The 57,671-nt window shown below is 31.3% G+C and carries 57 protein-coding genes and 2 pseudogenes (1 of these 59 running past the window's edge); 51 read left to right on the top strand and 8 right to left on the bottom strand.

Features of this window, described 5'->3' with window-relative positions; all coding sequences use genetic code 11:
• From AC1EJ0_RS05430 to AC1EJ0_RS05240, 39 genes and pseudogenes are all read left to right on the top strand, one after another.
• Positions 1-70, top strand: a pseudogene (locus tag AC1EJ0_RS05430) (class I SAM-dependent methyltransferase); its annotated part reaches 1,913 nt to the left of the window's first position; the annotation flags it as partial.
• A 1,158-nt stretch (positions 71-1,228) separates the two neighbouring features.
• Positions 1,229-3,352, top strand: a pseudogene (locus AC1EJ0_RS05425) (DEAD/DEAH box helicase family protein); the annotation flags it as partial.
• Between the two features lie 93 nt (positions 3,353-3,445).
• Positions 3,446-3,658, top strand: a complete 213-nt coding sequence (locus AC1EJ0_RS05420; protein ID WP_008902116.1) for a helix-turn-helix domain-containing protein — start codon at positions 3,446-3,448, stop codon at positions 3,656-3,658.
• A gap of 1 nt (position 3,659) precedes the next feature.
• A complete protein-coding gene (locus tag AC1EJ0_RS05415; RefSeq protein WP_111821617.1) occupies positions 3,660-4,685 on the top strand; it encodes an alpha/beta fold hydrolase in 1,026 nt (341 codons plus the stop codon).
• A 79-nt stretch (positions 4,686-4,764) separates the two neighbouring features.
• Positions 4,765-4,926: a hypothetical protein gene (locus tag AC1EJ0_RS05410; protein ID WP_019213949.1), complete on the top strand. Its 162-nt coding sequence runs from the start codon at positions 4,765-4,767 to the stop codon at positions 4,924-4,926.
• Between the two features lie 78 nt (positions 4,927-5,004).
• Positions 5,005-6,624, top strand: coding sequence for a recombinase family protein (locus AC1EJ0_RS05405; protein ID WP_480023542.1), 1,620 nt, complete (start codon positions 5,005-5,007; stop codon positions 6,622-6,624).
• Positions 6,621-8,117 carry a hypothetical protein gene (locus AC1EJ0_RS05400; protein ID WP_480023543.1) on the top strand — a complete coding sequence of 499 codons (1,497 nt, stop codon included), beginning with the start codon at positions 6,621-6,623 and terminating at the stop codon, positions 8,115-8,117. The genes AC1EJ0_RS05405 and AC1EJ0_RS05400 overlap by 4 nt, the downstream gene beginning before the upstream one ends.
• Before the next feature lie 43 nt (positions 8,118-8,160).
• Positions 8,161-8,397, top strand: a complete 237-nt coding sequence (locus AC1EJ0_RS05395; RefSeq protein WP_480023544.1) for a hypothetical protein — start codon at positions 8,161-8,163, stop codon at positions 8,395-8,397.
• Positions 8,398-8,639: 242 nt separating this feature from the next.
• Positions 8,640-9,611 (top strand): helix-turn-helix domain-containing protein, encoded by a 972-nt coding sequence (locus AC1EJ0_RS05390; protein ID WP_480023545.1) that lies wholly within the window; start codon positions 8,640-8,642, stop codon positions 9,609-9,611.
• 141 nt (positions 9,612-9,752) lie between these two features.
• Entirely contained in the window at positions 9,753-10,355 is a 603-nt protein-coding gene (locus AC1EJ0_RS05385) for an MptD family putative ECF transporter S component (RefSeq protein ID WP_001060382.1), read from the top strand.
• Positions 10,356-10,372: 17 nt separating this feature from the next.
• Positions 10,373-11,047, top strand: a complete 675-nt coding sequence (locus AC1EJ0_RS05380) for an energy-coupling factor transporter transmembrane component T family protein (RefSeq protein WP_070737632.1) — start codon at positions 10,373-10,375, stop codon at positions 11,045-11,047.
• A gap of 11 nt (positions 11,048-11,058) precedes the next feature.
• Positions 11,059-12,543, top strand: coding sequence for an ABC transporter ATP-binding protein (locus AC1EJ0_RS05375; protein ID WP_480023546.1), 1,485 nt, complete (start codon positions 11,059-11,061; stop codon positions 12,541-12,543).
• A gap of 16 nt (positions 12,544-12,559) precedes the next feature.
• Positions 12,560-14,272 carry an ABC transporter ATP-binding protein gene (locus AC1EJ0_RS05370; protein ID WP_480023547.1) on the top strand — a complete coding sequence of 571 codons (1,713 nt, stop codon included), beginning with the start codon at positions 12,560-12,562 and terminating at the stop codon, positions 14,270-14,272.
• Complete coding sequence (locus AC1EJ0_RS05365; RefSeq protein WP_006701969.1) at positions 14,273-16,018, top strand: ABC transporter ATP-binding protein; 1,746 nt, start codon at positions 14,273-14,275, stop codon at positions 16,016-16,018.
• A 21-nt stretch (positions 16,019-16,039) separates the two neighbouring features.
• Positions 16,040-17,401 (top strand): MATE family efflux transporter, encoded by a 1,362-nt coding sequence (locus AC1EJ0_RS05360; protein ID WP_480023548.1) that lies wholly within the window; start codon positions 16,040-16,042, stop codon positions 17,399-17,401.
• On the top strand, positions 17,388-17,693 hold the full coding sequence (locus tag AC1EJ0_RS05355; protein ID WP_480023549.1) for a hypothetical protein: 306 nt from the start codon (positions 17,388-17,390) through the stop codon (positions 17,691-17,693). The genes AC1EJ0_RS05360 and AC1EJ0_RS05355 overlap by 14 nt, the downstream gene beginning before the upstream one ends.
• Before the next feature lie 180 nt (positions 17,694-17,873).
• On the top strand, positions 17,874-18,269 hold the full coding sequence (locus AC1EJ0_RS05350; RefSeq protein ID WP_480023550.1) for a hypothetical protein: 396 nt from the start codon (positions 17,874-17,876) through the stop codon (positions 18,267-18,269).
• A 157-nt stretch (positions 18,270-18,426) separates the two neighbouring features.
• Positions 18,427-18,828, top strand: coding sequence for a phage holin family protein (locus AC1EJ0_RS05345; RefSeq protein ID WP_480021905.1), 402 nt, complete (start codon positions 18,427-18,429; stop codon positions 18,826-18,828).
• Positions 18,829-19,653: an N-acetylmuramoyl-L-alanine amidase gene (locus tag AC1EJ0_RS05340; RefSeq protein WP_480021904.1), complete on the top strand. Its 825-nt coding sequence runs from the start codon at positions 18,829-18,831 to the stop codon at positions 19,651-19,653. It begins immediately after the preceding gene.
• 72 nt (positions 19,654-19,725) lie between these two features.
• Positions 19,726-19,884: a hypothetical protein gene (locus tag AC1EJ0_RS05335; protein WP_480021903.1), complete on the top strand. Its 159-nt coding sequence runs from the start codon at positions 19,726-19,728 to the stop codon at positions 19,882-19,884.
• On the top strand, positions 19,841-21,394 hold the full coding sequence (locus tag AC1EJ0_RS05330) for a DUF4368 domain-containing protein (protein ID WP_480023577.1): 1,554 nt from the start codon (positions 19,841-19,843) through the stop codon (positions 21,392-21,394). Before AC1EJ0_RS05335 ends, AC1EJ0_RS05330 begins: the two co-directional genes overlap by 44 nt.
• 63 nt (positions 21,395-21,457) lie before the next feature.
• The gene (locus AC1EJ0_RS05325) at positions 21,458-21,949 is read left to right on the top strand and encodes an NUDIX hydrolase (RefSeq protein ID WP_215492050.1); all 492 of its coding nucleotides are present in this window, start codon (positions 21,458-21,460) and stop codon (positions 21,947-21,949) included.
• Between the two features lie 71 nt (positions 21,950-22,020).
• On the top strand, positions 22,021-22,425 hold the full coding sequence (locus tag AC1EJ0_RS05320) for a DUF4368 domain-containing protein (protein WP_480023551.1): 405 nt from the start codon (positions 22,021-22,023) through the stop codon (positions 22,423-22,425).
• A gap of 98 nt (positions 22,426-22,523) precedes the next feature.
• A complete protein-coding gene (locus AC1EJ0_RS05315; protein ID WP_480023552.1) occupies positions 22,524-23,117 on the top strand; it encodes a TetR/AcrR family transcriptional regulator in 594 nt (197 codons plus the stop codon).
• A gap of 19 nt (positions 23,118-23,136) precedes the next feature.
• Positions 23,137-23,724, top strand: coding sequence for an MptD family putative ECF transporter S component (locus tag AC1EJ0_RS05310; RefSeq protein ID WP_215492056.1), 588 nt, complete (start codon positions 23,137-23,139; stop codon positions 23,722-23,724).
• A gap of 19 nt (positions 23,725-23,743) precedes the next feature.
• Positions 23,744-24,445 (top strand): energy-coupling factor transporter transmembrane component T, encoded by a 702-nt coding sequence (locus tag AC1EJ0_RS05305; RefSeq protein WP_009529547.1) that lies wholly within the window; start codon positions 23,744-23,746, stop codon positions 24,443-24,445.
• Positions 24,438-25,832 (top strand): ATP-binding cassette domain-containing protein, encoded by a 1,395-nt coding sequence (locus AC1EJ0_RS05300; RefSeq protein ID WP_480023983.1) that lies wholly within the window; start codon positions 24,438-24,440, stop codon positions 25,830-25,832. The genes AC1EJ0_RS05305 and AC1EJ0_RS05300 overlap by 8 nt, the downstream gene beginning before the upstream one ends.
• Before the next feature lie 33 nt (positions 25,833-25,865).
• The gene (locus AC1EJ0_RS05295) at positions 25,866-27,611 is read left to right on the top strand and encodes an ABC transporter ATP-binding protein (RefSeq protein WP_480023554.1); all 1,746 of its coding nucleotides are present in this window, start codon (positions 25,866-25,868) and stop codon (positions 27,609-27,611) included.
• Positions 27,605-29,338, top strand: coding sequence for an ABC transporter ATP-binding protein (locus AC1EJ0_RS05290; RefSeq protein ID WP_480023982.1), 1,734 nt, complete (start codon positions 27,605-27,607; stop codon positions 29,336-29,338). The genes AC1EJ0_RS05295 and AC1EJ0_RS05290 overlap by 7 nt, the downstream gene beginning before the upstream one ends.
• Before the next feature lie 36 nt (positions 29,339-29,374).
• Positions 29,375-30,733 (top strand): MATE family efflux transporter, encoded by a 1,359-nt coding sequence (locus AC1EJ0_RS05285; protein WP_480023556.1) that lies wholly within the window; start codon positions 29,375-29,377, stop codon positions 30,731-30,733.
• 286 nt (positions 30,734-31,019) lie between these two features.
• Positions 31,020-31,304 carry a hypothetical protein gene (locus AC1EJ0_RS05280; RefSeq protein ID WP_480023557.1) on the top strand — a complete coding sequence of 95 codons (285 nt, stop codon included), beginning with the start codon at positions 31,020-31,022 and terminating at the stop codon, positions 31,302-31,304.
• A gap of 216 nt (positions 31,305-31,520) precedes the next feature.
• The gene (locus AC1EJ0_RS05275; RefSeq protein ID WP_480023558.1) at positions 31,521-31,832 is read left to right on the top strand and encodes a hypothetical protein; all 312 of its coding nucleotides are present in this window, start codon (positions 31,521-31,523) and stop codon (positions 31,830-31,832) included.
• A 376-nt stretch (positions 31,833-32,208) separates the two neighbouring features.
• On the top strand, positions 32,209-32,349 hold the full coding sequence (locus tag AC1EJ0_RS05270; protein ID WP_480021891.1) for a hypothetical protein: 141 nt from the start codon (positions 32,209-32,211) through the stop codon (positions 32,347-32,349).
• A 30-nt stretch (positions 32,350-32,379) separates the two neighbouring features.
• Positions 32,380-32,634, top strand: a complete 255-nt coding sequence (locus tag AC1EJ0_RS05265; protein ID WP_480023559.1) for a BRCT domain-containing protein — start codon at positions 32,380-32,382, stop codon at positions 32,632-32,634.
• A 416-nt stretch (positions 32,635-33,050) separates the two neighbouring features.
• Complete coding sequence (locus AC1EJ0_RS05260; RefSeq protein ID WP_480021984.1) at positions 33,051-33,260, top strand: SHOCT domain-containing protein; 210 nt, start codon at positions 33,051-33,053, stop codon at positions 33,258-33,260.
• 73 nt (positions 33,261-33,333) lie between these two features.
• Positions 33,334-33,852 carry a recombinase family protein gene (locus AC1EJ0_RS05255; protein WP_480023578.1) on the top strand — a complete coding sequence of 173 codons (519 nt, stop codon included), beginning with the start codon at positions 33,334-33,336 and terminating at the stop codon, positions 33,850-33,852.
• Positions 33,806-34,144, top strand: a complete 339-nt coding sequence (locus AC1EJ0_RS05250; RefSeq protein ID WP_480021982.1) for a hypothetical protein — start codon at positions 33,806-33,808, stop codon at positions 34,142-34,144. Before AC1EJ0_RS05255 ends, AC1EJ0_RS05250 begins: the two co-directional genes overlap by 47 nt.
• A gap of 261 nt (positions 34,145-34,405) precedes the next feature.
• Positions 34,406-35,353 (top strand): PBECR4 domain-containing protein, encoded by a 948-nt coding sequence (locus tag AC1EJ0_RS05245; RefSeq protein WP_480021981.1) that lies wholly within the window; start codon positions 34,406-34,408, stop codon positions 35,351-35,353.
• A gap of 271 nt (positions 35,354-35,624) precedes the next feature.
• On the top strand, positions 35,625-35,816 hold the full coding sequence (locus AC1EJ0_RS05240; RefSeq protein ID WP_480023560.1) for a hypothetical protein: 192 nt from the start codon (positions 35,625-35,627) through the stop codon (positions 35,814-35,816).
• Between the two features lie 204 nt (positions 35,817-36,020).
• On the opposite strand, the gene AC1EJ0_RS05235 is transcribed toward AC1EJ0_RS05240, so the two are convergent.
• The 3 genes from AC1EJ0_RS05235 to AC1EJ0_RS05225 form a co-directional block, all read right to left on the bottom strand.
• Positions 36,021-37,370 carry a relaxase/mobilization nuclease domain-containing protein gene (locus AC1EJ0_RS05235; RefSeq protein WP_480023561.1) on the bottom strand — a complete coding sequence of 450 codons (1,350 nt, stop codon included), beginning with the start codon at positions 37,368-37,370 and terminating at the stop codon, positions 36,021-36,023.
• Positions 37,371-37,622: 252 nt separating this feature from the next.
• The gene (locus tag AC1EJ0_RS05230) at positions 37,623-38,195 is read right to left on the bottom strand and encodes a DUF2812 domain-containing protein (RefSeq protein WP_480023562.1); all 573 of its coding nucleotides are present in this window, start codon (positions 38,193-38,195) and stop codon (positions 37,623-37,625) included.
• Positions 38,188-38,523, bottom strand: coding sequence for a PadR family transcriptional regulator (locus AC1EJ0_RS05225; RefSeq protein ID WP_480021977.1), 336 nt, complete (start codon positions 38,521-38,523; stop codon positions 38,188-38,190). The genes AC1EJ0_RS05230 and AC1EJ0_RS05225 overlap by 8 nt, the downstream gene beginning before the upstream one ends.
• Before the next feature lie 424 nt (positions 38,524-38,947).
• On the opposite strand from AC1EJ0_RS05225, the gene AC1EJ0_RS05220 reads away from it, so the two are divergent.
• From AC1EJ0_RS05220 to AC1EJ0_RS05205, 4 genes are all read left to right on the top strand, one after another.
• Positions 38,948-39,607, top strand: a complete 660-nt coding sequence (locus AC1EJ0_RS05220) for a response regulator transcription factor (protein WP_480023563.1) — start codon at positions 38,948-38,950, stop codon at positions 39,605-39,607.
• Positions 39,600-40,577: a sensor histidine kinase gene (locus AC1EJ0_RS05215; protein ID WP_480023564.1), complete on the top strand. Its 978-nt coding sequence runs from the start codon at positions 39,600-39,602 to the stop codon at positions 40,575-40,577. The genes AC1EJ0_RS05220 and AC1EJ0_RS05215 overlap by 8 nt, the downstream gene beginning before the upstream one ends.
• Positions 40,578-40,676: 99 nt before the next feature.
• The gene (locus AC1EJ0_RS05210; protein ID WP_480023565.1) at positions 40,677-41,366 is read left to right on the top strand and encodes an ABC transporter ATP-binding protein; all 690 of its coding nucleotides are present in this window, start codon (positions 40,677-40,679) and stop codon (positions 41,364-41,366) included.
• Positions 41,353-43,848 carry an FtsX-like permease family protein gene (locus AC1EJ0_RS05205; protein ID WP_480023981.1) on the top strand — a complete coding sequence of 832 codons (2,496 nt, stop codon included), beginning with the start codon at positions 41,353-41,355 and terminating at the stop codon, positions 43,846-43,848. Before AC1EJ0_RS05210 ends, AC1EJ0_RS05205 begins: the two co-directional genes overlap by 14 nt.
• A 250-nt stretch (positions 43,849-44,098) precedes the next feature.
• On the opposite strand, the gene AC1EJ0_RS05200 is transcribed toward AC1EJ0_RS05205, so the two are convergent.
• From AC1EJ0_RS05200 to AC1EJ0_RS05185, 4 genes are all read right to left on the bottom strand, one after another.
• Complete coding sequence (locus AC1EJ0_RS05200) at positions 44,099-44,470, bottom strand: plasmid mobilization protein (RefSeq protein WP_085839982.1); 372 nt, start codon at positions 44,468-44,470, stop codon at positions 44,099-44,101.
• A gap of 262 nt (positions 44,471-44,732) precedes the next feature.
• Positions 44,733-45,023: a CD1845 family protein gene (locus AC1EJ0_RS05195; protein ID WP_480023567.1), complete on the bottom strand. Its 291-nt coding sequence runs from the start codon at positions 45,021-45,023 to the stop codon at positions 44,733-44,735.
• A 13-nt stretch (positions 45,024-45,036) separates the two neighbouring features.
• Positions 45,037-45,567 (bottom strand): ImmA/IrrE family metallo-endopeptidase, encoded by a 531-nt coding sequence (locus tag AC1EJ0_RS05190; RefSeq protein ID WP_480023568.1) that lies wholly within the window; start codon positions 45,565-45,567, stop codon positions 45,037-45,039.
• A 1-nt stretch (position 45,568) separates the two neighbouring features.
• A complete protein-coding gene (locus AC1EJ0_RS05185; protein ID WP_480023569.1) occupies positions 45,569-45,892 on the bottom strand; it encodes a helix-turn-helix domain-containing protein in 324 nt (107 codons plus the stop codon).
• A gap of 150 nt (positions 45,893-46,042) precedes the next feature.
• Between AC1EJ0_RS05185 and AC1EJ0_RS05180 the strand changes: the two genes are divergently transcribed.
• From AC1EJ0_RS05180 to AC1EJ0_RS05145, 8 genes are all read left to right on the top strand, one after another.
• The gene (locus AC1EJ0_RS05180; RefSeq protein ID WP_480021969.1) at positions 46,043-46,252 is read left to right on the top strand and encodes a helix-turn-helix transcriptional regulator; all 210 of its coding nucleotides are present in this window, start codon (positions 46,043-46,045) and stop codon (positions 46,250-46,252) included.
• 77 nt (positions 46,253-46,329) lie between these two features.
• Positions 46,330-46,503 carry a hypothetical protein gene (locus AC1EJ0_RS05175; protein WP_480021968.1) on the top strand — a complete coding sequence of 58 codons (174 nt, stop codon included), beginning with the start codon at positions 46,330-46,332 and terminating at the stop codon, positions 46,501-46,503.
• Position 46,504: 1 nt separating this feature from the next.
• Positions 46,505-46,672 (top strand): hypothetical protein, encoded by a 168-nt coding sequence (locus AC1EJ0_RS05170; RefSeq protein WP_480023570.1) that lies wholly within the window; start codon positions 46,505-46,507, stop codon positions 46,670-46,672.
• 358 nt (positions 46,673-47,030) lie between these two features.
• A complete protein-coding gene (locus AC1EJ0_RS05165; RefSeq protein ID WP_480021966.1) occupies positions 47,031-47,255 on the top strand; it encodes an excisionase in 225 nt (74 codons plus the stop codon).
• Positions 47,256-47,337: 82 nt separating this feature from the next.
• The gene (locus tag AC1EJ0_RS05160) at positions 47,338-48,570 is read left to right on the top strand and encodes a tyrosine-type recombinase/integrase (RefSeq protein WP_480023571.1); all 1,233 of its coding nucleotides are present in this window, start codon (positions 47,338-47,340) and stop codon (positions 48,568-48,570) included.
• A gap of 158 nt (positions 48,571-48,728) precedes the next feature.
• On the top strand, positions 48,729-49,175 hold the full coding sequence (locus AC1EJ0_RS05155) for a methionine--tRNA ligase subunit beta (RefSeq protein ID WP_480023572.1): 447 nt from the start codon (positions 48,729-48,731) through the stop codon (positions 49,173-49,175).
• Between the two features lie 277 nt (positions 49,176-49,452).
• The gene (locus tag AC1EJ0_RS05150; protein ID WP_480023573.1) at positions 49,453-55,395 is read left to right on the top strand and encodes a G5 domain-containing protein; all 5,943 of its coding nucleotides are present in this window, start codon (positions 49,453-49,455) and stop codon (positions 55,393-55,395) included.
• Positions 55,396-55,477: 82 nt separating this feature from the next.
• Positions 55,478-56,032: a class C sortase gene (locus tag AC1EJ0_RS05145; protein ID WP_480023574.1), complete on the top strand. Its 555-nt coding sequence runs from the start codon at positions 55,478-55,480 to the stop codon at positions 56,030-56,032.
• 43 nt (positions 56,033-56,075) lie between these two features.
• On the opposite strand, the gene AC1EJ0_RS05140 is transcribed toward AC1EJ0_RS05145, so the two are convergent.
• Entirely contained in the window at positions 56,076-56,939 is an 864-nt protein-coding gene (locus AC1EJ0_RS05140) for a TrmH family RNA methyltransferase (RefSeq protein WP_480023575.1), read from the bottom strand.
• Positions 56,940-57,671 lie beyond the last annotated feature (732 nt).

The following is a 57,671-nucleotide window of genomic DNA, read 5'->3' as shown; positions in this document are numbered from 1 at the left end:
TAAAGTGAGAAATGGGGGCATTATAGCATTTATAACATCGTCTGGTACTATGGATAAAAAAGACGAAACAGTAAGAAGATATATAAATGCAAGGGCAGAATTTCTAGGAGCAATAAGACTTCCAAATAACACTTTTAAAGGACTTGCTGGAACAGAAGTAACATCTGATATTATCTTCCTTAAAAAGAGAGATTCAGTCATCGATAGAGATGATGATTGGATACATCTTTCGGCAAATAAAGACGGATTAGTATATAACAAATATTTTATTGATAATCCTCAAATGGTGCTTGGCGATATGAAAGTTGTATCAGGTAGGTTCGGAGATGAGCTTACTTGTGCTGAAAAAGAAAACTCTAATTTTGAAAATTTATTTAACATAGCAAGTAGCAAAATATCCTCAAACAATAAATATGAAAAGGTAGAGCTATTGCAAGATGAAGATATAAGTATTCCTGCAACAGACGATGTTAAAAACTTCTCTTATACAATTATTGATAATGACGTGTATTTTAGAGAAAATTCTATTCTAATTAAGCAAAATTTAACAGATAAAAATAAAGAAAAGATAAAAGACTATATTGCTGTTAAGGATGCACTAAAAGTTGTAATTGACAGACAAAAAGAAGATTATTCAGATACTGATATACAAGAATCCCAGTTAAAATTAAATGAAGTATATGATGATTTTGTTGCAAAATATGGAATAATCAACGATAAAAACAATATAAAATTACTACGAGATGATAGCAATTTCCCTCTTTTATCTTCAATAGAAATCTTAGACGATAATAACAACTTTAAAGCTAAGGGTGATATATTTACTAAAAGAACTATAGTAAAGGCAAAAGTAGTAGACCATGTTGATACTTCACTTGAAGCGTTAGTGCTTTCTGTCTCACAAAGAGGTGATGTTGACTTTGACTATATGCAAGACCTAACAGGTAAAAATAGAGATGTTTTAATAAATGAGCTAGAGGGAGAAATCTTCCTTGACATAAGTTCATATGATAAAATTAATAACTATCTCCCATTCAAGAGCTTTAATAACGATAGTCCTTTACATTTTGATTATGTAGCTAAAGATGAATACCTTAGTGGCAATATTAGAAATAAAATAGAATGTTTAAATGAATATATTAGTCATTTCAATATTCTAAAAGAACAATTACCTGAAGATCAAAAACTAGAAATGGAAAAAGAGCTTAAAGAAATAAATTTTCAAAAAGACAGGCTAAAAGAAGTTATGCCTATAGAGCTAACAGCAAGTGATATTAATGTTAGATTAGGAGCAACTTGGATACCAGAAGAAGATGTTGAGGACTTTATGTTTAACCTTTTAAAGACTCCTAATTTTGATAGGTGGAATATATCCGTAAGATTTTCCCCATTGACAAGCGAGTGGAATGTTGAGGGCAAAAGTGTAGATTCATACAATGACTTAGCTAATATGACCTATGGAACTAATAGAGTTAACGCATATAAGCTAATAGAAGATGCTCTAAACTTAAAAGATACACGAATTTTCGATCAAGTGATAAATGATGATGGCTCAAAAACTTCTGTTTTAAATAAAAAAGAAACTTTACTTGCTAGTCAAAAACAAGAATTAATAAAATCAGCATTTAAAAACTGGATATTTGAAGACCCTGATAGAAGAAATAGACTTGAAAAAATATATAATCAAAGGTTTAATTCAATAAGAAATAGAGAATATGATGGTTCTAATTTAACTTTTGATGGTATGTCTACAGATATACAACTTAAAGAGCATCAGAAAAACGCTATAGCAAGAACTCTTTATGGTGGAAATACTTTGCTTGCCCATGTAGTAGGTGCAGGTAAGACCTTTGAGATGGTAGCTTCTGCTATGGAATCTAAAAAGTTAGGTCTTGCTAGCAAGTCTTTATTTGTTGTGCCAAATCACTTGACAACACAAATAGGTCGTGAATTTATGCAACTTTATCCATCGGCTAACATAATGATAGCTGATAAAAAAGACTTTCAGCCTAAAAATAGAAAGAGATTTATTGGCAAAATTGCAACAGGAGAGTGGGACGCAGTAATTATTGGTCACTCGCAATTTGAAAAAATACCTATGTCAAAGGAATATCAAGTAAAACATATTCAGGATCAAATACATGATATTGTGTCTTTTATAGAAGAGAATAAATATAGTGAAAGTCAAAAGTTTAGCGTCAAACAGCTTGAAAAAACAAAGAAGAAACTTCAAGTGAGACTAGAAAAGTTAAATGATGATTTTAAAAAAGATGATGTAATAACTTTTGAAGAGCTTGGGGTTGATAAGTTGTTTATTGACGAAGCTCACAACTACAAAAATCTATTTTTATTCACTAAAATGAGGAATGTAGCTGGCATAGGACAGTCTGAAGCTTTTAAGTCTTCTGACATGTTTATGAAGTGCAGATATATGGACGAGATGACAAATGGCAAGGGAGTTGTGTTTGCAACTGGTACACCAATATCAAACTCAATGACCGAGCTATATACAATGCAAAGGTATTTGCAGTATGATGAGCTTAAAGGAAGAGGTCTGGAGCATTTTGATGCGTGGGCATCGACTTTTGGCGAAACTGAAAATACTTTTGAATTGTCTCCTGAGGGCACAGGCTATAGGCAAAAGACAAGATTTTCTAAGTTTTATAATCTGCCAGAGCTGATGAGTATGTTTAAAGAGGTTGCAGATATAAAAACTGCCGATATGTTGGAGTTACCAGTGCCTGAAGCAAACTTTGAAGTTATTAAAACAGAGCCAAGCGATGAGCAAAAGGCTATACTTGAAAGCATATCAGAAAGAGCTGATGCTGTTAGAAATAACGAAGTTGATCCTACTGTTGATAATATGTTAAAAATAACAAACGATGGTAAAAAATTAGCTTTAGATCAAAGACTAATTAATCCACTTTTACCTGATAATCCTGATTCTAAAGTGAACGTCTGTGTTAATAATGTTTATGCAATATGGGATAAAACTAAAGACAAGTCATCTACTCAATTAATATTTTCAGACATGTCCACACCTAAAGGCGACGGAGAATTTAATATTTATGATGATATAAGAAACAAACTCGTAGAAATGGGGATACCTAAAAACGAAATAGCTTTTATTCACGAAGCTGATACAGATAAACAAAAAGATGAGCTATTTGCAAAGGTTAGAAAAGGTGAAGTTAGAATTCTTATGGGTTCTACTCAAAAGATGGGAGCTGGAACTAATGTTCAAGATAAGCTAATAGCTTTACATGACCTAGATGTTCCGTGGAGACCATCAGATTTGGAGCAGTTCCAAGTGGGACAAGGAAAAAACAAGGACTATCTCAATAAATACTAACGTAAGCACAAGTATAAAATAGACTAAAGTGACTTATCAGCCTATTTATGATATAATATAAATTAATGAATAAAACGGATAAGGGGTAATAATATGGCAATTTCTTATAAACCATTATGGCACTTATTGGTAGAAAGAGAAATGAACAAAGAAGACTTAAAAAGAGCTGCAAACATAACAAGCAACATAGTTTCAAGAATGAGCAAAAATTCTTATGTGAACTTAGAGTCATTAGAAAAGATTTGCCTGGCATTGGATTGCAGAATTGAAGATGTTATAGAAATTCATAGAAATGAGGTGGAATAAAATGAAGAAAATATTTTTTAGAATCTTTTTAATAGTTATTATTTTAGTAGTTTTAGTTTTTATTCTTAGAATATATAATGACTATAAGTATAAAGATACCAATGCTTTGAAATCTCCTGAATATTATAATGATGTTACTAATATAAGTTTATATCCTACAGATATTGACGGAGTTGATGTAACTTATGTAGATGAGGGTAGGATGCAAGGCTTTAGATTTATACCTAAGGAAAAATCACATAAGGGTCTTGTAATTTGTTTTGGAGGTTCTGAGGGAAGTCCAAATTTTGAAACTGCTAAAAGATTGGCTGAAGAGGGATATGAAACCTTTGCACTATTTATGTTCGGCATGAAAAACCAAGAACAAACTTTGAGAAAAATCCCTTTAGAACAATTTGAAGATGTTATCAATTATATAAATAAAAATATAAAAGACAATAAGCCAATAAGTGTTTTGGGAGCGTCAAAAGGTGCAGAATATGCCCTTAATTTAGCTAGCAAATATTCGGAAATAGATAATCTGATTTTAATAGCACCTTCATCTTATAATTTCGCCGGGCTTGATTTTAAAGATTATGGTTCATCATGGACATATAAAGGAAAGGAACTTCCATATATAGATATAAAAAAATCATCATTTAACTCATTTTTAAAAAATATTATTGTTCCGAATATTATTAAAAGTCCTATTAGCTATAAAGAAACTTATAGTAGTGCAATAGAAAAAGACTCATCAAGCCAAGAAAAACTAATACCAGTCAAAGATGTTAATGCAAATATATTGATGATTGTAGGCGAGGATGATTTGATGTGGGATAGCCTTGCTATGGCAGATAAAATAAAAGAACAAAACCCTAAGGCAAAGATTTATTCATATAAAGAAGCAGGGCATATATTTGCTAGCAATGGTGTTTTAAATTTAGGAAAAATTAGAATTGCAACAGGTGGGACAACTGAAAGCAATGATAAAGCAGAAAGTGAATCAAGAAAAACTATTGATGCTTTCTTAAAAGAAAACCATAAATAAAAAAATACTTGGATATTTAAGGACGGTAGAAAATTAAAATCTATCGCCTTTTTTTATTGCAACAAAAGGGAGAAATTATATGGAATTAAAAAAGAAAAAACGAAGTGGAAAAATCAACTATGAAATAAAGCGAGTGTATGTAGGGAAAAAGCCGATTGAAGAAGTGTTTGAAGATATTATCGAGCATGTAGTCGAAAGAAACTTAGAAAAAGACAGAGAAAATAAACAAACGCAAGCGTAAGTATTGATTGACTAAACGGGAGTATTTTAGTATAATTTAATTATTGAGATAGTCCTGTTTAGGGAAAGGAGATTGAAATTGGGCAGGACTAAAAAATATGTAGCAGGACTTTATTGTAGACTATCAAAAGACGATGGAAACTCAGTTGAGAGTATGAGTATATGGTCACAAAAAGTAATGTTAAAACAATTTGCAGAAAGTAACAGTATCGCTATTTATGATTATTATGTAGATGATGGTTATTCGGGAACAAACTTTGAAAGACCATCATTTAAGAAGATGATTACTGATATTGAAAACGGAAAAATAAATTGTGTTATAACAAAAGACTTATCAAGGTTAGGAAGAAACTATCTTCAAAGTGGAGCATATATCGAAATGTACTTTCCACAAAAGAATATAAGATATATTGCAATAACTGATGGTATAGACACATTAAATAGCAATCAAAATGATATTATGCCATTTAAAAACATTCTCAATGAAATGTACGCAAAGGATACTTCCAAAAAAGTTAAAAGTGCAATTCAAAGCAGAATGAGAGAGGGAACATATATAGGCTCTAAAGCTCCATTTGGTTATCTAAAAGACCCTAATAATAAACGCAGATTAATCATTGATGAGAAAACTAAACCTATTATAGAACTCATTTATAAATTGTGTTTAGAGGGTAAGGGAACTCAACTTATTAGCCAGGAGTTGATGAAGAGAAAAATTCCAAGACCAAGTGCTTTTGTTGAAAATGCTGAAAAGCTTTATGGACTAACAGAAGAAAATAAATATCAATGGTCACATAGAATGGTGTTAAATGTTTTACGAGATCCAGTTTATTGTGGAAATATGGCAAGAAATAAAAGACCTACCTTATCATTTAAGAACTCAAAAAGAATGTATATTCCTAAAAGTGACTATATTTATGCTAAAGATACCCACGAGGGAATAGTTAGTGAGGAAATATGGGAACAAGTTCAAACAATGATTGATAAGAGGAAGTGTAACAATAAAAAGGGACTCTATTATGACAACATTTTTCAAGGACTTGTAAGATGTCCTAAATGTGGTTATGCATTGACACCAAAAACTGATTATAGGCTTAAAAAGAAAGAACTCATAGACTTTGTTCACTTTTCTTGCTCCACATATAAAAAATATGGAGTAAATGCTTGTTCATCACACAGAATTGAAGCTAGGGATCTATATAATATTGTTCTTGAAGATATACAATATCATGGAAGTATGGCACTATCTGCTAAAGAGGACTTTGTCGAAAAGATAATAGAAAAGATTGAAGTAGAAAAAATTGACGAGGGAAAAGAACTATCTAATAAGCTGGAGCTTAAAAAGAACCAATTAGCAGAATTAGACAGAAGCTATGAACAGTTATATGAAGATAGGTTAGAAGGAAATATAACCGAAAGAAACTTCAATCTAATGAATGTGAGTATATCTAAAAAACAAGACAAGTTAATCGAGGAAATCAAGGTCTTAGAGGGCGATATAGAAGTATCTTTTGAAACTGAAGATAACTACAAGAAATTCATGAATAATATTAGCAAGTACGCTAAGATAAAATCGCTAAACAGATATATTTTAAATCAAGTTATAGATAAAATATATGTCTATGACAAGGAAGAAATAGACGGTCAAATTAGCCAAAAGGTTGAAATTCACTACAAGTTTATAGGTAAATTAAATTGACCACTTCGGACTACTCACCAGACCTTGAGCAAAGAGCTGGAAGAATAGTCCGTCAAGGTAACGAGAATAAAGAAGTAAATATCTTTAGATATGTAACAGAAAATACTTTTGATGCATACTTATGGCAGACTATAGAAAATAAGCAAAAATTTATATCTCAAATAATGACCTCAAAAACTCCTGCAAGAGTTGCTGAAGATGTCGATGAAGCTAGCTTGTCTTATTCTGAAATTAAAGCACTTGCTACTGGTAATCCACTTATTAAGGAAAAAATGGACTTAGATAATGAAGTTTCTAAACTTAAAATGTTAGAAGCTAACTATAATTCTAATAAATACAAGTTGCAAGACAAAGTTAACATTGAATATCCTCAAGGCATATTAAAAGCTAAACTTGAAATAGAAGCAGTAAAAGAAGATATGTCAAACGTTGAAAAGCAAGGAGTTGGCGAAAATAAATTCACTTCCATAACTCTTAATAATAATAAGATAACAGACAAGAAAGAAGCTGGCGAAAAGCTATTAGAGGAGATTAGAAAAGTAAATATCCATGAGAAAAAAATCATCGGTAAATATAGAAATTTTGACCTACAAGCATCATATAATAACTTGCTTAATCTATATTCATTTGAACTTAAGGGCAAGGCAAATTATTATGGCGAATTTTCTAGCTTTGCAGATGGTAATATTACAAGACTTGATAATGTTATTAATAAAATGGGCGAAAGACTTGAAAAGCTAGAACAAAAACTTGAGAGCTATGAGGCTTCAATTAAAAATGCAAAAGAGGAGTTAACAAAGCCATTTGAAAAGGCTGATGAGCTTAAGAACAAAACTCTAAGGTTAGCTGAAATAAATAAGCTACTTGACCTTGGAGATGTCGATGAGATTGAAAATAATTCGCCACTGCTTGAAGATTTTAAAAGAACTATAATAGATTATGCTAATTATGAATTTTCAGAAGACAATCCTTACGAAGCTTTTGATAAATTGTATCCTGACTTAGAGCATATAAGTTTAGCATTTACTCATACACCTGATGACAAACACACTATTCAGTATGAAATAAATGCTGAAAATAAGTCGTGGACACAATATGTAGATGATATGCCTATAAGAACAGAATCATTCTTAGAAGATGGTGTATCTGAACAAGAAGCTATTAATAATATGATAGAAGTCGTTAAAATGTCTAACTTTGACGATTTTGTATCTGTTGATAGAGAAGACCTAAAGAAAACACTAGGCTTAGAAATAGATGATGATGGAAACTTTTATGATCCGTTAGCTAAAGACTTAGATAATGATGGAATACCAGATAGGTATGACAATGATTTTAAAGATAGTGATTATTTTGAATCAACTTATGATGTAGAGGATAATCTTCGCGCAAGGGAAGAGAAACCATCAATATTGGGACAAATATCAAAATTCAAAGCGGAAGAAGAAAAAGATAAAAATCAAGAAAAAAGTGAAAAAGGACAAGAAAGGTAGAGGAGAGCGAAAGGCTCTCCTTATTTAGTACAAGGAGGAAAATATGGAATACAAAGATATTAGAGAAAATTTAGAGGAAATGATGAATGATAACTACAAGGACTTTATAAAAGCACTTGTGAGCATAGAAAAAGGCGTTATTGATGAAAAGGCACTTGAAGAAGTTTATGTTTTATATATGAACAATGACACAACAGGTCTACTAAGTGATGACTTTGACTATATGATTGATGATATGAAAGAACAAGGAAAAATTGATAAAAAAAGAAGCAGTCCATAAAGGTTCTGCTTCATCAATTTTTCGTAAGTGGGTACTCACTTACTGTGCTTGTTATTAAAGTTATAAGCGTTATGCTTGTTATTTAATTACTACCATTATACCATAAAATTGAAATGTTTGTATCTAATAGAAAAGCTTAAAATATAGATGTACGATTAATATGCTATAGTGTATTTTTAGTATAAAAATTAATTTTTGGGTATAATTTAATTGATTATTATGATGTATTAGGAGGTAGAGTTTTGGAATTAAATCATGAAGATATTATAGAAGATGTCCTTGAAGGATATATTTTTTCTGAAAAAAAGGTTACTGATGAATGTAAAATTTATACAATTGAAAATTCTACTGGCTGTGGCGAAATGCGTTGCTACAATTTATTTGAAGGCGTTCAGTTATCTTATAATAACCTTAATATGGAGACGGCATATCAAAAAATAAATCCTAAAAGCGGGGTTTTAGAAATAGATCATTGCTTAGAGGGATGTTATGAGTTTAAACTTGAAAATAATGAACGCGCTCTGATAGGTAAAGGTGATCTAAGTGTAATCGAAATAGGTAAAGTTGCTTTTGAAGATTCATGCATACCAACAAAAAAATATGTGGGACTTTCAATATTTATTGATATTGAAAAGGCACAAAAATCTATTGATAAATACTTTCCGTATGCAAAAATTGATTTGTTAGAAATAAAAGATCGTTTATGTAAAAATGGTGCAGCTTTAATTATTCATTCACGTCATGAGATAGACCATGTTATTAGTGAACTTTATAGAGTAGATTCTAGAATAAGACTTTCTTATTCAATTATAAAGACAATAGAGTTGTTATTATTTTTAAATTTAGTTGAAAGTTCAGATACATTTAAGTTAACGTCTTTTTCAGAACCAGTATATAAAGCAACTGTAGAATCATATAAGACGATTTTAAATAATCCTTTTGAAAGATATTCTATTTCTGATTTATCAAAAAAACATGCTATTTCAGAATCCAGTTTGAAGAGATGTTTTATATACATAACTGGAAGCTCAATAGGTAATTTTATTAGGGAAAATTGTTTAGAAGCCGCTGCTAAATTATTAATTCATAAACCCTTAATGTCAATAGGAGAGATTTCTGATTTGTCAGGATATTTGAATCCTAGTAAATTTTCTGAGTCATTCAAAAAACATTTTGGGCAAACTCCTCAAGAATATAGAAAAAAATCCATCTGACCTTTTTAGAGCAAATAAAGAGCTGTCAGGTTATAAAGAAAATATCCATCTTACTTTATAATAAAGTTGAGATGGATATTTTCTTACAAATATTCTCTATACACATTCTATGTACATTTTATTAATTAACGGAGGTGTTTTATGAACAATAAAAAAATGACTACAAAAGATGTAGTAACAGTAGCGATTATGATTGCTTTATTTTATGCAATATCTATTGTTATTGGAATGAGTATGGTTGCTGTTCCGGTTGTATATATTTATGGTACTGCTGGAATTGAAATGTTTATAGGAGCTATTTTCTACTTAGTAGCAGCTAATAGACTTAATAAACATGGGCTATTATTTATATGGATATTAATTTATGGTCTTATTACAGCAGCTATGGGTTATGTGTTTATGCTTCCATATTTTATTGGACTTGCTATTTTGTGTGAAATAGTAATGATAGGCAAAGACACTTATATAAATCCAATAAGAAATATGATTGGCTGGAGTGTTTATGGTGCTGGTATGTTCATGGGAATAGGAGTTCCATGTTGGATAGCTTGGGAATCTTATCAAAAGCAAGCTTTAGAGAGTGGGTTTGCAGATAAGACATTAACATTGCAATATAATTTGGTATCTTCACCAAAACTACTATTATTAGGTGTAACAATAACCGTTATATTATCTGCTTTAGGTGTTTTGTTTGCACAAAAAATTCTTAAAAAGCACTTTAAAAAGGCGGGTATTTTAGAGTAAATGGAGATATATGGGAAATGAAAATAGAAAAAATAAGTGGAATAACTTGTCTTTTTTTAACTATAATTTCCTGTATGGTGTCAATATTTACAAAAAGTTACTATATGCATGCTCTGTTTGTAGGATGGCTTTGTATGCTTTTAGCATATTTTGGTTTTATCAAGCAGAGCATTATTTATTTTATGATATATAGTTTTACTACATTTTGGTTATTAAAAATGATACCTAGTGGTGTAGTTATAATTTCACCAATGCTTTTGGGAATGTTGTATAAATTCATAGTTCCAATCATGGCAGGATTTTTAACTTTTAAGATACCATCAGGAAAATTAATTTCAATATTTCACAAATTAATGTTGCCACGAAATTTTGTACTTATATTAACGGTAATTATTCGATTTGTACCAACAATTGCTGGGGAATTTAGAACAATAAAAGAAGCTATGAAAGTAAGGGGATTTACAGGTAACTTTTTTCATATTTTATCAAATCCTTTGAGGACTCTTGAATATGCTATAGTTCCTTTAATTTTTCGTTCTATAAAAGTAGGAGATGAATTATCAGCAGCAGCGATTGTTAGAGGAATTGAAAACCCAATAAAAAGGGATTCATATTATAGTAACAAGTTGTGTAAATTAGACATAATTATAATAACTACAAGCTTTGTTTTATTTATATTATGTCTTATATGAGAGGTGCATCATTGAATAATAAACTGGAAATTAGGAAATTATCTTTTTCATATAATAGCAATAAAGATGAACAGTTGAAAGATATAAATTTAGACATTAAAGATGGTGAATGTTGTGTAATTATAGGGGAGTCGGGATGTGGCAAGTCTACTTTGACAAGGGCTATAAATGGATTAATTCCAAATTTTTACGAAGGAAATTTAGATGGAGAAGTATTTATTGATGGCAAATCTATCAGAAATTTAAAATCCTGGGAAATAGCAAAGTTAGTCGGTAATGTATTTCAAGATCCTAGAAGCCAATTTTTTGCCAATGAAGTTAATGGAGAAATTGCATTTGGACCGGAAAATTTGGGATATAAGCGTGATAAAATAATAAGAAGAGTAAATGAATCAACTGAGAAAATGAATATTGATAAATTGCTAAATAATAGGATATACAATTTATCCTATGGAATTAGGCAAAAAGTAGCAATTTGTTCAGCAAGAGCCATTGAACCATCTATTTATGTATTTGATGAACCATCTGCAAATCTTGATTTACAATCAATATATAAATTTTCAAAACTTGTAATGGACTTAAAAAAAGAAGGAAAAACTATAGTAATTGTTGAGCATAGGTTATTTTATTTAAAAGGAATAGCTGATAGGTATTTATTGATACAAAATGGATCTTTAATAAATAGTTATAAAGCAGAAGAATTTGAAAAAATCAGTTCAAAAGACTTAAATGCATTGGGCTTACGCTCAATAAATCTTAATGATATTGTTGTAGATGACCACAAAGTTAAAGAAAAAGAAATTAGTAGTGACAATTCTTTTGATTTTGAGGTGAAAAATATTAGTAAAAAATATAAAAATAATTTCGTACTAAAAGATGTGTCACTTAAATTTGATAGCAATGAGACTATTGCTTTAGTAGGAATAAATGGAACAGGTAAAAGTACACTCGGTAAAATTTATTCTGGGATTCAAAATCAGACTGATGGAGAAATAAAGATAAATGGACTCAAAGCTAATAAAAAGATGAGGTTAAGCAAAGTGTGGTATATTCCTCAAGATTTAGACTCTCAATTATTTGGGGAAGATTTGATGGATGAATTATTAACTGGATTAAAAAATAGAGAAGATTATATCACGAAAGCAGAGGAACTTTTAAAAAAAGTTGGATTATTTGATATAAGAGATAAGCATCCAGCAACTTTATCAGGTGGTCAAAAACAAAGATTGGTTCTATGCGTAGCTATGTTGAGAGAAACACCTTTTATTATATTGGATGAGCCGACATCAGGGCTTGATTTCAGGAGTATGGATAAGGTGGGTAGATTAATCAAAGAGGAACAAAAAAAAGGAACAAAATTTTTGATAATTTCTCATGATATTGAATTTATAGCAAAGACGTGTGATAGACTTGTAAAACTAGAGAATGGGATAATAACAGAAGATTTTTATATTGATAATATAGGACAGCTGTTAAGAGCTATGGAGGCTAAATAATTTAGGAGGTGCTGTAATGGAAGTTTTAAAAAAGCATATAGGACAAATATTATCATCAGTTATTATAGCAGTAATTGGTGTTTTTTGTAGTGTTGTACCATATTTTGCTTTAGCTAAGATTACTCAAAATATAGCAATTAATAATACAGAATTAGAATTCTATATAAGACCAATTTTGCTTATTTTAGTTGGGTTAATAGGAAGTGTTATTTTTCATGAGATTTCAACTTTAATTTCTCACAACTTAGCATTTCGCATAATAGAGGATGAAAGAAAGAAACTTGTAAGAAAAATTAATAGATTATCAATGGGAGAAATTGAAAAACGATCTAGTGGAGAATGGACTCAGTTTATGGTAGAAACTTTGAATAAAATTGAGCAACCGATAGCTCATGTTATTCCTGAAGTAATAGCTAATCTTATAATTCCAATCGCTTTAGTAGTTATTATTTTTATTATAGATTGGAGAATTGGAATTGCAAATCTTATAACCTTACCTCTAGGGGTGTTATTTTCAATTCTAATGATGGGTGGATATGAAGAAAAATCACGAAATTATCAAGAAGCTGCAAAAAACATGAATACAACAGCTGTTGAATATATTAGAGGTATTCAAGTTATAAAGGCATTCAATAAATCTGCATCATCATATGGAAAATTTGTAGATGCTGTAAATAGTAATAGAGACAGTATGCTAAATTGGTATTTAAGTGTTTGTTTCTATATGACAGCAGCAATGGAAGTTTTACCATCAACTTTATTATTTGTTTTACCAACTTCTTTATACTTGTATATGAATGGAAGTATTGAAGTAGGCAATCTAATAATGTGTGTTTTATTATCTTATGCCTGCTACAAACCTTTGATTAAAGCTATGAGTCATATGGATACTATGGCGAATGTAAGAGTTGTAATAGATGAAATAAAAAATGTTATGGAGTTACCAGAGTTAGAACGAGGTAATGGAGAGGAAAAAATAAGATCATACGATATTAATTTTGAAAATGTATGTTTTGCCTATAATGATAAGAAAAAAGTTTTTGATAACTTATCCTTTAGTGCAAAAGAAAATAAACTTACAGCTATTGTTGGTTATTCTGGCGGTGGAAAATCCACTATTGCTAAGCTAATTGCGGGATATTGGAATATTAATAAAGGAAAAATATCCGTAGGAAATGTAAATCTTAAAGATGTTTCTCTTGAAAAGAACATGGAACTTGTAACCTATGTATCACAAGAAAATTATCTATTTAGAAAAAGTATTATAGATAATATGAGAATGGCAAATCAAAATGCTAGTATTGAAGAGATAAAAGACGCTTGTAAAAAAGCTTCTTGTCATGACTTTATTATGAGTCTTCCTAATGGATATGAAACCATAATTGGAGAATCTGGGAGCAACTTGTCTGGAGGAGAGAGACAAAGACTTACAATAGCAAGAGCTTTGCTTAAAGATAGCCCAATAGTTTTATTAGACGAAGCTACAGCATATTCTGATCCAGATAATGAAGCTGAAATTCAAAAATCTATAGATGCATTAGTTGAAAATAAAACGGTTATTATGATTGCTCATAGGCTTTCTACAATAATAGGAGCCGATAAGATCATAGTATTAAACAATGGGGAAATTGAAGCAGAAGGAACTCATAAAGAACTTCTTGGAAAAAGTGAAACATATGCAAAAATGTGGAAATCACACATAAGTTTATCAAACGATAGGGGTGAGTAAATGAAAGAATTAATTCACAAGTTATATTGGGTCGCTGGAAAAGAATCTTCCAAAATTAGCAAGATGTTTTTCTTTGAAGTATTAAAAAGTATATTTGAAGGAATATCCCTTGGAGCTACAATGTTGCTTTTACTTAAAATATTTCAAAATATATTTGAAGGAAGAAATATTACACAAGAAGACATCTATGTCGTATTTGCAATAGCTCTACTAAGTGTAGTAGGGAAAATATTATCTAGTTATATGGCTGATAGAAATAAATACATCGCAACTTACAATATGGGAGCAGAAAATAGGCTATATATAGGTGATCAGCTAAAAAAAGTGAATATGGGATATTTTAGCAGTAATCGCCTTGGAAACATTTCAGGCGGATTAACCACAGTTATAGGTGAACTTGAAACCGTAGGAGTTAATATAATAGAAACTTTATTTGTGGGAGTAATTCAAACTATAATAATGGCGATATTTATGATTCCGTTTGATATAGTTACAGGTTCTATAATTTTAGGAACTTTATTCTTAGGAATGTTATGCAATGTTATCTTTCAAAAGAAATCAGATGAGTTGACTAAAAAATTACAAGCGTTGAAAATAAATCTAAACGCATCTACTTTAGAGTATGTTAAAGGTATTAGCGTCATTAAATCGTTTGGAAAAAGTGGTGAAATGACTAAAGAATTGGACAGAGAGATTTATAAAAATAGAAGAGGCTTTATAAATGTTGAAAAAACTGTAGCACCTGCTGCTTTGATATTTCTAATTATATTTAAATTAGGGATTTGTCTTATTATATTTTCAGCTATTTATAGATTTTGTATAGGAGAAATTGATCACTATAAAGCTGTAATGCTTGTAGTGTCTAGTTTTATTGTTTTTTCTGGTTTTGAAATGGCTGGAAGTATGCAAAACGTTAGAGGAATAGCTATACAAAACTTGGATTCAATTGCTAAACTTAGGAATTTACCAACAATTTCAGAAGGCACAAGAACAAGCTTTGAAAAAGGAGATATAAATCTAAAGGACGTTGACTTCTCATATGACGAACAGAACTTATTTAACCGTTTAAATTTAGATATTCCAAAAGGTAAGACTACAGCAATTGTAGGTGGTTCTGGAAGTGGAAAAACAACACTTTGTAATTTGATAGCTAGATTTTGGGATGTAGATTCTGGAGAAATATTGATTGATGATAATAACATAAAAGATTTTAGGTATGACAATTTGTTATCTAATTTCACTTTTGTTTTTCAAGACGTCTATTTATTTGATGACACTATAAAAAATAACATTAAGTTTGGAAATCCAGAAGCTAGTGATGAGGAAGTTATTAATGTTGCTAAGCAAGCACAGTGTCATGAATTTATTATGAAGTTGTCAGATGGTTATGACACAGTTTTACAAGAGGGTGGTTCAAATTTATCTGGAGGAGAGCGTCAGAGAATATCTATAGCAAGAGCTATGCTAAAACCAAGCAGAATTGTTATTCTTGACGAAGCTACTTCAAGTGTAGATCCAGAAAATGAACAACAACTTATAACTGCTTTAAACAATTTGTTAAAAGATAAAACTGTAATTGTGATTGCACATAAACTTGAAACTATTAAAAATGCTGATCAAATTGTTGTTATGGATAAAGGAAATATTGAAAGTATTGGTAAACATAAAGAGCTTATGGAAAAATCACACATATACAAGAGCTTTATTGAGAAAAGAGAAAAAGCTACTGGTTGGAAAATTGAATAAAATTTAATAGAGGATGATTTTATGAAACAAGATATGAAAGAACAATTATTAACAAAAAGACCTATAGATTTACTTTTTCAATTATCTATCCCTGCTGTAATAGGAATGATAGTAATAGGTCTTTATCCACTAATGGATGGAATTTTTGCAGGAAATATTATAGGACAAACGGCAATGACAGCTTGTGGTGTAGCTATGCCACTTACATTTTTCAATAGTGGTGTATCTACACTCATAGGTGTAGGTTCAGCATCGGTTTTATCAAGAGCTATAGGAAAGGGCGACAAAAAAACAGTTGATAAAATTATGGGGAATTTAATCTTTTGGGTTATTCTATTCTCATCAATTATTACAATAGGCGGAATTTTACTTGCACCACATTTTTTAGATATGGTTGGAGCAAGTGGAGAAATTAAAGAATATGGTATCAGATATTTACGAGTAATTTTCATTGGCTCTTTATTTGTAAACTTTACTCAATCAGCAAACATGGTTATGCGTGGAGAAGGATTAATGAAAAAAGCAATGCTCATTATGGGGCTAGGGGCTTTTTTAAACATAATTCTTGATCCAATTCTAATGAAATTAATGGGAAAATACGCAATAGAAGGGGCTGCACTTGCAACTATTACAGCACAATTTGTTCAAGCGATAATAACACTCCATTACTTCAAATATAAAAGTAAAGCAGTAAAAATAAATAAAATCAAACCTGCTCAGGAAATAAAAAAAGAAATGTTTGGCGTAGGGTCATCTGCTATGATGATGCAAATTTTATTTATGATTCAACAAACAATGCTATATAAAATGTCATTTAAATATGGTGGAGATACAAATGCTATCTTGATGGCAGCAACACTTAGAATATATGCCTTTTCATTCATTCCACTTTGGGGAATGAGTCAAGGTTTACAACCTGTAGTTGGTACAAATTTTGGAGCGAAAAAATACGACAGAGTAAAAGAAGCTATGAAAGTATTTTCTATCGGAGGATTAGTTCTTGCATCAATATTTTGGATACCAGCATTAGCATTTTCAAAGAATATACTTTCTTTATTTGGAGTAGAAGAAAGTATTATAACTCAGGGAATAGGGAACTTTAGACTATTTTATTCTATCTTTATCCTATATGGAGTAATGGTAATGACTATAACATTCTTCCAATCAATAGGAAACGCTAAAAAAGCCGGCATAATAGTAATGCTAAGACAGTTATTTTTATTCGTACCTGCCATGATTATTTTACCAATGATATTTGGAGTTAAAGCAGTATGGTTTGCAGAACCCCTTGTAGATTTAATTATGATAATAGCTGGTGTAGTAATGATGTTTGGGGAATTAAATAGGATGGATAAAATTAGTTATAAAAATGTCAAGTTTTGATGACCTTGTATCTGTTGATAGAGAAGACCTAAAGAAAGCACTAGGCTTAGAAATAGATGATGACGGAAACTTCTATGATTCACTTGCAAAAGATCTTGATAATGACGGAATACCAGATAGGTATGACAATGATTTTAAAGATAGTGATTACTGTGAATCAACCTATGATGTAGAGGATAATCTTCAGGCAAGGGAAGAGAAACCATCAATATTGGGACAAATATCAAAATTTAAATCAGAAGAAGAAAAAGATAAAAATCAAGAAAAAAACGAAAAAGGACAAGAACGATAAAGGAGGGCGAAAGGCTCTCCTTATTTAGTACAAGGAGGAAACTATGGAATACAAAGATATTAGATAAAATTGACGATACAGAAGAAAGACTAAGGTAACTAAAAAATCAAGAAAAAAACGAAAAGGACAAGAGAGGTAGAGGAGGGCGAAAGGCTCTCCTTATTTGGTACAAGGAGGAAATTGGGAAATATAGCTGGAAAAGTAGAAAATCTTGAAAGAGAAAATGCAAATGGAGAAAAATTTAAAGTAAGTAACTTTTCTCTTGTTTCAAAAGATGAAGATGGGAATAAAGTTTATACCAATTGTTCAGCCTATGGAGATAAGACAAAAGATTTAGAGAACTTAAAGCAAGGAGATTTTGTTAAAATATTTGGACAAGTAAAAACAAGTATTGATAACAACGGAAAGGAACATAAAAATGTTCGTATTTTGTCTTCTAAGCTTTTAAAAGCAAAAGAACAAGTAAAGAGTCAAGACAAGGATAAGAAGTCCATATTAGGGCAAATAAAAAGCTTTAAGACAGACGATAAAACTAAGTCAAATAAGAAAGACCATAGCAAAGGCACAGAGAGATAAATATCGGCAGTCTTCGGACTGCCTTTATTTTTTTATATGTATATAGGTTGTATAATGACTTAATACCTTGGAACAATTAATAACTTATCAAGTCTAATATTAAAAACTGCAGATAAAACTATGAAAATTACTTATACATTAACAGAGGAGGAAGGAAATGAATAAAATTTTAGAAAGTCTCAAATACGTCTTTATAGTCATAGGTGGCTATGTAGGCTTTTATTTAGGAAGCATTGACGCTTTTATTTACACCTTACTTGCATTTATAATAGCAGATTATATAACAGGTGTTTTAAGAGCAGGAGTAGAACGAAAGCTCTCATCAAGCGTAGGATTTAAAGGAATAGCAAAGAAGATTGTTATATTTATTGTTGTTGGTATAGCAAACTTATGCGATGTAAATTTAATTAAAGGTGATGGTACTATGATAAGAACAGCCATCATCTTTTTTTATATAGCTAACGAAGGTTTATCTATATTAGAAAACACAATGGCAATAGGTCTACCTGTTCCAGAAAAACTTAGAGAAATGCTTGAGCAGCTAAAGGAGGACAAGTAAATGTCAAACAGCTCACTAATCCAAGATAAGATACTATCTCCAAATCATAGTGGAAAGAGAACTGAAAAAATATGCAAGATTGCAATACATCATGCTGCGGTAGTTATTAATGGAAGAAATTTAGCATCTCTCTTTGTATCAAAAACAAGAAAAGCCTCAGCAAATTACTGCTTAGGATCAGATGGAGTTATAGTTCTTGGAGTTGATGAGCAAAATAGAGCCTGGACTACATCTTCATCTTGGTGCGATAACAGGGCAGTAACAATTGAAGTAGGAAATTCTACATGTGCACCACAGTGGTTTGTATCTAATTATGTATTAAAAAGACTTATTGATTTGGTTACAGACATTTGTAGAAGAAATGACATTTATCCATGCACATATACTGGAGGAAAAGATGGCGTTTTACAAATGCATAAATGGTATGCAAAAACAAGCTGCCCTGGTCCATACCTTTCAAGCAAGCTTGCATTTATAGCTGACGAAGTCAATAAAAAACTAAGAGCAGACAATAATATGTCTACCGAAACATCAACAATGTACCGAGTAAGAAAATCATGGAAAGATGCAAAAAGCCAGATAGGAGCATTTAAGTATTTAGAACTTGCTAAAAGATGCGTTAATAAAAATCCACAGTATAAAGTTTTTGATGATAAGGGTGCTATTGTTTATGAGATAAAAGATGATAGTAAAACAGATAAAATTGCTAGAGAAGTCATACGAGGACTTTGGGGTACTGGAGATAATAGAAAAAGACGCTTGCTAGAAGCAGGATATGATTATTACGAGATACAGAAAAAAGTAAATGAAATAATTAAATACTGAGCAAACGAGCCAAAAGGATTAACCTCTTAGGGACAGAGAAAATAATAAAAACTTGGAAAGGAGGTAATTCTCATGTCAAATATGAAAAGAACAGGACAAACGGCACTTTATGAGCGTTTAAGTCGTGATGATGAAATGCAAGGAGAAAGCAATTCCATCACCAATCAAAAACAGCTGCTTGAAAGCTATGCGAAAAAATGGTTTTGTAAATATCTATCACTATACCGTTGATGGAGTAAGCGGAACGAACTTTGATAGAGAGGGATTTCAAAAGATGATAAAAGCAGTAGAAGAAAACAAAGTATCTACTGTGATAGTAAAAGATATGAGCAGGTTTGGCAGAGATTACCTCAAAGTAGGCTTTCACACCGAAATACTTTTCAAAGAAAATGGAGTAAGATTTATCGCCATCAATAACGGAATAGACAGCGAAAAACAATCAGAAAGCGACTTTACCCCATTTCTAAACATTATGAATGAATGGTATGCAAGAGATACCTCAAGAAAAATACAGTCTATCTTCAGAGCAAGAATGGAAGAGGGCAAAAGAGTATCTCCAAGCGTTCCATACGGCTATTATAGAAACCCTAAGAACAAACAGCAGTTACTTGTCGATAAAGAGAGTGCAAAGGTCGTAAAACGCATTTACCATCTTGTTATAGAGGGATATGGAGTAACACAGATAGCAGATATACTAACCAAAGATAAAGTCCTTATTCCATCAGCCTATGCAGAAATACACTATCCTGAAAACAACCACAGTTCCAAGAAAAGAGGAATAGAAGACCCGTATTTTTGGACACCAACCACAGTAAGCTATATCTTAGAAAAAAGAGAATATATGGGACACACCGTACTTGGGAAAACAATATGCCTTGATTATAAAACCAAAAAGCGAAGAAAGGCAAAAGAAGATGAACTCATTATCTTCAAGAACACTCATGAAGCCATCATTGACGAAGAAACATGGAACAATGCTCAACGATTAAGAAAAACAGTGAGAAGAAGTCCAAAGTATGGTGCAACCTCACACCCGTTTACAGGACTTTTAATCTGTGCAGATTGTGGAGGAAAATTAAGTTACAGAGAGCCGGCAGAACATAAAGAAAAGAAATATGATAGTGATTACTCTTTTGTATGTCAACATTACCGACACAGAAAAGGCACTTGGAGTATGCACTACATCAAAGTAAAAACAGTAAATGAAATTCTATTAAAATCAATCAAAGAAATCACAGACTTTGCCAAAGAAGAAAAGCAAGAATTTCTAAAAGTGATGAACAAATTATCCGATGAAAAAAGGGAAGAAAAGTATCAAGATGATAAAACGAAATTAGAAAAATTATCTTCAAGAAATGAAGAACTAACAACCCTTATTACAAAGCTATATGAAGACCATGCACTTGGGAAAATTCCTGTAAAACACTTTGATAGATTATTTAACACCTATGATACAGAGCAACAAGAATTAGAAAAGCAAATACAGTATTTTGAAAATGAAATAGAAAGCTATCATCAGAGAAAAGTTGACACCGATAAATTCCTAAAGATGATAGAAAAATATACCGATATTGAAGAACTCACAGTCCCAATGATAAATGAGTATATAGAAAAAGTAGTAGTCCATGAAGCAACAGGAGGAAGAAAAGGGAAAGATAGAAAACAACAAGTTGATGTTTACTTTAACTTTATAGGCAACTGTCAAGTAACACAGAAAGCTGATATAGAAAAAATGCCTTAAAAATGGTATAATATTACTAATTATTGAGATAGAAAAATTAGAAGTTATAGGACAGGTGTTTTTATGAGTGAAATTTTAGCTAAGCCATGTGTTGGAGCAATTATTACCAAAACGGAAAATAATGAAAAATATATTCTTATTCAAACAAGACAAAAAGATGATGGAAATGAAACTAATGGAATGATAGAAATACCCGCTGGTAAGGTTAGAGAATATGAAAATATTTTTTCTGCACTGTGTAGAGAAGTTTTGGAAGAAACAGGATTGAAAATAACAAAGATTTATGGGAAAAATAGTGCAGTATCAAATAGGGTTGGAGATGTTACCACTATTTCGTTTGAACCATATTGTGTTACACAAAATTTATCTGGTGCGTATTCTATTATTCTTATTACATTTTTATGCGAGGCAGAGGGGAATTTGTTAAATTACACAAATGAAACCCAAAATATTAGATGGGAAAAGATTTCGTATGTGGAAGAATTGTTAAAAGAAAAAATAGAACAAGTATTCTTTATGCATGTAAATGCTTTGAAAAAATTTTTAAACCTATAAATCTCCGTTTGTCGAAGTAAAATAATTAAATAAAAACAATAATATAGCAACTTACAAAACAGTAAATCAAATTGATTTACTGTTTTTCTTTGCTCAAAAATAGAAAGAGAGGAACACAGAAAATAAAAAACATAGAAGAAAAAATCTTAGTCCACGAACGAGATCGAAAAGGCAGTCAAATCGCCAATCAGAAAGTCGAAATCTACTTCAACTTTATCGGGAACTATGAACCGCCAAAAGAAGAATTGTCCGAAGAAGAAATGCAGAAATTAAGGGAGGAGGAAGAAAAAGAACGAGTAAGAAAAGACAGGCTTCATCAAAACTACCTCAAGCGTAAAGTAAACGGCAAGCAAAAAGAATATGAGGAGAGATATAAGGCAAGGCGAGAGGAGAAAAAACAGGAAAAGCTAAAGAGTTTGAAAAGAACAGGGATACCAGTAAGTGAGTATAGAAAAATATTTAAAAAACAAAAATGATATACAATATTTAGTTGACATTAACTATCATATAGTATATAATAAAAACAGACGACACTGTCGGTTTTTATTTGTTGAGTAGAAAAGAGGTCTTTAGCTTGAAAGAAGAAAAACAAAAAGTAGGACAAATCAAAAAAAAGAAAATTAGAGAAGCTGCAAAAAAATGTTTTTTTACAAAAGGCTTTCAAAGCACAACGATGGAAGATGTTATTACAGAGATAGGTATGAGTAGAGGGGGTGTTTATCATCATTATGCAAGTACAAATGAAATGCTTAAAGACTTAATGCTTGATGGTAATGATTACAGAAACAGCTTGATAAATGAGTATTTGGAAAATAATCGAGGCAAAGATAAATATCAGCAAATGGGTGATATTTTGGTTGATAAGTCACTGGCTGATACAGATTTGATGAGATTATATACGCTCCTTTTACAGGCAAAAAAATATAATGAGGATTTTGAAAAGTTGTATCAAGAATTGAAACTTAATACGACTAATGAGCTAAGTTTAATCGCCAAGCAGCTTGGAATTAAAGCAGATATATTTGGTGATGGTTTTTTAGTGAATTATATCAATGGATTGATATTAAGTTCAGAAATTTTAGGTGCGAGAAAGTCTTATAGCGAGCATAAACGATATATAAAAGAAACAATGATAAATTATATTGTTGATGTAGAAAAGAAAAATTAAAACAATTAGGAGGTTTCAAATGAGCAAACGATTAGAGGTAAAGGATTTAATCAATATAGGATTATTTTCCGTATTAGGATTCATATTTATGATGATTGGATCATTTTTAGCAATGGTTCCGGTTTTAATGCCGGTTGTCCCATTTGCACAGGGAGTTTTGGTAGGACCTGTAAATATGCTATATTCTACCAAGATTAAAAAAAGAGGAATGATTTTTATTCAATCATTATTGATTGCATTGATATATGTTGCTATGGGACATGGACCTTGGGCATTATTGACTGCTGTTATTGCGGGGATTATTGCTGAAATAATTTTGAAATCAGGAGAATATACGAATGTAAATAAAGCGAGATTAGCATTTTCTATTGCTCCACTTTGCACATTGGGAAATTGGTTACCAATTTTTATTTCAAGAAATGAATATATTCAGCAGATGTTAGAGCAAGGATACAATCAAGAGTTCATTGATAAGATGCTTAGTGTTATGCCGAATTGGATTATTGTTGTAATGGCAATAGTAGGAATTATCGGTGCATATATAGGTTGCAGCATTGGAATGGCATTTCTAAAAAAACACTTCAAAAAAGCCGGTATGGAAAAATAAGATTTCATGGAGAGTTAGGATGATAATCAAACTTGATTTTCGTACAAAACTTTTTATGACGATAGTTCTTTCATATGTGATGGTATTAGGCAATATTCAAACAAAGTATTTCGTGCAAGCCATTTTAATATCCACAATTCCGATAATACTTTTAATTAACGCAAAATATATAAGAGTAGCTATTATTGGAGTGGCTACTCTTTTGTTTGTTTATGCTGCTGATAAATTTCTGATAGGGCTTAATTACAATCCTGTGGTTGCAATTTTATTGATAATAGTGATGGTTATTAAAAAAATTCTCCCCGCTTTTTTGATGGGGAGATATACCATACTTACATCAAATGTTGGAGAAAGCATTTACTCATTAAAAAAAATGAAATGCCCAGATGAAATAGCCATTCCCTTGACGGTAATGGTACGTTTCTTTTATGCTGCAAGGATTGATTATAGTAATATAAAAAAAGCTATGCGTTTGAGAGGATTGACGCTTAAAAGGTTAATAAAGAGTCCAATTTTATTATTTGAATATAGATTAGTGCCATTATTGATGTGCTTATCAAAGGCAGCAGATGATTTGACGGTATCAGCTATGACGAAAGGGTTGGCTGTAAATCAAAAGAGAACAAGTATTAGTGAAACATATATGGGACTTGTTGACTTTATGTTTTTCTTAATAATGGCATGGATAATCTATCTATATATAAGGGGAAAGTATGCTTGAATTACAAAATTTAACAGTAGGTTTTGACGGTGAAAGCATATTGAAAAATATAAATATGATTTTCAAACCCGGTGAAGTAACCGTCATTACAGGACATTCAGGAACAGGAAAAAGTAGCTTGCTAAAAGTTATCAATGGAATCATTCCGGAATACAATAATGCAGAATTAGAAGGAGATATTGTATTTAACGGAAAATCATTGTTTGGCTTGACAATATTGGAACGATCTAAATTTATATCTACAGTGTTTCAAAATCCTAAAACACAATTTTATTGTATCAATTCAACCGATGAACTGGCTTTTCAGTTGGAAAATAGAAACATAGACAAAGATTTGATTTTAGATAAAATTCAGTATTATTCAGCGGTTTTAGGTACAAAGGAATTATTAGATAGGAATATCTTTGAACTATCTGGAGGCGAAAAGCAGTTGATTGCAGTAACAGCTTGTGGGATTTCTGAAAATGAAATTATCTTGTTGGATGAACCCTCATCTTCCTTAGATCAGGTTGCAATAGAGCATTTACAGAATGCCATTATGGAACTGAAAAAAAGAAAGAAAATTATCATCATTGTGGAGCATAGATTGTTTTATCTGAAAGATATGCTTGATAAATTGTGTGTGATAGAAAATGGAACTTATAAAGAATACACAAAAGAGCAGTTTTGTGATGATTTCTTTGAACGGGTTTCTGAAATACACAATCTAAGGAGTTTTAATGCGATTTCTAAAAACAATTTTTTAAGCAGGAAATATAAGCAAGTAGAAGTGTTAAAGAAAAATTCTTCAGATTTTGATTGTAAAGCATTGTCTTGTTTGAATTTCAAAAAAAAATATGAAAGAAAGGAAATCTTTGACTTCAGTATTGCCTTTGAATCCGGTATCAATTTCATCATTGGTCAAAATGGTGTTGGGAAAAGCACTTTTATCAATTTGCTGATGGGGCTGACAAGAGGAACAGGAGAGGTGTTTTATAAGGGGGAAAAACTAAAAAAACGATATGAAAATATTTTTGCAGTCATGCAAGATGTTAATTATCAACTTTTCACAGAATCTGTATGGCAAGAACTTGGAACAGTTACGAAACAGGATGATTTGAAAAATGAAGCCTTAAGAAAGGTACATTTATTTAATAAAAAAGAAATGCACCCAAGTTCGTTATCAGGTGGAGAAAAACAGAGATTGTTGCTTGCTATGTCTATGGTAAGCCAAAAACCAATCATAGTATTTGATGAACCAACGAGTGGACTTTGCAAAATGCAAATGGATATTTTGATTGAATTTTTGAATCAAATGGTAGCACAAGGGAAAACTATTATTATAATCACGCATGATTTTGAATTTATAAAACAATGCGATGGTGCAATATATGAATTTTTGAAATGAAATGTAAATAGATAGAACTATGGAGGTGTTGAAATGAAAGAAAAAAGTCCTACTGCAATATTGTGGGAGCTTGCACATGATGAACATCCAAAATTAAAGACATCAGTATTTATAGCGAGTATTGGTGTTTTAGCGGGGATTGTTCCATACATTGCGGCAAGTCGCATTTTAGTTTATTTAGTGAATGGAATTGAAGACAGCAAGGTTTATCTTATGTGGCTTGGCATAAGCTTGCTATCATATGCTTTGAAATCAATTTTATATTCTTTGGCATTATCAGTATCTCATAAAGCGACTTTTAGTGTACTAAAAGATATTCGTTTAAGAATGCTTGATAAACTTCCAAAGATGCCATTGGGAGAAATAATAAATATTCCAAGCGGTAATTTAAAGCAAATTATAGTCGATCAGGTCGAAAGTATGGAGAAACCTCTTGCACACTTATTACCTGAAATGACATCCAATATATTAGGCTCTTTGAGTATATTCATATATTTGTTATTTCTTGACTGGAGAATGGCGTTATTGTCATTAGTTTCTATTCCTTTAGGAATGTTTTTCATGGGACTTGTGATGAAAAACTACGCTGCTCAGTATGAAGGATCTGTAAAAGTTAGTCGTGAAATGAACTCGGCAATTGTGGAGTATGTTAACGGAATAGAAGTGATCAAAACCTTCAATCAGGATAAAAGGTCATATGCAAAATATAAAGATAAGGTTATTGCAAATGCAAGATACTTTTATGAATGGATGAAGAGCTGTCAGTTACCTGTATCTTTATCTAAAAACATATCTCCTACTACAATGATCACAGTGCTTCCATTTGGTTGGTATTTCTACATTAGCGGCAGTTTAAGTGCAGAAGTATTTATATCTGTAATTATTCTATCTTTAGGTATTGCAGGACCTTTACTTGAAACGATGAATTTTGTTGATGGTCTTGCAAAGATAGGAACTATTGCAAATTCCATTAATTCAATTTTAGAAGGAAAAGAGCAAATTCATTCCAATGTTGATGTGAAAATAAACAAATATGATATTGCCCTGCAAGATGTGAAGTTTGGATATGAAGAAGGAAAGGAAATTCTTCATGGAGTGTCGTTAAACATAGAAGAAGGGACAACGGTAGCTTTTGTTGGACCGAGCGGTAGTGGAAAGTCAACTTTGGCAAAACTGATAGCAGGATATTGGGACATAAATACAGGAAGCATAAAAATTGGTGGATATAATCTCCAAGAGATTCCTCTTAAACAGTTATATAGCTTAGTAGCATTTGTTTCTCAAGACAATTTCCTTTTTAATGAAAGCATTAGGGAAAACATACGAATGGGAAATCCAAGTGCAAGTGATAAAGAAGTTGAAAATATTGCAAAGAAGTCAGGCTGCCATGATTTTATTATGAATATGGAAAAAGGCTATGACACAGTTGTCGGAAGCAGTGGTAGCCATATTTCAGGAGGAGAAAGACAAAGAATCTCAATAGCAAGAGCAATGCTTAAAAAATCCCCGATAGTGATATTGGATGAAGCAACTTCATATATTGATCCGGAGAATGAGGTGATTATCAAAGAAGCTCTATCAAAATTGATACAAAATAAAACTGTTATCGTTATTGCACACAGGTTATCAACAATAACAGATGTTCAACAAATCTTTTTTGTTGAGAATGGAGAGCTTATTTCACATGGTAAACATAACGAGTTAATGGAAGATTGTGAGCTATATAAAAAAATGTGGAATGCTCATATTGGAGTAAAGGATGGTGAAATAAAATGCTAAGTGCTTTAAAAAAAATTTTAGATTTCTCAGGTGATGAGAAGAAAAATATATACCATTCTATATGGGTAAGTTTCTTGTTTGCAATTTTTCACATGCTTCAAATCAGTGCAATTTATTTTATAGTTAAAGCTGTTGCTGAAAAAGATATGAGTATGACACCTGCGTGGATTGCTTTGATACTTCTTGTTGTAAGCATAGTAGGCAGAAGTATTGCAAATTATTATTCACAGTTACAACAATGCCATGCAAGCTATTTTATGGTTGCAAATAAAAGAATTTCAATAGGGGAAATGCTCAAAAAAATTCCTATGGGATTTTTTAATGAAAACAATGGGGGAGAAGTCGTTGGTATTTCTACAACCGTTTTAGAAGACGTGGAAAATACGGCTGCGATGGTTATGGTAAATACCTTGTCGGGATTTATAAATACTATAATCTTTACTTTGATGATTTTAATATTTGAATGGAGAATAGGTTTTATTGTAACTGTCGGAAGTCTATTATATTTGGTTATTTTGTCAAAAATGGAAAAGAAGTCAAGAGAGGTTCTTCCTAAACGACAAATGGCTTCAGCAAAATTAGTAGATACTGTTTTAGAACAGATTGGAGGAATGTCTGTTATAAAATCCTTTAATTTAACCGGTAAAGGTGATGAGAAAGTTAGAGGTGCTATTGAAAATACCAGAAAAACAAATCTTGATTGTGAAAAGTTGTTTACACCTTACACGATTGTTCAAAATATTCTTTTAGATTTGTTCAGCATTTTAATCATAGGTGCAGGTATTTTCTTCTACCAAAGAGGAGAACTTTCGTTTCTGAATACAGTTATGACAATCATAATTTCATTTCTTGCTTTTTCACAAATTAAATTGGCAGGAAGTGCGACAACTGCCCTTAGAGTTGTTAGTGGCTCTATTGAACAAACCAAGAAATTAGAAGAATTTCCACAAATGGATATTGAAGGAAAAGATATAAAACCTGCTAATTTTAATATTTCTTTTGAAAATGTAGAATTTGCATATTCAGGAAAGAAAATTCTTGATGATATATCTGTTGATATACCACAAAACCAAATGACTGCAATAGTCGGACCTTCAGGAGCTGGAAAAACCACATTTTGTAACTTGATTGCAAGGTTTTGGGATATAGATAACGGGAAGATTAGTATAGGAGGACATAATATAAAAGAATATTCCTTAGAGTCATTGATGAAACAAATCAGTATGGTTTCCCAAAATGTGTATTTGTTCCAAGATACTATAGAAAATAATATAAAGTTTGCTAAGCCTAATGCTACCCATGAAGAAGTAGTAGATGCTGCTAAAAAGGCTTGCTGTCATGATTTTATTATGAACCTTCCTGAACAATACCAAAGTGTTATAGGAGAAAGTGGTGCAAGTTTATCTGGTGGAGAAAGACAAAGAATATCTATAGCAAGGGCGATAATAAAAAATGCACCAATTATTATTTTTGACGAAGCTACTGCAAATGTAGACCCTGAAAATGAGGATAAATTGCAAGTTGCTATGGAGGAACTCACAAGAAATAAAACAGTAATAATGATTGCGCACAGACTAAAAACCATAAAAAATGCAAATCAAATTCTTGTCTTGGCTAATGGAAAGATAACGCAACAAGGTACACATGAAGAACTTATTCAAGTTGATGGTATCTACAAAAAATTTGTTGAAGCAAGACAAGTGGCAGCAAAGTGGCAGTTGTCATAAGTTATAAAAATATTGAAAAAAACTGGAGGAAGTCATATGGGAAAACAAGATATGAAAACACAACTTTTAACCAAAAGTCCTAAAGATTTATTGTTTCAGTTAGCTATTCCGGGAATTATAGGAATGATAGTTATAGGGCTATATCCATTTATGGACGGAATTTTTGCTGGATGGATTATTGGAGACTATGCAATGTCTGCTATTAGTATATCCATGTCCTTAACAATAATAAATGGTGGAGTATCAGCACTTATTGGAGTTGGTAGTGCATCAATATTATCAAGGTCGATTGGAAAGGGAGATAAAGAAACAACTGACAAGATATTTGGAAATTTTTGTTATTGGGTAATTTTATTCTCTATAGTTATCACAATATTAGGTTTGATATTTGCACCTAATTTTTTGGATTTAGTAGGAGCAAAGGGGAATATTAAAGAACTTGGAGTCAGATATTTAAGAGTAGTTTTTTTTGGCTCCATATTTGTTAATTTTGCTCAAGCCGGAAATATGACAATGCGTGGTGAAGGTGCATTAAAGCAATCCATGATTATTATGGGGGTAGGAGCAATATTAAACATTATTTTAGATCCCATTTTCATGAAGTTGATGGGAGAATATGCGATTGAAGGGGCAGCTATTGCAACTGTAATCTCTCAAATTGTGCAAGCTATATTAACCTTCCGCTATTTTTCAAAGAAAAGTGCTTTTGTGGGGATTCATAAAATCCAAAAGAGTAAGGATATTTCCAGTGAAATGTTTAGCATAGGAAGTTCTGCAATGATGATGCAAATTTTGTTTGCAGTACAACAAACATTCTTGTTTAAGCAAGCTTTCGCATACGGTGGAGATAATTGGGGAATTTTAATGGCTGCTACAATGAGATTGTATATGTTCTCCTTTATTCCTCTTTGGGGAATGAGCCAAGGTTTACAGCCTGTTATTGGGGCAAATTTCGGAGCAAAGCAATATAAAAGAGTAAAAGATACAATGAAGGTTTTTATGTACGGAGCAACTATTCTTGCAGCTCTTTCATGGATACCATCGATGTTTTATTCAGAAAAATTACTATCACTATTCAGTGTAAGAAGTGAAATCATAGAAGCTGGTGTTATGAATTTCAAGATGTTTTATTCCACATTTATTTTGTATGGAATTATGATAATGACACTTACATTCTTTCAATCTATTGGAGATGGGAAAAAAGCAAGCATGATTGTAATGCTTAGACAACTGATTTTGTTTATTCCGGCTATATTATTGCTTCCAAAGTTTTTTGGAGCAAGTGCAGTTTGGTGGGCTGAACCTATTGTAGATTTTAGTATGATTATGTTGGGACTGTTTTTAATGATTAATGGACTTAGGAAAATGGGAAAACAACAAATTACAAAAAGTTAGGTAGCTCAAAAGACAAAAGAAAAAATGAGAAAGGTTTGATGTATGAACATTATTTAATTATAAGGGCTGGGTGATTAAGATGAAAAAATCTTTATATACAAAAGAAATAAATAATAAAAATTTCTATTTGCCTTATAGTTGTCTATTCTCTCAAACAATTAAATACATCTAAAGAAAAGGTAAACTCTTTTCAATTCAGAGGACATTTTACGCCAAAGTGTAGAAGTCCTCCTTTTTTTTATTCTCAAAAAGCAAAAACAGAGAGCAGAAAAAGGAGGATAGCACAATGGGTAAAAAAGAATATCACAACTATGTTAGAGGGAAAGCTGTACCTGTAAGTGAAGAAGTCTACAAAGCCTATTGGAAGATAACAGAGCATGAAAAATATCTTCAGAGAAAAGATTGGAAGTATGACGTGATTCCATTTTCAGCACTGGATAACGATGGACACTTTGTAGACAATATCATAGATGAAAGAATAGACTTAGAAAAAATTGTAGAGGTCAAAATGCAAATTGAAGAATTAAACAAGGCATTAGCTACACTCACAAAAAAGAAAGAGAGCTTATAGAAGCCATTTTCTACAAAGAAGAAAGTCTAAGATCGATTGGCAAAAAAGAAAAAGTAAGCTATCAAGCAATCGGAAAAAGGAGGGATAAGATTTTAGAAAAACTAAGAAAACTTTTAGAAGATAAATTCAAAAAATGCTGAAAGGTTAAGTATCAAAGAATGGTGCTTAGCCTTTCTTTGTTTGGAACACAATAATATTGAAATGGAGGAATGAAAAATGAAAGAGTTAGAAAATGTAATGAGCCAGTTGGAAAAAGAAACTAAGAAAAAAGAACAGGCGGAAAACAAAATTAAGCAACTAAGACAAAAGAAATCACAGCTAAAAAGAAAGGCGGACACGAAACGAAAAGTAGAAAAAGGTGGAGTATTTGAAGCCTTTGAAAGAGAAATTACAGGTATGCAGGAAGAAACAAATAATGATTTAATCTATGCCTTTTTAGATTATGTGCTTTCCGATAATCGAAATAGAGAAAAGCTAAAAGAACTTACAGAAATTCATTTAAAAGAAAAAGAAATCTCATTAGATTAAATCCAAATCTTGAAGAAGAAAACACAAATGATAATTTTGAAGAACCGGCTGATGAAGAATAAGAAAAACAGAAATGTATTAGAGATTGAGATGGAGCAAAGTGAGAAACATTTTAACACTTTGCTTTTTTGTGGATTTGAAAATCTACAAAAAGCAAAGTTCACAGGGGTCTAAGGGGGAGTAGCCCCCCTTGAACAAATAAAAATGCTTTAGCGTTTTTGTTTCCTTAGCGGAGCTAATAGCTTTCCGCAGGAACGCAAAGCACCATAGTCAAACGGTGTATCTTTGCGCCCTTTGAAAAAGGGAGCGAAGATACGACCTGAACATTAGGATAGTAAAATTCCAAAACTGAAAACAGACAAAGGAGAAAAAGACAATGGAAATCAAAAGTTTGCATACCCATGTAGATATTGTGGCAAGGTCAAAAGGAGCAAGCGTGATTGCAAAAGCTGCATATAATGCAACAATATTGCTATTAACGATCTGTGGAAAACTAAAAGGACTAAATTTGATATAAACTCAATAACGCCAGATGTAGTTGAAATAGATGAAGACAACTTTTTTTACAATTGGGCATGTTGTATTTACAGGAAAGCTGGAGAAGATGCTAAGAAAAGATGCAATGCAGATAATTGTTAATTTAGGAGGAATACTCGACAATAGCGTGAATAATAAAACTAATTATTTAATACTTGGAGATAACGATTATAATGCAATACTAAAAGGTGAGAAGTCATCAAAACATAAGAAGACTGAAAAATTAAAACTAGAAGGTAATGATATAGACATTATAGATGAATGACATTTTATGATTTGATTAACCAATAGTGCTAAAAGTTAAGATATAAAAGATGTTATTTAAGACGGTAGAAATGCCGTCTTTTTTTATTGGATACTTTTTAATGTTTTGGAATTAAAGGGTGCAAATAGCGTTATTTTTACTCTAATTTATAAAAATTAAATTGTATTATTTTATAAAATTTTAAGACGCATCATAGAGAATCGGATTAATATTTATCAATTCAATAATCATATTTAGACCTATTGATATTTTCAAGAAGAAATATCAATAGGTCTTTTTATGTTCGCTTTTGTATTTTCATATTTAAGAAAACTCTTTACTCAAAAACACTCTCTTTGTCCTAAGGAATATAGAGGGAAAGAAATATAGGTTAAAAATCACCTTAATTTCTTTGCCTGTGATATAGGAGGTGGAGTATGAGAGTTGAAAAGTTTGAAGGCAGAAAAGATTTAGTAAAAACTCAATATACAGAAAGAGATTTAAAGGCAGAGCTTAACTTTTATCTATCAGATAATTTCATCCAAGACCTCTTTCTTTTAGATGAAATTAGCCTTGAAGAATATAGAAAAATTAGAAGAGAAAACATAAAAAAATTTAAGCCTATTCTTTCAGAATTATTGCTATAAGACTTGATAAATACTTGATTTTATGGGAATATAGCACTAAGAGGAAGAGAGGTGAAAGGATGAAAAAGAAAATATTGATACAAGAACCATGGAAAGCGAGCTGATGCTATCCATACTGTCATCATTGGCAGAAAGTGAATCTAGGTCTATATCAGAAAATAACAAATGGTCCATAAAGAAAAGATTTCAAAATGGAACATTTATCATATCAAGCCCACCCTATGGCTATGAAAATTTAGATGGGAAGATGGTAGTTAATGAAGAAGAAGGAAAAATCATAAAAGAAATATTTGAAAAGTATCTTTCAGGTGAGGGAACTCACAAAATAGCAGAAGACTTAAATAAAAGAAAGATTAAAGGGCAAAAAGGAGCAGACTGGTATGGGTCGACTATAAATGGAATCTTAAAAAATGAAAAATACACAGGGGATGTTATCTACCAAAAGACTTATACAGATGAAAATTATAATAGACATAAAAATAATGGAGAAAAGGACCAATATAAGATTATAGACAACCATGAAGCCATTGTAAGTAGAGAGGAATTTGAGAAAGTTCAAGGTAAGCAACTTTTCAATTGTTTCAAAAGATGACGATGGAAATAATGTTTATACCAATTGTTCAGCTTATGGAGATAAGACAAAAGATTTAGATAACCTAAAACAAGGAGATTTTGTTAAAATATTTGGGGAAGAAAAGCCTTATATAGATAATAATGGTAAGGAGCGTAAAAATATTCGTGTATTATCAGCAAAATTATTAAAGCCTAAAGATCTTAATAAAGAAAAACCTAAGAAAGAATCTGTCTTAGGTAAAATTGCAGACTATAAGAAAGAAGAAAAGAAACAATCTAAAAGTAAGGCAGAAAAAGGAATTGACAGGTAGTGTTTAGCACTTGAAATATTTTCTAAACTGTGCTATAATATATATACAATTAGAAGAGGATTGGGGGTTAATGTTTATCCTTTAGCTTAACCGGGAGCGTCGGAAATACCCGAGATAGCTAAAAACATCACCGTTACAATTTATCGGTGGACTCAAGGGCTAGTGAGGTTGTATTGCTAAAAAGCCACTAAAATTGACTAAGGAGTGATCGATTAGTATTACTCCTTATTTTTTTGAAATATTATAAAGGAAGTGTTTAGTTTGAATAATATACAGAATATATTTGATTGGTATAACAATTTTAATAATAAAACTATAAACATTGTTGGACTTGAGAAAGAGTTTACAATTGATATTGATAATAAAAACTTGGCTCATTTGTTAGGACTTCAATATATTAACAATACTGGAGCAATTAAAGGTAGAAGACTTTATAATTATATTAAAAATTCCAATTTATCAGATGAACAAATATATCAAAGGATAGCATCATCAAATCCAAATAAGCTTAGTAGTGTAAGAGATAGGGTTGACAATATTGTGGGATTTTTAAAAAACTTGCACAATGCAAAAATTTATGAGATGACAAATGTTAATTCTAGGATAAAAAGTAAATTTTTAGGAGTAGATATTAACGACGCTAGTATTAGGATGTTAGGCATTGCTTCAACAGATTATGAAGATTATCTGGAGACGTTTTTAGTAAGAACAGATGATTTATACTTTAGAAATTCTCAGATAGAAGATCCAGTCATTTCTATTACAGAAATTTTAGCAGATGGTAAAGAAAAACTATTTTCATTTGATGAGAATAGACAGTTAAAATTAGACCGAATGAATCAATCATTAGATTTAGATGAGCATAGAAATTTACTTAAAGCTACCAGACTTAGTGACAGAGAAAACTCTTTTGAGTATGATGGTTTTAAATATTATCCAGTAAGGCCTTGGAATAGCGAAGAAAAAGAAATGTTATTAAATGAAATATCTAAATATTTATTTACTGATGGATTGTTTGATAATGAGTATAAAAGCAGTAGAATAGCTGAATTTTATACCAAAGTGCCAGATGAATATAAAGATTGTGACCTATTTTATAATGACACTACACAAAATTTATATTTTATATCAGAAAAAGGACTGCAAGGATATTCTAAATATCAAGGAGCAGACCTGACAAAAGAATTAAAACGATGTTTTGATTTGTAAGATAAAAATATAAGCAAAATTAAGCCATCTGTATTGTCACAAATTAAAGAATTTAAAGAGGAAGAGTCTAAGTCTATAAAAAAGGATAATGTTAATATAGATTTTGAGAGATAGGGCAAGTTCATTATACTCGCTCTATTTTTAAAGCATATTTTAAGCGTAGGAAGACTTTTAAAGCATTAAGCATATATTTACTAGGCTAAGTATATAAAATCGAGATATGAGCGTTTTAGATAGCTTAAAATTAAAATGAGTAAAAAGGAGGTATGTTATGAATAAATTAGAGAGAATTCTTGATAAATTTAGAAAGAAAATAAGAAAAGAGAGGATTCTAACGAAAAAATTAAAGAACTTAAATTACAAGCTAAAGAGCTTGAAAAAGAATTTGAAAACAAAAGAAAAATTGAAAAAGGGGAAGCCTTTGAAAAGTTTGAGAACAAAATTACAAGTAAAGCTACTTTAACTGATGGAAAATTTGTGTCTGACTTTTTAGAATTTGTATTTGAAGATGAAAGATTTAAAGATATTTTAACTGATTTAACAGATTCATATTTATCTAATAAATAAACTAGTAAACATAAATTTTAAGCGATGTATATCAAGTAAAATTTATGTAGCACAAGGGTTAGGGAATGTAGTTCCCTTATATAATTTAAAGGTGGAGGGTTTATCTCTCCACCTTTTTTTCTTTGTCCTTATCTTGATTTAGATAGTTGTCATAGTTATTTTTATATTGTATATATTTATTGAAGTTTTCCTTATTTAGCTTATATTTTTCCATTAGTTGTTCTTTTTCTGTTTGCAACTTATCTAACTGGTCTAATATATTTTTAGTATCAGGTAGCTTGCCATACTTTTTTAAAATATCTTCAGCTGATTTTATATATATTGTAAGCTCGCTTTTATATTCGCTTTCAAATTCTTTATCGTTAGGATTTTTCTTGTGATATTTGTAGATTTCACGATACTTATTTATAGTGTGAGTGTTTTCCATATCATTAGATAGTTCACTCATTTGCTTTTCTATATTTTTAATTTCGTCCATAATATTTTGTCTGTCATTAGCAGTTTCTTGTATAAGTTTTTCTAGCTGTGCCTGCGAATTAATTCCCAGATTTCTTAATTCCACTATAGTCTCAGCCATAGCTTTTAAATTATGTTTAGTCGCCCAAAATTCATAACCTTTTGATGTTTTTACTTTTTTAGATGTAGATAAATTGATAACATTATTAACTCTTTTTTTATTTGGATTGCTTTTATTTTTAATAGCTTCACTAATTCTTTCTTTAATTTTATCTTCAGTATAATCTTCGCCAATAGTTTTAGCACGTGTAAATCTTTTTTTATCCTTATGTTTAAATGCAATATATTTTCCGTTCTTAATTTCATAATCTAATTCTTTCATATTTTTTAAAAACTCATCCCATGAATTAGATTTGTTTATCATTCTATCAATATCGAACTGAAATTTAGATTTCCAAGATTTACCCTGCTTACTTTGCTCATATTCATACCAAGATTTGCCAGCCGTTTTATATTTTCTTTTGTACGCTTCATAATATTTGTCAATCACTGATAGCTTATATTTTTCACATAACTCATCACTTTTAGTTCTAATTATATGATAAGTTCTTTTATTAGATCTATAGCATTTGCCTGTTTCAAAATTTACATTATTAAAAATAATGTGGTTGTGAATATGCCCTCTATCTATATGAGTTGCTAGTATAAATTCATACTCATCTTTCAATACTTTTTTGCATAGCTCCATTCCAATTTCGTGTGCTTTTTCTGGAGTAACTTCGCCTGGTAAAAAAGATTGAATTAAATGTCTTGCGTAAACAGTTCCTTTTGTGTTGTTACTTTTTCTTGTCTCGTCAAATTGTTTATATGCAGTAGATGGATGACATTTGAATGAAGATACCAAAATATTTTCATCTGTTTTTTCTTTCTTAGTAATATAATCTATTGCTAAATTTAGTGTTGATTTTATAGGATGTATTTTTGTAATTGCCATACTAATCACCAGAACTTTCTTTTGATTTATTAAGAAGTACAATCGTCGGGAAAATTAGAGTGTACCAGCTGTACAGAGGGGAGAAGACCATTATTTGGACATAGAAGCCACCTTTATACGTTGGTTGTTCTAATTAAGACACTTCTTGTTTATTAAACACTCTATTTTTAATTAAAGACGTTATTCTAGAAGTATCAAATAGGAATCCAATCTTCCTATATATAATCAGGCGATATTTGTCTAATAATTTTATTAACTTCTTTTAATTGAATTCAAATTATATAAGCCGAAGCTAGCAAATATAATAAGTATTACACCTAAAATTATTGATTTATAATCAATTACCTTGAGTAAACCTAATACTATTAAAAGCGCAGAGAAAAATAAAAGATAGTAATATGGAGCTTTTCTCCTATTAATATCTAAATTTTTACTGTCCCTATCAGAAAAAATTGGTATTTCTTTACTTCCGTCTGTTTCAATTATCAAAATTTCTTTGTTAATCATACCCGGAGAAGTCGCTATCATACTTTTAGGAGAGTTATAAGGTCTCAATTTTATATTTCCAAAACTAAGTTTTCCAATGTTAAGTGGGGCTGTAAAAACTTTTAAATTCATACCATTTAAAAATTCTGTGTATTTTTTTCTTTCCTTGTTATTCATATATCCTATATACTCTACAGCGTACCTATGGTCTGAATTAGTTTTTTCAAATTCATGCATGATAGATCCACTTTTTACAAGTCGATATCCCTCGCTGGCTATATGATTTAAATATTCTTCCCTGCCTTCTATAGGATTTAGAAAAATTTTTATTTTATTCATAGTCTTCCTCCTTTTTAAATTTCTTTTCTCCTTTTAAAACCAAATTTCTCATTCTCTTAATTTCTAATGAAACTAATTCTCTTCCAGTATCTGTGGCTATATAAACTTTTTTGCCACTATCATCTTTATCAACTAATTCAATCCATCCTTTCTTATTAAGATTATTAATGGCTCCGTATAAGGTTCCTGGACCCAAAATAATCCGTCCATTAGTTATTTCTTCAACTTCTTGTGAAACTTTGTAACCATAATTCTCTTCCAGCATTGTTAGCAAGACTAAAAACATTGTTTCGGTTAAAGGAATGTGTTTCTGTAAATCATTTCCCATTGATAACACCTCCGTATTTGATTATCTAAATTATATCACTAAACATACTACGTGTCAAGTAGTATGTTAGACATAGTCGTAGTATGAAAATATCGTAATTATCAATTGTTTCTCGTCTATAATTGTATGATATCGGATATTTTGATTGAGTTAATTTTATATATTTTGAAACAAATTGGAAGTATTATCTAATTTTGCTCTTTTTATTTTAGTATTAAATGATAAGTGGTAGTTATTTTTTATAATATCACTAAATCCACCTCATTATAGGACGTTTTCAAATTTTTATTCCCGCCCCAGTCCCAGTACCGGATAATAAGAATCAACTAATTTAAGGTATTTAGATTAATTTAGTTATAAATATGGTATAATATTATAGAAATAATGTACAAAGTAGAAGATTAGATTGAGGTGGAGTATAGAATTGAAAATACTAATGATTGAAGACGACAGCACAATTGCCTTTGCTGTTAAAACTTACTTAAACAAACAGAATATTGAGACGGTTATTTATAACAAGCTTTCTCTGACAGAGAATCTTAATTTTAATGATTTTGATTTAATTCTTCTGGATGTCAATCTCCCAGATGGTTCAGGTTTTGATTTTTTAAAGTGGCTAAGGGGATTTTCTGACCTTCCTGTGATAATGATTACTGTAAAAGACGAAGACGAGTATGTAATAAAAGGTCTTTCTCAAGGAGCAGATGATTATATTACAAAACCTTTTTCTCTTCCTGTCCTAAAAGCAAGAATAGACAATGTTTTTAGCAGAAGAATAAAAAAGGTTGACGAACTGACTTTTGAAAATTTATCTTTAGATCTCATTTCAAAACAAGCTTCGATAGATGGAAAAGATTTAGACCTTAACTTAAAAGAGTTTGCTATATTGGAAATGCTTTTAGAAAACCAAAATATAAATCTACTAAGAGAACGAATTTTAGATTATGTTTGGGGTTATGATTTTTATGAAGTAAATGACAATACCCTAACTGTCACTATAAAAAGACTCAGATCTAAACTCGGAGATTATGGCAGTCATATAAAAACTCTTAGAGGGATAGGATATAGGTGGGACAATGAATAAAAACAAAAATATTTTACTTGTCTTAATTTTAAATTTGATAATGTCTTTATTTGTAGTTTATCTCAATCCAAGGTTTGATGTTCTAACTCTTATAGGGTTTTTACTTATAAATATAATTCTATTTATAGTTATTTCAAAAATTGAAAAGGAAAAAGAAAAGGTTCTTGAGGATAAGATTAATAATATATTTAAACTACTCCATTCGCTTGATATAAACTCTGATAATTACGAAATTATAGACGATGAATTTGGCAAACTTAGAGATGAGATTATTAAAATTATTATAGAAAATAAGAGAATAGCTGAAAATGCAGAGAAAAATAAAGAAACTTTGAGAGAATATACTGAAGACATTGCCCATCAAATAAAAACTCCGTTGACTGGATCACTATTATTGTTAGACTTATTAGAAGACGAAGATGATGACTTTTCCGAAGAATATATAGAAAGACTTAGAGATAATTTACTTAGACTCCACAACTTATCTGACATTTTATTAAAGCTTGCAGCCCTTGATTCTGGAACAATAGAAATGGCAAAAGACAGGATATCTGCTCGAGAATTAATTGAAGATATTATACAAAAGTTAAAAGATTATTTTTTAAAAGATAATGTTGAAATTCCACTTTATGGAGATGACTTTTATCTTATATGCGATAAGAAATGGACCTATGAAGCAGCATTTAATGTGATGAAAAATGGTCTAGAAGCAACAGAAGATAGGCATATAGAAATTCACTTAAAAGAAACGAACTTATATAAAAGTATATTTGTGGAAGATTTTTCTAAAGGTTTAGATAGAGAAATGTTAGAAAAAGTTTTTAAACGTTTTTATAAGCTGGATCCAAATTCAAAAGGTTATGGGATTGGGCTTCCTATGGCAAAATCTGTTATGGAAAGACAAAATGGAGAGCTTTTATATCATAAGGGGAAGAAATCAAATTCCTTTGAAATGAGATTTTATAATTGATTTAATTATGGCTGTGTAAATAAAGCACAGTCATTTTTTCTAGTCACTTTCCAGTCACTTAAGCCTAGTATTATATAGACAAGTTAAGGAGGACTAAATATGAATATTGTAAAAACAGTAGATTTAACAAAAACTTACAATAGTGGAGTAGAAGTACACGCTCTATCAAATGTGAATTTTGAACTAGAAAAAGGAGATCTTGTCGCCATTATTGGAGATAGCGGGTCAGGAAAGTCTACCTTGCTTCATCTATTAGCAGGAGTAGATACGCCAACAAGTGGTGATATATTTATTCAAGATAAAAATATTACCAAGTTTAACAAAGATGAAATGACAGTATTCCGCAGAAGGAATATAGGCGTTGTCTATCAATTTTTTAATTTGATTCCAAACATCAACGTTCGAAAAAATATTTTACTTCCTCTTTTGTTAGACAATAAAAAGGCAGATGACGAATATTTAAAGGAAATTTTATCGATACTAGGAATAGAAGGAAAGCTTGATAGGTATCCAAAACAATTATCCGGTGGAGAGCAACAAAGAGTCGCTATTGCTAGAAGTCTTATTACAAGACCTGCAATAATCTTAGCAGATGAGCCTACAGGAAATCTCGATAGAAAAAATTCTGAAGAAATCACAGGACTTTTCAGACTTGTAAATAAGAGATTAAATTCTACAATTATGATAATAACTCATGATGAAAAAGTAGCAAATTCTTGTGATAAGGTCTATAGAATGGTAGATGGTAGGTTAAATTTCTTAGGAGATGAAACTTATGAAAATTATTAATGACCTAGCTGATGGAGCTGTAAAAAATAATAAGAAAGACAGTTTTGCCATTAAAATTTCTATACTTTTGGCAGTGATTTTACTAGGAACTGTTATTTTTGTTTTCGACTCAATGAACACTGAACAGTATGAATATGTAAAGAAAGCTATTGGAGATTATCATGTAGATATAGCTGAAATTGACGAAAGTTTTTATGATAAATTAAAAAACGATACAGATATAGAAAAAGTTTCTTTCAATAAAATTATTAATACAGACTTAAATGCGGTTATATATGAAAATGGAGATTATGAAAGTCTTCTCGGCTATGAAATTAAAAATGGCAGAAAACCAGAAAATTCAAATGAACTTTTAGTACCAGAGAGATTTTTAATAAAAAATAAGGAGTACGATTTAGGTTCTGAGATTATTGAAAATAAAAAGACATATACCATAGTTGGTGTTTACGATGATTATGGATATTCTTTTGAAGATACTATGCTTATAGGTTTAGCAGATAGTAATAAAAAGGATTATTTATTCGATAACAATGTTGGAATAGAAGCATGGATTTGGTATAAAAGCATAAGGGATACCTACACAAAGACTCGAAAAATTTTATCTGAAATGAATATTGATGAGAAACAAGCCTTAGATATTGGAAGAGTATTTTACAACAAACATATTTTAGAACACAGTATGGTTTATCCTAAAGGAATTATTCCACCTAAAAGTGTTGTAAACTCAGCTTTAGAAAAATATGGGGCAGCCTTCTTTCTTTGCCTACTTTTTGCATTTATCATTTATGGGGCTTTTAATGTGTGGAATAATAGGGATTTAAAGGAAATTGCTCTATTAAAAAGCACTGGGATGACAGATAAGCAGGTCAAAAAAATGATTCGAAAGAAAGCTTTTAAACTTTCAACCTTACCAATAGCCTTGGGAACAATTCTATCTTTGGTATTTGCAAATCTGCTCTTATATTTGTTGTGGTTTAACAATTCTATCTCTTATAAAAAAATATCAAATATTTTAGGAGAAAGTCTAAAATCTCCAGGCTTTAATTTAGTAATACCAAGTATTGGGTCTATTTTAATAATTATTTTGTTATCCTTAATTATGGTTTATTTTTCAGCACTGCTTCCTGCAAAGAAAAGTGCAAAAATAAAAATAATAGAAGGCTTAAATGGGATTACAGAAAAAAACATTAAATTGGGTAAGTCAAAAATAAATGGACCTATAGAAAAGACTTTAGCAAAAGATTATTACAGGTCTTATCGTTCAACCTATCGAATTATTGTCATTTCTATGGCTCTATCAGCCTTTGTATTGACAACAGTTTTGGTTAGCCAGTCTTATAGAGCTTTAAATGAAAAATATAACTCTTATAAAAGTCCTTACAATTTTAATTCAAGTATTTACACTGATAAGAATTTAGATAAAAACTTATTAGCTGATTTAGAAAAAGTTGACGGAATAAAAGAGCTTCACCTATATCAAAGAAATGACACAAAATTTTATGTTGACGATAATAAAGACTTTATTTCTAAAGACTTAAAAAATTCTCTTGATGGTGGGAAAATAGCAAAAGATAGTCTATATGCAAGTTTATATGCTTTAACAGATGAAGATTTTGAAGAGCTTTTAAAAGAAAATAACATCTCTAATGCATCTTATTTATTGCTTAATAAGATAAGAAAAGATAACAAAACTCCGTATGCCTTTAGTGAGTATATAAAAATTTCTGATAAGGATACAGGAAAAGTAACTTTAAAATATAATGCACAGGGCAAACCAATAAATATAAAAATTGACGCAAGTATTGATGAAATGCCTTATGACTTAGAAGCTTATAATGACAATCAAATATCTATCTTTACAAGTGAAAGTTCTATGAAAAAATTTATTGATGAATATGGAATAGATGAAGGCAACCCAGTTTATTACTACTTTGTAAAAATCAAAGCCGATAATAATAAAGAAAAAGTATTTGAAGATGCGGAAAAAGTAATTTCGACCTATGTTCCAAAATCTGACCATGGAACTTCCACAGAAATTCTAAAAGCGGCTATGGATAAAGAAGTAATAAGGAATGAAAGACTTCTAAATCTAGCTATCCAAATCATTCTTATAACGATTGCTCTTTCCAATGCCTATAATAGTTTTAAGGGAAACCTTAGAGCGAGAGCCAATGATTTTAAACTCCTATCCACCACTGGCATGACAGAAAAACAAATGGAAAAGATGGTCTTCGGAGAGGGGAAAATATTGTTTAAAAATATTTTCTTAGCCTATATCTTTATGTTTATTATTGGAATTGCATTGAGAGCCTATAGAAGTAACTATGAATTAGTATTTGCGATAAAAGGTATGATAACAAATATGAATTATATCCCTCTAATAGTAGTATTTGTATTTATGATTGCAGGAGTTTTATTTGCAATAAAAAGTGGTTTTAAAACAATAAACGAAAACTCGGATAACTCTTTCAAGAGTATATAAGAAAAAGGCTGTGAGCATTAAACTCATAGCCTTTTTTATAGCACCAAATTTCCCTATAATAAAAAATTGTATTAGAATCCCGGACAAAACTGAACTATTACTATCATTGTCTTCTCCTGTTTTTATAACCTGGTTATGGTCAGTAGATGGATGACATTTGAATGAAGATACCAAAATATTTTCATCTGTTTTTTCTTTCTTAGTAATATAATCTATTGCTAAATTTAGTGTTGATTTTATAGGATGTATTTTAGTAATCGCCATTATTTTCACTCTCTTTTTTCTTAGGACTTTTTAATAACTCTGAATATAATTTACACAAACTCTTTGATAAATTATCCAAATCTTCCTGCATCTTTTTTATGTCGTTTTTATAAATAACTGCGTTTGTGTTTGCAACTTTTGCTATCTGATTTATATTATTTCCTACCTTAGAAATTTCCCATTGCAAGTCTCTAAATGGATCAAGATCAACTACATTAATTTCTTTTTCTAAAACACATTTTCGAATAAAATGACTCATAGTTTTGCAATTAGCTTTTCTCATTTTCTCTTCAAAAAGATCTCGCTCTTTTTCCGTTAATCTAATTTCTAATCGTTCATTTCTTACTCTGTTTTTCATATATTTCTCCTTTCGTTACATACTTAAATGGGGTCTTAGGGTTCTCACTAACAAGCTTGAAATTGATAAAAAAAGAAGCAGACCTTTTACGGTTTGCTTCATCAATTTCTTCGCAAGTGTACGGACACTTGCTGTGCTTGCTACTAACAAAACTACAATAAAGACTGCTTTCAGATTCGCTTACATTTTGCTGTAAAATCTGTCCCTAATGAGCAATATTATTATCAAGCTTTAAGCTTATATATTATTTTGTTTTATATATTTAGTCTGCCAACATTTCACTTGTTCTTTCATTTAATACTGATATAAAAGCAAGCACTTTTGCTAAAAATAATGGCAAGCCAATAGGACTTATTAGAAATGCAAATATTAATGCAAATATACCATATTTAGTTTCATGGTTAATGAATGCTGCTATTGCTCCGACAATAGAAAGTAGCATGAAAATATATAATATTCCACTACTAATACTTACTAAAAATGTCAAAAAATTTATAAATATACTAATTATTAATTTAACTGGAAAATATAAAATATATAAAAACTTTTTCATAACTTAAACTCCTTTACTTAAATTTATTTATATAATATTCATCTTTTTCTAAGTGTGACATTCTTATTTCTGCCATTGATTTACTTACCTCAAATATTGTTGATAGGGTTTTAGGATCTTCATATATAAATTTCTTAACTAAATGAACTGGCATTAAAATATTTTCTGCAAAAATATTTGCTTGTCTTTCAAAAATATTCTTAGTATTTTCATTAAATTTTATTAAATCATGTTTTAAAAGCTTGTGATGATTTAAAACTATATGTCCAACTTCATGTGCGAGAGTAAATCGATTTCTTTTTGTTTTATTCTCAAGCTTACTTATAAAAATATTATAATTTCCATCTTTATAAATTGTAAAGCCATCTTTTGAGACTTCTTTAAGTTTTTCGTCATCATATATAATCAAATTCCATCTTGTTTTTTGTATATATGTTTCTAGTGGAGCAACGTTTGAATTTTCATTACTTATATTAGGAACCATTGCTCTTCTATAAAAATTGTTAATTGTAGTATATAAATAATAATTGCTATTCCAATTCATACTAATTACTCCTAAATTGATTAATCATTGATATTATTATTTCTTGTTGCTCTCTGTTTAGAGTTTTAATATCTCTTGCTAGTAAGAGGATTTCTTCTTCATTTGCATTTCCTTTTTTATTTTCAAGAAGATCACTTCTTTTTATATATAAAAATTGACATATCTTATCTATTTTATCCATTCTCGGCATGCTGTTTCCTGTCATATAACTAGAAACAGTAGTTTTTGCAACACCAATATAGTTAGCCAGCTCAGTTTGAGTTTTTCCTCTTAAGTTTAAATAATATTTAAGGTTGTTTACAAAGTTTTCTTGTATGTTTGGCATTTTAATACCCCCTTATTACTTATATTATACACTTTAATTGTAAAAAATACAAGTATTTTTGCAATTATTTAGAACTTATTTCAAAAAAAAGCACTTGACAATCCAATTAAATTGTACTATAATGTTTTTATAGATGAAGAGGTGAAGGAAATGTGCTTAGAAAAAATTAGCTTAAAAAGTGCAAGAGTAAATGCAGGATATACCCAGAAGGAGGTTGCTAGCAAGCTAAGAGTTGCAGAAACTACGGTTCTTAATTGGGAAAATGGAAAATCAATGATTAACGCTAAAAATTTATTCAAATTAGCATATCTTTATAAGGTTAAAGTAGACAATATTTCTTTGCCTTATGTGTGCAATTAAAATGGACTTAAATATAAAATATAAATTCGTTATGTGAGATAGATAAATATATAGTAATAGTAAGGGAGAGTATAGAAATGGAAAGAGCTATAGTTAATAGCAAAAATATAAAAAGAAATAGAATAAAGATAAATTTTTATGCACCATTTTGGCAAATATTAAAAGTTATAGGTGTTACTATAGGAGTTTTAAGCGTAGTTGTATTATTTTACATGTTTTATATTTTAATGTGGGTTATGATGGGGTGTTAATATGTATAAAGTGAAATATTCCAATCTTAAAATTTGCATATCAATAACTTTATTATTTAATGATTATAAAGAAATTAATCGATATTTTGAAAAATACGATCTTGAAATAACTGATGGAGCAAAAAACATCAGGTATGAAGATTGTAAAATAAATGTTATAAAAATATAGATTTAGTTTACTAGCTTAAGTTTAATAATATAAACTACAACTTAATAGACCAAGACAAGACGTTCCTCATTTTTAGAGCGTGCAAACATATTCGCCATAACCTTTCTTTAATTTGGTGGTACAGAAGAAAGAAAGCTAGCGACAAAATAGAGTTAAAATATAAGCGTGGAAGCTTATTCGCGTAGACGGAAGTGAGGCATAATGATACTTCTTTGGTAAAGGCCGTTCATCCGAAACAGAACGGAGGTGAAATTCCTATGTTGCCATTTTCCATTGGCACTTGTTAAAGTCAAAAAACTTATTTATAGATATAGATATAGATATAGATATAATAATAGTAATAGTATAGGAGAATAAAATGAATGATAATAATATTAATATAGACAATAGTATAGATGTTAAAATAAAAGATAAAGCCTTTCTAACTATAAGAGAAGCTTCAGAATATTTCGGAATCGGTCAAACTAAGATTAGATCCTTAACTGATCAAAGTAATTGTGACTTTGTTCTATTTAATGGCAGTAAAAGACTGATAAAGAGAGCTAAAATGGAAAAATATTTAGAAGCCCAGTATTCAATTTAAGCTTTTCAAACGAGCTTGTTTGTGATATAATAATTCAAACGAGTTCTTTTTTGTTTAGTGATAGGAAAGGACGGGTTTTATTTTGAAAAGAAGAAAAGATAGTAAAGGAGTAGTTCTTAAGGAGGGTGAGTACGAAAGATCAAATGGTACTTATGAATATAAGTATCGGAATAGATTTGGCGAAAGAAAGTCAATATACGGCAAGACCTTAGTTGAACTTAGAGAAAAAGAAAATAATGTTTTAAGAAATTTGCTTGATGGTATTGATAGTTTTGATTCAAATGTAAGTATAAATGATATATTTGAAATATGGAAAAAAATTAAAAGAGGGTTGAAAGATAACACTTTTAAGAATTATATTTACATGTATCAACAATTTGTAGAACCAACTTTTGGCAAACTAAAATTAAGTAAGCTTAAAAGAACTGATGTTAGAAGCTTTTATAATAGACTAAAAGAAGATGGAAATTTAAAAGTATCTACAATTGATTGTGTTCATACAGTTTTGCATCAAGTTTTAGATGTAGCTGTAGATGATGAATATATTAGATTTAATCCATCTGACAACGCTTTAAAAGAGCTCAAGCTTGCTTATCAAAATGAGTCAGAGAAGAAGAGGGCAATGACTTTAGAACAACAAAAAGCGTTTCAAGACTTTTTGTATAAGTGTAATGATTACAAAAGATGGTATCCAATTTTTTATATAATGCTTTGGACTGGAATGCGTGTAGGTGAAATTACTGGTCTTCAGTGGGATGACTTAGATTTTAAGAATAACATTATCAACGTTAATAAAACTCTTGTTTATTATAGTAAGGGCAAGGGTTTAAGTCTAAGATATGCAATTAACACTACAAAGACTGAAGCTGGCACAAGGAAAATTCCTATGACGAGCGAAGTTAAGAAAGCATTCTTGATGGAAAAAGAATTACAAGAAGCATTTAATGTTAAGTGTTGCGACTCAATAGGTGGATATAATAATTTTGTCTTCCTTAACAGATTTGGAAATGTCCACAATAATGGAACTCTTAATAAAGCTTTAAGAAGAATAGTTAGAGACTGTAACTTAGATATAATTGACAAGTCTCATAGTTCATCTACCGAAGCAGTATTGTTGCCACATCTTAGTAACCATATTTTAAGACATACATTTTCTACTAGACTTAATGAAAACAATGTGAACGTTAAGGTTATACAAGCTATTTTAGGTCATGCAGATGTTTCAACAACTATGGATATATATGTAGACACTACAGAAGATTTTAAGAACGACTCAATGAGAGAATTTGAAAAGTCTATGGAATTTATGTTTTAATTTATTACGACTAACTTACGACTGATTTACGACTGATTTTAGTATAAGCATAATAAGAAATATAGACTTACAACATAATTTTCTAAGTAAAAGTTAGTAATATGCACACTTAGTGATTTATGCAAATTTATGTATAATTTGAGAAGATTTTCCCTACAATGAAGCCAATTGGCGCTGACCCTAATGCAGAAGCGGCACCAAAGGCAAGCGTTAAAGCAGATGAAAAGATTGACTTCTCAAAAGTTGAGATAGAACCATTATTCAAAGACATGGTAGACTTTGAAACATTCTCAAAATCAGATTTTAGAGCAGTAAAGGTAAAAGATTGCGTGGCAGTACCTAAGTCAAAGAAATTACTTCAATTTACACTTGATGATGGTACAGGCGAGGACAGAACTATATTAAGCGGTATACATGCATACTACGAGCCAGAAGAGCTAATCGGCAAGACACTTATCGCTATAGTTAACCTTCCACCAAGAGCCATGATGGGCATAGACTCATGCGGCATGCTTTTATCAGCGGTACACGAAGAAGAAGGCGAAGAGAAACTTCACTTACTTATGGTTGATAATCATATTCCAGCAGGAGCAAAGCTATATTAGATATATAAAAATTTAATAGAAGAAAAATATTATTAATAACTGGACTTAGTTTATACTAAATCCAGTTATTTGCGTATATAGGGCTTATTTGCACATTCAGAGTGTTAGCACGCTAAATTCGAACTTCGAAATATTTTTATAAAATCTGTTTAAAAGATATTAAGAGGGGTATATAGGACCGAAGGCTTAATATAGATACTAGATAATATTGACATAAAATTAAACGAATTGTTTTTTAACAAGACTGGCCATGTGGCCGTAAGAATAAGGGGGAAATATGAATAGAAAATTAGATTCAAAAAAAGACATGAATGAATACAAGATAGTCATTCCTATGTCTGACGAAACTATTAAAAAGATTAAGTCAAATGCAGCGAAGGCCGTATTAGGTGCTTCAATTGCAGGAGTTATGATTGCTGGTGGACAAAGTGTTAAAGCTAGCTCGGTTCAAGAGCCGACAGCTATAAGACAAACAGTTGATGCACAAAGCGAAAGTGACAAGAAAGAACTTTCTTTGATGATAGATGAAATTCTTACATCTAAAGAAAAGAAAACGAATGATACTGAATTAGGAACGCAAAATCTTAGAGCAAAACCTAATACAGAAGAAGCAAGTGTTGAAAACATAAGCCTTACTACGAATACTAGTGCAGATAAAGTTTTAGATAATAACAATAAAGTAGATGCTGATACAAATAAAGTTTTAGATGAAATCAATGAAGTAGATGCTGATACAGAAAATAAAGATGAGAGTACACTCGATGATTTAATTAACTTTGATGGCATTAAAGCGCTTTATAATAAGGATGAAAAAACTCAAGAAGATAGTAATCTAGGTCTTTCTGATGAAAAACCTGCAGAAGCTCAAAAAGCAGGGGAAACTGCTACAACTGAGCCTAACTATACTGATGATGAAAAAAAGATCCAAGACTATAGCGGCAGCGAACGTTATAAGGAAACCGACCTACAACCGGGAGATACAAACCAAGAAAGTTATATAACTGACCAAGGAGAAGCAAAAGATGGTTTAGAATTCAATATTAAGAACCCATCTGCAACATCACCAAGTAAGACTGAATATGGTTGGCAAATTATCATAGACAAGGAGACTGGTCAAAGAACCTATACTAAGGTTTATGTTACAGATTCTGGTAATTTACCTGTAAATCCAGGCGAAAAACCAATGATGGGAGATGGAGAGAAAATAAGTGCTGAATCTCCCGATGTAACTTATAAGCCAGATGAAAATACAGAAATTACGGCTTCCAGGTCACAAAGAAATATGAACTATGAGGCCAGTGAAGAAACCTTAAAGCATATAAATAACAAGGATAACTCCTCCACATCTTTCGGTATGAAAGACGACTATACTAAAGAGAATCCAGGACTTAAGTTTTTTGGAGATAACTTCTCCTTAGGTTACAAGGTAAATCCATGGCCAAATGAAAATGATAAGCTAGAGTTAATGAAATTAAATGGTCAGTACACTGACAAGGTCTTTGTCAAAGGCCAAGATATAGATACCGGTATTAAGGTAGACAATATCGATGAAAATGCTAGAGAAAGACTAGTTGGCCAAGTATACAATCCTATTAATGGTGATATCGTACCAGGAGCAAGTGCCTATATTGATGACAAAGGCATTATCCATATTCAAATGCCAGAAGGGGCTCTTATAAAGGAAGATGGTAAATATGTAGTAAACAAAAAATCAATCTTTAGCAATGGAGACTACAAGGCCCTACAAAATCTTGATGTCAAATTTTTCGCTCGTCCTAGAACAGCTGAAGAATTTAGAAAAATAGCAGAGACACCAGATGATTTTGGTGAAACAGGAACTTATGTAGAAACAGGTGCAAAATCTGCTATAATCAAGCATAAAGATCAAGATATTACAATCGACAAGCAGGGCATCGACCGTTACGACCACTACAACCTAATTGGTGACTTCAAGTTAAACCTAGATGACACAAGATACTATGACCAAGCCTTTAAAGATCATGAGGGTAATAAAATTGATGAACACTCTTCTACAAGAGTATTTCCCGGTCAAGACTTTAGTGTCGAGATACAAGATCCGAAAATCGGTGCAAAAATGGACGAAGCTTATCGTCGTGGAGAAGCCTCAGGTAAACTAAAAGAAGAATTCCTTGATATAGCCAACAAACAAATTGCTAAAGATATGGGAGTTGATTATGAGGAATTTATGACAAGAAAAGATTACGCAGACAAACGCTGGATGGTTGATGGTAAGTCTGACAATATTTCCAAGTTTACAATAAGAGCTCCAAAACAAGCTAAGGCCGGTGATTTCTTAGCTCTACCTGTTGAATACACTTATACAAATGGTTCTATAGATACTCATTGGTTCCACTTTGTTGTTCAAGAAAGTAACAACAATAGACCAGAGTATTTAGCAGAAGTAGGACCTCAAGGAAATGTCTTAGTCAACAATCCTATTATTCCAGATAAAGAACAAGACTTAAAGAAAAACCAACCTAAGTCCTACGAACTTATTGGTGATACCTTTAAGGATAACAAGGGCAATGTTTGGAATGTATCTATTGACCAAAAAACAGGTGCAGTAACAGCAACCCTTCCTACAAATCTTCCAGAAGGTAAGGAAATAAATGGAGGAGAAAAACTAACTGTTCCTGTTAGGGTAAAATATACTGACCAAACGACAAAGGAAGAAAAAACTGAAGAAATCAATGCACAGTTTATTGCCACAAAGCAACACAAGACTTTAACCAATGAAACGACAACTTCTGAAATTCCCTTTGAAACTAAAGTCGAATACGATCCAAATCTTCCTGAAGGATATTTCCAAGAATTCCAAGCAGGTCAAAATGGAGAATTAACTACAACATTCATACAAGATACCTTAAATGGGAAAAAGGGTCTTTTCCAAACTGATGGTACTTTTATTGAAGGAGATAGAAAAATAGAAGCTACAGTTACTAAGGAAGCGATACCAAGAATTATAAAAATTGGTACAAAACCAGCTTCAACTAAAGTAGAAATCCCATTTGATACAGAATATGAAGTTGACAACAACCTAGAAGCAGGGAAAACTGAACTTATAAATGATGGTGAGCAGGGCGAAGTGACCATCACCACGACAAGAAATGAAGATGGAACAATTACTGTAAATCAAAATGTTACTAAAGAGGCTAAGAATAAGAAGATCAAAATCGGTACCAAGACTCAAGGGGAAATTGTCGATACAGACAAGATTCCATTTAAGTATAAGGTAGAATTTGATCCTGACTTCTACACGAATTATCCAGATGCAACAGAAAACTACAAGATTGTAACTGCTGGTAAAGAAGGAGAAAATACAAAGACTTGGACCATTGTCAATTCAGAAAAAGTTGGCGATCCGGAAGTTAAAATAACTAAACCGATTGATGCTGTAATTAAAGTTGGTCAAAAAGACTACAATGGTACCGTTACAAATACAGTTACAAAAGAAATTCCATATACTGTAAAAGTAGTTAAAAACTCGGAACTTGTAGCTGGAGAATCTAAAGTTAAGCAAAAAGGTGTGGCTGGTTCAAGAACTTATGAGTACACTGGTGAGATTGTAAATGGAGAGTTAAAAGAAGGTACACAATTTATAGAAAAAGAAGTAACTGACAAGTATGTGGCTCCTCAGGAAGAAATTATCGAAATCGGAACAAAACCAGCAAACAATGAAAAGACCTATGAACGTGAAGTTGGTGTTGAAGTAGAATATGTTTACGATAATACAAAAGAAAAAGGCTATCGTAATATTGAAGAACTGGTACCAGGCAAGGTTATAACAAAAGTTGTTAATGAATATAATCCTGAAACAGGAGAAATTGAAACTACTGAAAAGATTGAAGTAATTCCAGGAAAGAGAAAGGTAACCTTTGGGACGAAAGACTTTACCGGCGAATATGAAGAAGTAGATAAGGACACCATTCCTTATAAAACAGAAATAGTTTTTGATAATACTCTTAAAGCTGGAGAAAAAGTAATTGATCAACCTGGAGAAAATGGAGAAACAACTATAAAAACCAAGAAATATATAGAAAATGGTAAAGTTGTAAGAAGCGAAGATCCGGTTACTGAAGAAACTAAAAAAGTTCAAAATCAAATTATAAGAGTAGGTACTATGACTGATGGCAAACACTCTTATACTGAAAAGCTTCCGTATAAGTATGAAATAGACTATGATGCAAACTTAAAGGCTGGAGAATATGTAGTTGATGTTGAAGGTAAAGAAGGCTCAAGAACTACTGAATGGACTATAAAGAATTCTAAAGTAGTTGAAGGTTCTGCAAGTGTAACTAAAGAGGAAGCGGCAACCAATGCGAAAATAAGAGTTGGAAATAAAAATTTTGTAGGCAATATTAGCCACGAAGTGACAGAAGAAATCCCTTACGATGTTGTTATCGAAGAAGATCCAAATATGATAGCCGGCACAAGCAAAGTAGTCACAGAAGGTAAGGCCGGATCTAAGACAACCAAATACACTCAAGGAATTAAAAATGGAGAGGCTGATGGCAAGCTTCAATCTGAAGTAACTGCAACAGAAAATCCTATCCAACAAGTAATTAAAGTTGGTACAAAACCGGCTGAAAACAATAAGGACTACTCAAAAGATGTAAATGTAAAAGTTGAATATATCTATGATGAAAATCTCGACAGGGGTGTAGTTAAACTTGGCGAACTTACCAAGGGCAAGGTTGAAATAAAGGTTGTCAATAAATACGATCCAAAGACAGGGGAAGTAACAACTACTGAAGTAGAAGAAATTAAAGAAGCTACTCAAAAGATTATTGTAGGTACAAAAGACTTTACTGGAACTTACAAGTATGAAAAGACTTGTCCACTACCATTTGAAGTAGAAATTAAAGAAGATTCAAATCTTGCTAAAGGCGAAAAAGTAGTTGATCAAGTAGGCCAAGTTGGATCTAAGACAACTTATTATGAACAAAATATTAAAAATGGTCAGCCAGATGGAGAAGCTAGGGAACTTGCTGAAAAAACTACGACTCAAGACCCGAAGAACCACATTGTTCGTATAGGTACAAAAGTTGCAGAAAGCTCAACAGTAAAAACTGTAGATAGAGAAATACCTTTTGAAACTAAATATATCTATGACGATACTATGGATGCAGGAAGTGAGAAAGTAGAAAGCGAAGGTAAAGTCGGTAAGGAAAAAGTAACTATTACTACAAAAATTACTGACGGTACAGGTAAAGTTTCTGAAGAAACTAAGACTATTACTGAAAAAGAGGATAGAAAAGTTAGAATTGGTACAAAACCAGTTGTTAAAGAAGAGTCCATTCCACAATATACAGAATACAAACACAATCCTGAATTAGAAGCTGGAACAACTAATAAAATTAAAGATGGTACTCCAGGTAAAGTCACAATTACAACTACTTTCAACAAAGAAACGGGCAAACTTGAAACTAAGGTTACAAGAACTGAACCAACTAAGGCTGAATATGAATATGGTTCTCTAACAGAAGGTAGTTTCACAGTTGAATCTGAAATACCATATAAGGTCCAAGTCATTGAAGACAATACTTTAGATGCAGGAACTTATAAAGTTGAAAGAGAAGGTGTAGCTGGTAAGAAGGAAACTACAGTCAAGGTTAAAAACAGCGAGGAAGTATCAAGAAAAGACAACACAATTACTGAAGCTGTAGACAAGATCGTAAGAGTAGGTACAAAGCCAACTGCAAATATGTGTCCAGCTCCAAAAGATCCAGAAAGACCGCTTTACCCACCTCACTATAATAACCCTGGTGGAGACAATCCAGAAGGGGACAATCCTATTACACCAAATCCAATCAAACCTGGCGAAGAAGATTCAAGCAAGCCTAATACACCAGATACTCCTAGTGAAGGCGGTACTACAAACACTGGCGAAACACCTAGTGAAGAGACTAAGGATCCAGAAGCTAAACCAGAAACAAGCGTAGAAAAAGAAGAAAAAAATCAAGAAATTAGTGAAGAAAACAATAATTCAGTAGAAAATAATGATGAAGAAGGCCGTAACGCTAGCGATAAGCACAAAAACTTGTCAAAGACAGATAAGGATAATAAGACAAAACAATTACCAAAGACAGGCGACGGCATGAACAGATCATTCTATGGCTACACTATGGGCCTTATTGGTTCAGCGCTATTGGCACTTGGAGCTAAAAAGAAAAAGAACGATACTGTAGATGAAAAATAGAAAAATATTAATAATAATCGGTGTATTATTAATAATATCCTCAGCCATATGGCTTGGTGCTATAAAGATAAGAGAGAATCGCATGAGACAAGAGGCTCTTGAACTAGAAAGAGAATTTCAAAATAAAGCTCTTGATAAGAAAATAGAAGAGCCACTAGATAGTTCAGAAGAGCTAGAAGAAATCAGCACGGATGAAAGCATTGAAAGAGATGAGATAACTACAGGCAATGCCATAGGCGTAATTAGGATTGATAAAATCGCAGTCCTAGCACAAATCTTTGACAATGACAGACAAGATACGCTACTAAAAGGCGTTGGAGTGATTGAAACAACAGACATGCCATCATCTGAACTAGGCACTTGCTCAGCCATTGCCGGACACAGAGGAGGCGTTAACGAAGACCTATCCTTCCTTCATATAGACCAATTAGAGAACGGCGATGAAGTCAAGGTAACGACTAAGGATGAGGTCCTTGTCTATAAAGTTACTGGCTCAGAAGTTATCGAGCCAGACGATTGGAGTAAATTTACAAGAGATGAGGACAAATCAAGGCTTATACTCATGGCTTGCCACCCATATCCAAAGAATGACAAGAGGATATTAATATATACAGAATTAGAAAAATCAGAGAAATAAGAAAAGTGACTATATCATTTTAGGTATAGTCACTTTTTTATGTCTATCTTTTGTATCTCATCATGTAATCGTACAGAATTATTGACGTCGCAATCGAAACATTTAAGCTATCGCAGTCACCATGCATAGGTATCTTAATCATCTCATATTGCTTTTCGTACCAAGGAAGCGATATGCCATATTTTTCGCTGCCAATCACAAAGCAGGCCTTGTCCTTATATTCAGTATCCATGTAAATGGCATTGGCATCAGTATCTGTTAAGTATATGGTGTAACCATTGTCATGAAGATATTTATAAAGCTCATCAAAATTTGTATCGATAATATTCATATTAAGGAAGCTGCCAAGGGACGAGCGAACAAGCTTCGGGTGATTGATGCGGACCTTCCTATTAATAAAGATAACGTCGTAAATGGCAAGCGCATCAAGTGTTCTAAGTATAGTGCCGATATTACCATGAATCTCAAGACCATCAAGTATAACAAGAGGCTTAGCTGGGTCAATGTCATAGTAGCTGCCTTCATTCATATAGAAGACGGTGATGACGCCTTGAGGGTTCTTCTCCTCGCTTAAGTAGTCGAAAGTCTTCTTCGAAACGAAGTAGAGTTTGGCGCCACGCGTGTATGACGCATCGATAAGGTTTTGCGCCTCAGCTGTTTTTATGTAATCAGGGCAGAGCACCAAGTAATTAAGCTTTTTATTGTACTTCAAAATTAAATTCAGTCCCCAAACACCTTCAAGAGCAATCTCATTTAATGGGTTAGGTCGTGAATTGTTATTTAGCTTGATGAGACTTTGAATATCAGGATGCTTTTTGGACGCCTCAGTATATTTATTAGAAAAGACTTCCTTTATATAAGGGATCCTTTCCTCGTCACTCATAGAGTTTAAATCAATAAATTTCATATAATCACCAAGAAAATTATAGCATATGGAGAGAGAAAATGCAATTGCAGTGTATAGATGAGCAAAATTTATAAGAATGGTGAAGAGGAATGATAAGCGACGGGAGGATGATAAATGACGGGTAGATAATGAGTGAGGAGCGGGTGACAAGTAAAGTAATGAAAGTATGATAATAAAATAATTTAAAAGTTTTTTGCAAAATAGTTTGATGGATAGGACGAAGTGGACTGAAACGAGCGACGATATCGTACAAGTGAGTACGTTGAGAAAGCTCGTTGAGGGATCCGTAAGATCAATCAAAGCTGTCTTCGTTTTACTCGACACCTTTGTGATCTCTGGAATAAATCATACATAGCCAATCGAACTTCGTTTCACTCGTTCTCTTGGTGTATGAAATTAACAAGCTCAAAGGCGCAAGCTGGATGCAAAAAAATAGTGTAAATATATTTGCTTGACAACTACATAGAGTGGAGTGTAAAGCGAAAGTAAAAATATTTTAAAAAAACTTTAAAAAAAGTGGAAAAACTTTAAAAAAACCCTTGACAAGCAAAGAAATAAATGGTAGAATGGATAAGTCATCTGGAAAAACCATATGACAAGCAAAACTGAATAAAAGTGAAAAGAACGATTTAAACCAATCAATTTTATTGATTAAAAATAATTTCGAATTTAAGAGCCAAGGATAACTTGGGATTAAATAAACCATTTAATCGAGAGTTTGATCCTGGCTCA

This window comes from Fenollaria sp. C0166D3, from assembly GCF_056590255.1.
The sequence above is the reverse complement of the archived record's forward strand: the minus strand, read 5'-3'. Positions and strand labels throughout refer to the sequence as shown.

Bases quoted from the DNA above. Each gene is read 5' to 3' on its own strand.
- AC1EJ0_RS05295 (WP_480023554.1), top strand. From the start codon at position 25,866: ATGAAAGAAAAAAGTCCTACTGCAATATTGTGGGAGCTTGCACATGAT.
- AC1EJ0_RS05235 (WP_480023561.1), bottom strand. From the start codon at position 37,370: ATGGCAATTACAAAAATACATCCTATAAAATCAACACTAAATTTAGCA.
- AC1EJ0_RS05155 (WP_480023572.1), top strand. From the start codon at position 48,729: ATGAAGCCAATTGGCGCTGACCCTAATGCAGAAGCGGCACCAAAGGCA.
- AC1EJ0_RS05270 (WP_480021891.1), top strand. From the start codon at position 32,209: ATGGAAATCAAAAGTTTGCATACCCATGTAGATATTGTGGCAAGGTCA.
- AC1EJ0_RS05370 (WP_480023547.1), top strand. From the start codon at position 12,560: ATGGAAGTTTTAAAAAAGCATATAGGACAAATATTATCATCAGTTATT.
- AC1EJ0_RS05385 (WP_001060382.1), top strand. From the start codon at position 9,753: ATGAACAATAAAAAAATGACTACAAAAGATGTAGTAACAGTAGCGATT.
- AC1EJ0_RS05285 (WP_480023556.1), top strand. From the start codon at position 29,375: ATGGGAAAACAAGATATGAAAACACAACTTTTAACCAAAAGTCCTAAA.
- AC1EJ0_RS05150 (WP_480023573.1), top strand. From the start codon at position 49,453: ATGAATAGAAAATTAGATTCAAAAAAAGACATGAATGAATACAAGATA.
- AC1EJ0_RS05195 (WP_480023567.1), bottom strand. From the start codon at position 45,023: ATGAAAAAGTTTTTATATATTTTATATTTTCCAGTTAAATTAATAATT.
- AC1EJ0_RS05280 (WP_480023557.1), top strand. From the start codon at position 31,020: ATGGGTAAAAAAGAATATCACAACTATGTTAGAGGGAAAGCTGTACCT.
- AC1EJ0_RS05210 (WP_480023565.1), top strand. From the start codon at position 40,677: ATGAATATTGTAAAAACAGTAGATTTAACAAAAACTTACAATAGTGGA.
- AC1EJ0_RS05300 (WP_480023983.1), top strand. From the start codon at position 24,438: ATGCTTGAATTACAAAATTTAACAGTAGGTTTTGACGGTGAAAGCATA.
- AC1EJ0_RS05265 (WP_480023559.1), top strand. From the start codon at position 32,380: ATGAAGACAACTTTTTTTACAATTGGGCATGTTGTATTTACAGGAAAG.
- AC1EJ0_RS05145 (WP_480023574.1), top strand. From the start codon at position 55,478: ATGAGACAAGAGGCTCTTGAACTAGAAAGAGAATTTCAAAATAAAGCT.
- AC1EJ0_RS05180 (WP_480021969.1), top strand. From the start codon at position 46,043: ATGTGCTTAGAAAAAATTAGCTTAAAAAGTGCAAGAGTAAATGCAGGA.
- AC1EJ0_RS05275 (WP_480023558.1), top strand. From the start codon at position 31,521: ATGAAAGAGTTAGAAAATGTAATGAGCCAGTTGGAAAAAGAAACTAAG.
- AC1EJ0_RS05290 (WP_480023982.1), top strand. From the start codon at position 27,605: ATGCTAAGTGCTTTAAAAAAAATTTTAGATTTCTCAGGTGATGAGAAG.
- AC1EJ0_RS05380 (WP_070737632.1), top strand. From the start codon at position 10,373: ATGAAAATAGAAAAAATAAGTGGAATAACTTGTCTTTTTTTAACTATA.
- AC1EJ0_RS05165 (WP_480021966.1), top strand. From the start codon at position 47,031: ATGAATGATAATAATATTAATATAGACAATAGTATAGATGTTAAAATA.
- AC1EJ0_RS05355 (WP_480023549.1), top strand. From the start codon at position 17,388: ATGTCAAGTTTTGATGACCTTGTATCTGTTGATAGAGAAGACCTAAAG.
- AC1EJ0_RS05230 (WP_480023562.1), bottom strand. From the start codon at position 38,195: ATGAATAAAATAAAAATTTTTCTAAATCCTATAGAAGGCAGGGAAGAA.
- AC1EJ0_RS05420 (WP_008902116.1), top strand. From the start codon at position 3,446: ATGGCAATTTCTTATAAACCATTATGGCACTTATTGGTAGAAAGAGAA.
- AC1EJ0_RS05410 (WP_019213949.1), top strand. From the start codon at position 4,765: ATGGAATTAAAAAAGAAAAAACGAAGTGGAAAAATCAACTATGAAATA.
- AC1EJ0_RS05340 (WP_480021904.1), top strand. From the start codon at position 18,829: ATGTCAAACAGCTCACTAATCCAAGATAAGATACTATCTCCAAATCAT.
- AC1EJ0_RS05345 (WP_480021905.1), top strand. From the start codon at position 18,427: ATGAATAAAATTTTAGAAAGTCTCAAATACGTCTTTATAGTCATAGGT.
- AC1EJ0_RS05360 (WP_480023548.1), top strand. From the start codon at position 16,040: ATGAAACAAGATATGAAAGAACAATTATTAACAAAAAGACCTATAGAT.
- AC1EJ0_RS05260 (WP_480021984.1), top strand. From the start codon at position 33,051: ATGAGAGTTGAAAAGTTTGAAGGCAGAAAAGATTTAGTAAAAACTCAA.
- AC1EJ0_RS05395 (WP_480023544.1), top strand. From the start codon at position 8,161: ATGGAATACAAAGATATTAGAGAAAATTTAGAGGAAATGATGAATGAT.
- AC1EJ0_RS05415 (WP_111821617.1), top strand. From the start codon at position 3,660: ATGAAGAAAATATTTTTTAGAATCTTTTTAATAGTTATTATTTTAGTA.
- AC1EJ0_RS05225 (WP_480021977.1), bottom strand. From the start codon at position 38,523: ATGGGAAATGATTTACAGAAACACATTCCTTTAACCGAAACAATGTTT.
- AC1EJ0_RS05185 (WP_480023569.1), bottom strand. From the start codon at position 45,892: ATGCCAAACATACAAGAAAACTTTGTAAACAACCTTAAATATTATTTA.
- AC1EJ0_RS05215 (WP_480023564.1), top strand. From the start codon at position 39,600: ATGAATAAAAACAAAAATATTTTACTTGTCTTAATTTTAAATTTGATA.
- AC1EJ0_RS05335 (WP_480021903.1), top strand. From the start codon at position 19,726: ATGTCAAATATGAAAAGAACAGGACAAACGGCACTTTATGAGCGTTTA.
- AC1EJ0_RS05200 (WP_085839982.1), bottom strand. From the start codon at position 44,470: ATGAAAAACAGAGTAAGAAATGAACGATTAGAAATTAGATTAACGGAA.
- AC1EJ0_RS05310 (WP_215492056.1), top strand. From the start codon at position 23,137: ATGAGCAAACGATTAGAGGTAAAGGATTTAATCAATATAGGATTATTT.
- AC1EJ0_RS05305 (WP_009529547.1), top strand. From the start codon at position 23,744: ATGATAATCAAACTTGATTTTCGTACAAAACTTTTTATGACGATAGTT.
- AC1EJ0_RS05325 (WP_215492050.1), top strand. From the start codon at position 21,458: ATGAGTGAAATTTTAGCTAAGCCATGTGTTGGAGCAATTATTACCAAA.
- AC1EJ0_RS05175 (WP_480021968.1), top strand. From the start codon at position 46,330: ATGGAAAGAGCTATAGTTAATAGCAAAAATATAAAAAGAAATAGAATA.
- AC1EJ0_RS05140 (WP_480023575.1), bottom strand. From the start codon at position 56,939: ATGAAATTTATTGATTTAAACTCTATGAGTGACGAGGAAAGGATCCCT.
- AC1EJ0_RS05330 (WP_480023577.1), top strand. From the start codon at position 19,841: ATGCGAAAAAATGGTTTTGTAAATATCTATCACTATACCGTTGATGGA.
- AC1EJ0_RS05240 (WP_480023560.1), top strand. From the start codon at position 35,625: ATGAATAAATTAGAGAGAATTCTTGATAAATTTAGAAAGAAAATAAGA.
- AC1EJ0_RS05170 (WP_480023570.1), top strand. From the start codon at position 46,505: ATGTATAAAGTGAAATATTCCAATCTTAAAATTTGCATATCAATAACT.
- AC1EJ0_RS05205 (WP_480023981.1), top strand. From the start codon at position 41,353: ATGAAAATTATTAATGACCTAGCTGATGGAGCTGTAAAAAATAATAAG.
- AC1EJ0_RS05365 (WP_006701969.1), top strand. From the start codon at position 14,273: ATGAAAGAATTAATTCACAAGTTATATTGGGTCGCTGGAAAAGAATCT.
- AC1EJ0_RS05190 (WP_480023568.1), bottom strand. From the start codon at position 45,567: ATGAATTGGAATAGCAATTATTATTTATATACTACAATTAACAATTTT.